This is a genomic window from Eubacterium sp. AM05-23, from assembly GCF_003477535.1.
GTDB lineage: Bacteria > Bacillota > Clostridia > Eubacteriales > Eubacteriaceae > Eubacterium > Eubacterium maltosivorans.
In genome coordinates this window covers 287215-344885 of sequence record NZ_QUDF01000002.1, presented here as the reverse complement: position 1 = coordinate 344885, position 57671 = coordinate 287215, and the positions used below count along the sequence as shown (strand labels likewise).

59 protein-coding genes and 1 pseudogene (2 of these 60 only partly in view) are annotated in these 57671 nt (G+C 47.3%); 14 read left to right on the top strand and 46 right to left on the bottom strand.

Annotated elements, in window-relative coordinates; genetic code table 11:
• From DW091_RS03895 to DW091_RS20660, 15 genes and pseudogenes are all read right to left on the bottom strand, one after another.
• A protein-coding gene (locus DW091_RS03895; protein ID WP_118517436.1) for a 2-oxoacid:acceptor oxidoreductase family protein crosses the window boundary here: on the bottom strand, positions 1–131 show its 5' end (the start). 421 nt of this gene lie to the left of the window's left edge; the window shows 131 of its 552 coding nt (coding positions 1–131); it begins with the start codon at positions 129–131; the stop codon falls past the left edge of the window.
• Between the two features lies 1 nt (position 132).
• Positions 133–885 (bottom strand): thiamine pyrophosphate-dependent enzyme, encoded by a 753-nt coding sequence (locus DW091_RS03890; protein WP_013381720.1) that lies wholly within the window; start codon positions 883–885, stop codon positions 133–135.
• The gene (locus tag DW091_RS03885; RefSeq protein ID WP_118517435.1) at positions 869–1936 is read right to left on the bottom strand and encodes a 3-methyl-2-oxobutanoate dehydrogenase subunit VorB; all 1068 of its coding nucleotides are present in this window, start codon (positions 1934–1936) and stop codon (positions 869–871) included. The genes DW091_RS03890 and DW091_RS03885 overlap by 17 nt, the downstream gene beginning before the upstream one ends.
• Before the next feature lie 12 nt (positions 1937–1948).
• Positions 1949–2173 carry a 4Fe-4S dicluster domain-containing protein gene (locus DW091_RS03880; RefSeq protein ID WP_013381722.1) on the bottom strand — a complete coding sequence of 75 codons (225 nt, stop codon included), beginning with the start codon at positions 2171–2173 and terminating at the stop codon, positions 1949–1951.
• 24 nt (positions 2174–2197) lie between these two features.
• Positions 2198–2872 carry an ATP-binding protein gene (locus DW091_RS03875; protein WP_118517434.1) on the bottom strand — a complete coding sequence of 225 codons (675 nt, stop codon included), beginning with the start codon at positions 2870–2872 and terminating at the stop codon, positions 2198–2200.
• Between the two features lie 127 nt (positions 2873–2999).
• Positions 3000–4043 carry a Glu/Leu/Phe/Val dehydrogenase gene (locus tag DW091_RS03870; protein WP_147365271.1) on the bottom strand — a complete coding sequence of 348 codons (1044 nt, stop codon included), beginning with the start codon at positions 4041–4043 and terminating at the stop codon, positions 3000–3002.
• A gap of 81 nt (positions 4044–4124) precedes the next feature.
• Positions 4125–5459: a branched-chain amino acid transport system II carrier protein gene (gene brnQ / locus DW091_RS03865; protein ID WP_058695330.1), complete on the bottom strand. Its 1335-nt coding sequence runs from the start codon at positions 5457–5459 to the stop codon at positions 4125–4127.
• A gap of 398 nt (positions 5460–5857) precedes the next feature.
• On the bottom strand, positions 5858–6541 hold the full coding sequence (locus DW091_RS03860; protein ID WP_158577817.1) for a helix-turn-helix transcriptional regulator: 684 nt from the start codon (positions 6539–6541) through the stop codon (positions 5858–5860).
• 248 nt (positions 6542–6789) lie between these two features.
• Positions 6790–7389: a cytidylate kinase-like family protein gene (locus tag DW091_RS03855; RefSeq protein WP_074616719.1), complete on the bottom strand. Its 600-nt coding sequence runs from the start codon at positions 7387–7389 to the stop codon at positions 6790–6792.
• Positions 7390–7397: 8 nt separating this feature from the next.
• A complete protein-coding gene (locus DW091_RS03850; RefSeq protein ID WP_118517432.1) occupies positions 7398–9269 on the bottom strand; it encodes an ABC transporter ATP-binding protein in 1872 nt (623 codons plus the stop codon).
• On the bottom strand, positions 9262–11499 hold the full coding sequence (locus DW091_RS03845) for an ABC transporter ATP-binding protein (RefSeq protein ID WP_074616717.1): 2238 nt from the start codon (positions 11497–11499) through the stop codon (positions 9262–9264). The genes DW091_RS03850 and DW091_RS03845 overlap by 8 nt, the downstream gene beginning before the upstream one ends.
• 33 nt (positions 11500–11532) lie before the next feature.
• Positions 11533–12030 (bottom strand): winged helix DNA-binding protein, encoded by a 498-nt coding sequence (locus DW091_RS03840; RefSeq protein WP_074616716.1) that lies wholly within the window; start codon positions 12028–12030, stop codon positions 11533–11535.
• 253 nt (positions 12031–12283) lie between these two features.
• Positions 12284–12448, bottom strand: coding sequence for a hypothetical protein (locus DW091_RS20475; RefSeq protein WP_224168735.1), 165 nt, complete (start codon positions 12446–12448; stop codon positions 12284–12286).
• Positions 12449–12514: 66 nt separating this feature from the next.
• Entirely contained in the window at positions 12515–12790 is a 276-nt protein-coding gene (locus DW091_RS20470) for a hypothetical protein (RefSeq protein ID WP_224168734.1), read from the bottom strand.
• A gap of 51 nt (positions 12791–12841) precedes the next feature.
• A pseudogene (locus DW091_RS20660) lies at positions 12842–12946 on the bottom strand (helix-turn-helix domain-containing protein); the annotation flags it as partial.
• Between the two features lie 143 nt (positions 12947–13089).
• Between DW091_RS20660 and DW091_RS20460 the strand changes: the two are divergent.
• From DW091_RS20460 to DW091_RS20270, 3 genes are read left to right on the top strand one after another with little or no spacing between them, the layout of a single operon-like run.
• Entirely contained in the window at positions 13090–13575 is a 486-nt protein-coding gene (locus tag DW091_RS20460) for a hypothetical protein (protein ID WP_224168733.1), read from the top strand.
• Complete coding sequence (locus DW091_RS03830) at positions 13487–14245, top strand: uroporphyrinogen decarboxylase family protein (RefSeq protein ID WP_224168732.1); 759 nt, start codon at positions 13487–13489, stop codon at positions 14243–14245. The genes DW091_RS20460 and DW091_RS03830 overlap by 89 nt, the downstream gene beginning before the upstream one ends.
• A 12-nt stretch (positions 14246–14257) precedes the next feature.
• Positions 14258–14404: a hypothetical protein gene (locus DW091_RS20270; protein ID WP_167495274.1), complete on the top strand. Its 147-nt coding sequence runs from the start codon at positions 14258–14260 to the stop codon at positions 14402–14404.
• 77 nt (positions 14405–14481) lie between these two features.
• Here the strand turns inward: DW091_RS20270 and DW091_RS03825 are convergent, their stop codons facing one another.
• From DW091_RS03825 to DW091_RS03800, 6 genes are all read right to left on the bottom strand, one after another.
• Positions 14482–15369 (bottom strand): fructose bisphosphate aldolase, encoded by an 888-nt coding sequence (locus DW091_RS03825; RefSeq protein ID WP_118517431.1) that lies wholly within the window; start codon positions 15367–15369, stop codon positions 14482–14484.
• 177 nt (positions 15370–15546) lie between these two features.
• Positions 15547–16641: a glycerol dehydrogenase gene (locus DW091_RS03820; protein ID WP_118517430.1), complete on the bottom strand. Its 1095-nt coding sequence runs from the start codon at positions 16639–16641 to the stop codon at positions 15547–15549.
• A gap of 188 nt (positions 16642–16829) precedes the next feature.
• Positions 16830–18737 (bottom strand): 5'-nucleotidase C-terminal domain-containing protein, encoded by a 1908-nt coding sequence (locus DW091_RS03815; protein WP_118517429.1) that lies wholly within the window; start codon positions 18735–18737, stop codon positions 16830–16832.
• A 119-nt stretch (positions 18738–18856) separates the two neighbouring features.
• Entirely contained in the window at positions 18857–19903 is a 1047-nt protein-coding gene (locus DW091_RS03810) for a BMP family ABC transporter substrate-binding protein (protein ID WP_118517428.1), read from the bottom strand.
• Entirely contained in the window at positions 19900–20832 is a 933-nt protein-coding gene (gene trxB, locus DW091_RS03805) for a thioredoxin-disulfide reductase (RefSeq protein ID WP_058695341.1), read from the bottom strand. The genes DW091_RS03810 and trxB overlap by 4 nt, the downstream gene beginning before the upstream one ends.
• Positions 20832–22547 (bottom strand): Na/Pi cotransporter family protein, encoded by a 1716-nt coding sequence (locus tag DW091_RS03800; RefSeq protein WP_038352796.1) that lies wholly within the window; start codon positions 22545–22547, stop codon positions 20832–20834. Before DW091_RS03800 ends, trxB begins: the two co-directional genes overlap by 1 nt.
• Before the next feature lie 187 nt (positions 22548–22734).
• On the opposite strand from DW091_RS03800, the gene DW091_RS03795 reads away from it, so the two are divergent.
• Entirely contained in the window at positions 22735–24120 is a 1386-nt protein-coding gene (locus tag DW091_RS03795) for a glycine--tRNA ligase (RefSeq protein WP_058695342.1), read from the top strand.
• 40 nt (positions 24121–24160) lie between these two features.
• Here DW091_RS03795 and DW091_RS03790 read toward each other — a convergent pair whose 3' ends face one another.
• On the bottom strand, positions 24161–24439 hold the full coding sequence (locus DW091_RS03790; RefSeq protein WP_013381742.1) for a TfoX/Sxy family DNA transformation protein: 279 nt from the start codon (positions 24437–24439) through the stop codon (positions 24161–24163).
• Positions 24440–24476: 37 nt separating this feature from the next.
• Positions 24477–26162, bottom strand: coding sequence for an FAD-dependent oxidoreductase (locus DW091_RS03785; RefSeq protein ID WP_118517427.1), 1686 nt, complete (start codon positions 26160–26162; stop codon positions 24477–24479).
• Between the two features lie 253 nt (positions 26163–26415).
• On the opposite strand from DW091_RS03785, the gene DW091_RS03780 reads away from it, so the two are divergent.
• The 4 genes from DW091_RS03780 to DW091_RS03765 all read left to right on the top strand — a co-directional run bounded on the left by DW091_RS03780 (position 26416) and on the right by DW091_RS03765 (position 30988).
• A complete protein-coding gene (locus tag DW091_RS03780) occupies positions 26416–27078 on the top strand; it encodes a response regulator transcription factor (RefSeq protein ID WP_058695344.1) in 663 nt (220 codons plus the stop codon).
• A 3-nt stretch (positions 27079–27081) separates the two neighbouring features.
• Positions 27082–28098: a sensor histidine kinase gene (locus tag DW091_RS03775; protein WP_118517426.1), complete on the top strand. Its 1017-nt coding sequence runs from the start codon at positions 27082–27084 to the stop codon at positions 28096–28098.
• Between the two features lie 108 nt (positions 28099–28206).
• Positions 28207–28983 (top strand): ABC transporter ATP-binding protein, encoded by a 777-nt coding sequence (locus DW091_RS03770; RefSeq protein WP_013381746.1) that lies wholly within the window; start codon positions 28207–28209, stop codon positions 28981–28983.
• The gene (locus DW091_RS03765) at positions 28973–30988 is read left to right on the top strand and encodes an ABC transporter permease (protein WP_158577816.1); all 2016 of its coding nucleotides are present in this window, start codon (positions 28973–28975) and stop codon (positions 30986–30988) included. Before DW091_RS03770 ends, DW091_RS03765 begins: the two co-directional genes overlap by 11 nt.
• 44 nt (positions 30989–31032) lie before the next feature.
• Here DW091_RS03765 and DW091_RS03760 read toward each other — a convergent pair whose 3' ends face one another.
• The 12 genes from DW091_RS03760 to lepA form a co-directional block, all read right to left on the bottom strand.
• On the bottom strand, positions 31033–31926 hold the full coding sequence (locus DW091_RS03760; RefSeq protein ID WP_118517424.1) for a polyprenyl synthetase family protein: 894 nt from the start codon (positions 31924–31926) through the stop codon (positions 31033–31035).
• Positions 31923–32144: an exodeoxyribonuclease VII small subunit gene (gene xseB, locus DW091_RS03755; protein ID WP_038352804.1), complete on the bottom strand. Its 222-nt coding sequence runs from the start codon at positions 32142–32144 to the stop codon at positions 31923–31925. The genes DW091_RS03760 and xseB overlap by 4 nt, the downstream gene beginning before the upstream one ends.
• On the bottom strand, positions 32126–33346 hold the full coding sequence (gene xseA, locus DW091_RS03750; protein ID WP_118517423.1) for an exodeoxyribonuclease VII large subunit: 1221 nt from the start codon (positions 33344–33346) through the stop codon (positions 32126–32128). Before xseA ends, xseB begins: the two co-directional genes overlap by 19 nt.
• 11 nt (positions 33347–33357) lie before the next feature.
• The gene (locus DW091_RS03745; RefSeq protein WP_118517422.1) at positions 33358–34317 is read right to left on the bottom strand and encodes a peptidase M22; all 960 of its coding nucleotides are present in this window, start codon (positions 34315–34317) and stop codon (positions 33358–33360) included.
• Positions 34318–34323: 6 nt separating this feature from the next.
• On the bottom strand, positions 34324–34770 hold the full coding sequence (nusB, locus tag DW091_RS03740) for a transcription antitermination factor NusB (RefSeq protein ID WP_058695351.1): 447 nt from the start codon (positions 34768–34770) through the stop codon (positions 34324–34326).
• A 76-nt stretch (positions 34771–34846) separates the two neighbouring features.
• Complete coding sequence (locus tag DW091_RS03735; protein ID WP_058695352.1) at positions 34847–35191, bottom strand: Asp23/Gls24 family envelope stress response protein; 345 nt, start codon at positions 35189–35191, stop codon at positions 34847–34849.
• A 12-nt stretch (positions 35192–35203) separates the two neighbouring features.
• Positions 35204–35644 carry a CD1247 N-terminal domain-containing protein gene (locus DW091_RS03730; protein WP_058696414.1) on the bottom strand — a complete coding sequence of 147 codons (441 nt, stop codon included), beginning with the start codon at positions 35642–35644 and terminating at the stop codon, positions 35204–35206.
• Positions 35645–35649: 5 nt separating this feature from the next.
• Positions 35650–36207: an elongation factor P gene (efp, locus tag DW091_RS03725; RefSeq protein ID WP_058695353.1), complete on the bottom strand. Its 558-nt coding sequence runs from the start codon at positions 36205–36207 to the stop codon at positions 35650–35652.
• A gap of 105 nt (positions 36208–36312) precedes the next feature.
• Complete coding sequence (gene prmC, locus DW091_RS03720) at positions 36313–37227, bottom strand: peptide chain release factor N(5)-glutamine methyltransferase (RefSeq protein WP_118517421.1); 915 nt, start codon at positions 37225–37227, stop codon at positions 36313–36315.
• Complete coding sequence (gene rpmE / locus DW091_RS03715) at positions 37227–37433, bottom strand: 50S ribosomal protein L31 (RefSeq protein WP_013381757.1); 207 nt, start codon at positions 37431–37433, stop codon at positions 37227–37229. The genes prmC and rpmE overlap by 1 nt, the downstream gene beginning before the upstream one ends.
• A gap of 104 nt (positions 37434–37537) precedes the next feature.
• A complete protein-coding gene (rho, locus tag DW091_RS03710; RefSeq protein WP_118517420.1) occupies positions 37538–39391 on the bottom strand; it encodes a transcription termination factor Rho in 1854 nt (617 codons plus the stop codon).
• A 182-nt stretch (positions 39392–39573) separates the two neighbouring features.
• Positions 39574–41382 carry a translation elongation factor 4 gene (gene lepA, locus DW091_RS03705; protein ID WP_118517464.1) on the bottom strand — a complete coding sequence of 603 codons (1809 nt, stop codon included), beginning with the start codon at positions 41380–41382 and terminating at the stop codon, positions 39574–39576.
• A 166-nt stretch (positions 41383–41548) separates the two neighbouring features.
• Here lepA and rpsT point away from each other — a divergent pair, with 166 nt between their 5' ends.
• Positions 41549–41815 carry a 30S ribosomal protein S20 gene (rpsT, locus tag DW091_RS03700; protein ID WP_074616704.1) on the top strand — a complete coding sequence of 89 codons (267 nt, stop codon included), beginning with the start codon at positions 41549–41551 and terminating at the stop codon, positions 41813–41815.
• A gap of 133 nt (positions 41816–41948) precedes the next feature.
• On the opposite strand, the gene holA is transcribed toward rpsT, so the two are convergent.
• Genes holA through DW091_RS03685 form a run of 3 tightly spaced genes read right to left on the bottom strand, consistent with a single transcriptional unit; the run spans position 41949 to position 46055 of the window.
• Positions 41949–42962 carry a DNA polymerase III subunit delta gene (gene holA, locus DW091_RS03695; RefSeq protein ID WP_074616703.1) on the bottom strand — a complete coding sequence of 338 codons (1014 nt, stop codon included), beginning with the start codon at positions 42960–42962 and terminating at the stop codon, positions 41949–41951.
• A gap of 20 nt (positions 42963–42982) precedes the next feature.
• On the bottom strand, positions 42983–45298 hold the full coding sequence (locus DW091_RS03690) for a DNA internalization-related competence protein ComEC/Rec2 (RefSeq protein WP_118517419.1): 2316 nt from the start codon (positions 45296–45298) through the stop codon (positions 42983–42985).
• 46 nt (positions 45299–45344) lie between these two features.
• Positions 45345–46055 (bottom strand): MBL fold metallo-hydrolase, encoded by a 711-nt coding sequence (locus DW091_RS03685; RefSeq protein ID WP_074616701.1) that lies wholly within the window; start codon positions 46053–46055, stop codon positions 45345–45347.
• 146 nt (positions 46056–46201) lie between these two features.
• On the opposite strand from DW091_RS03685, the gene DW091_RS03680 reads away from it, so the two are divergent.
• The 3 genes from DW091_RS03680 to DW091_RS03670 all read left to right on the top strand — a co-directional run bounded on the left by DW091_RS03680 (position 46202) and on the right by DW091_RS03670 (position 49267).
• Positions 46202–47437 carry a patatin-like phospholipase family protein gene (locus DW091_RS03680; protein WP_118517418.1) on the top strand — a complete coding sequence of 412 codons (1236 nt, stop codon included), beginning with the start codon at positions 46202–46204 and terminating at the stop codon, positions 47435–47437.
• Complete coding sequence (locus DW091_RS03675; RefSeq protein WP_074616699.1) at positions 47434–48363, top strand: alpha/beta hydrolase; 930 nt, start codon at positions 47434–47436, stop codon at positions 48361–48363. Before DW091_RS03680 ends, DW091_RS03675 begins: the two co-directional genes overlap by 4 nt.
• A gap of 127 nt (positions 48364–48490) precedes the next feature.
• Positions 48491–49267 carry a class II glutamine amidotransferase gene (locus DW091_RS03670; RefSeq protein WP_074616698.1) on the top strand — a complete coding sequence of 259 codons (777 nt, stop codon included), beginning with the start codon at positions 48491–48493 and terminating at the stop codon, positions 49265–49267.
• Between the two features lie 48 nt (positions 49268–49315).
• Here the strand turns inward: DW091_RS03670 and DW091_RS03665 are convergent, their stop codons facing one another.
• Positions 49316–49765, bottom strand: a complete 450-nt coding sequence (locus DW091_RS03665) for a SoxR reducing system RseC family protein (protein WP_058695363.1) — start codon at positions 49763–49765, stop codon at positions 49316–49318.
• Positions 49766–49827: 62 nt separating this feature from the next.
• Positions 49828–51603 (bottom strand): aspartate--tRNA ligase, encoded by a 1776-nt coding sequence (gene aspS, locus DW091_RS03660; RefSeq protein WP_058695364.1) that lies wholly within the window; start codon positions 51601–51603, stop codon positions 49828–49830.
• A gap of 208 nt (positions 51604–51811) precedes the next feature.
• Here aspS and DW091_RS03655 point away from each other — a divergent pair, with 208 nt between their 5' ends.
• Together DW091_RS03655 and DW091_RS03650 are read left to right on the top strand one after the other, a co-directional pair.
• Positions 51812–52468 carry a Crp/Fnr family transcriptional regulator gene (locus DW091_RS03655; protein WP_118517417.1) on the top strand — a complete coding sequence of 219 codons (657 nt, stop codon included), beginning with the start codon at positions 51812–51814 and terminating at the stop codon, positions 52466–52468.
• Between the two features lie 157 nt (positions 52469–52625).
• Positions 52626–54005: a uroporphyrinogen decarboxylase family protein gene (locus DW091_RS03650; RefSeq protein WP_118517416.1), complete on the top strand. Its 1380-nt coding sequence runs from the start codon at positions 52626–52628 to the stop codon at positions 54003–54005.
• A gap of 62 nt (positions 54006–54067) precedes the next feature.
• Here the strand turns inward: DW091_RS03650 and DW091_RS03645 are convergent, their stop codons facing one another.
• The 6 genes from DW091_RS03645 to DW091_RS03620 form a co-directional block, all read right to left on the bottom strand.
• Positions 54068–54319, bottom strand: a complete 252-nt coding sequence (locus DW091_RS03645) for a TfoX/Sxy family protein (RefSeq protein ID WP_118517415.1) — start codon at positions 54317–54319, stop codon at positions 54068–54070.
• 2 nt (positions 54320–54321) lie between these two features.
• Complete coding sequence (locus DW091_RS03640) at positions 54322–55140, bottom strand: nitroreductase family protein (protein ID WP_118517414.1); 819 nt, start codon at positions 55138–55140, stop codon at positions 54322–54324.
• A 100-nt stretch (positions 55141–55240) separates the two neighbouring features.
• The gene (locus DW091_RS03635; protein WP_118517413.1) at positions 55241–55948 is read right to left on the bottom strand and encodes a hypothetical protein; all 708 of its coding nucleotides are present in this window, start codon (positions 55946–55948) and stop codon (positions 55241–55243) included.
• Positions 55945–56619, bottom strand: coding sequence for an ABC transporter permease (locus DW091_RS03630; RefSeq protein ID WP_118517412.1), 675 nt, complete (start codon positions 56617–56619; stop codon positions 55945–55947). Before DW091_RS03630 ends, DW091_RS03635 begins: the two co-directional genes overlap by 4 nt.
• Entirely contained in the window at positions 56616–57461 is an 846-nt protein-coding gene (locus DW091_RS03625; protein ID WP_118517411.1) for an ABC transporter ATP-binding protein, read from the bottom strand. The genes DW091_RS03630 and DW091_RS03625 overlap by 4 nt, the downstream gene beginning before the upstream one ends.
• Positions 57458–57671: the 3' portion of a TetR/AcrR family transcriptional regulator gene (locus DW091_RS03620; protein WP_118517410.1), read on the bottom strand. 386 nt of this gene lie beyond the right edge of the window; the window shows 214 of its 600 coding nt (coding positions 387–600); its start codon lies off the right edge, out of view; its stop codon occupies positions 57458–57460. The genes DW091_RS03625 and DW091_RS03620 overlap by 4 nt, the downstream gene beginning before the upstream one ends.

Genomic DNA, 57671 nt, shown 5'->3' with positions numbered 1-57671 from the left:
ATCTCAGGGCCGTAAGAGGGACACCAGGAAACCTCCTTGTCCTTTATCATCGCCGCATAGGCAAGCAGCTTGCCAACACTCAGAACCCCCTGACCTCCAAAGCCTGCAAAACAAATTTTCTTCGTTTCCATTTTACGACTCTGCCTCCTTGGTAATGTCTTTATAAACCCCCAGCGGGTAGTAAGGGATCATTTCTTTTTCGATAAACTGCATGGCTTTGACCGGCGTTAGCCCCCAGTTGGTCGGGCAGCTTGAAACTACCTCAATGAGTGAAAAGCCAAGCCCTTTTTTCTGAACCTCAAAGGCCTTTTGAATCGCCTTTCTGGCCTTCATCACATTAAAGGGCGAATTGACTGCAACGCGCTGAATGTAAGCGGCTCCCTCAAGGGTGCTCAGCATCTCTGACACGCGTATGGGGTTCCCGTCGATTTTGGGATCACGCCCACTCTGGCAGGTGGTTGCCTTCATGCCTGGCAGGGTCGTCGGCGCCATCTGGCCACCCGTCATCCCATAGATGCCATTGTTGATAAAAATGGTCGTGATCTTCTCACCCCGGGCAGCCGCGTGAATGATTTCCGCAGTGCCAATGGAGGCCAGATCTCCGTCCCCCTGGTAGGTAAAAACCGTATTATCCGGGTGTACCCGTTTAACCCCGGTGGCCGTAGCCGGCGCGCGGCCATGGGCCGCCTGGATGCCATCAGTATTGAAATAGCTGGTCGCCATGACCGCACAGCCAACCGGGACCACCGCAATGGCTTCCTCCAGCAGCCCCATCTCCTCAAGAACCTCACCGACAAGCCGGTGGACAATACCGTGGGTACATCCTGGGCAGTAGTGGGTCTTTGCCTCGGTCAGCCCCTGGGTGCGTTTAAATACAGTGGTCATTTTTTTCCACCTCCATCACAGATTTCGCAAATTCAACAATTTCCTCTGGCGTCAGGATCACACCGCCGGTGCGGCCGTAAAACTCGACTTTATGGATATCCCCGCAGGCCAGTTTAACGTCGTCCACCATTTGGCCAAGGCTCATCTCAACATCCATGATCTTCTTGACCGAAAGGTTTTTAAATGCCTTTTCTGGGAAGGGCCACAGAGTCTTTGGCCTTATCAGCCCCACGCGGTAACCTTCCTCACGCAGGCGCTTAATGGCTGTCTTGACAATCCGGGCAGCGGTGCCGTATGCGGCAAAGGCGTACTCGGCGTCTTCCATCATAAAGCTTTCCGCCTGCTGCTCACTTTCCTGGATCTGCTCATATTTTTTCTGCAATTCAAAATTGGCGGTTTCCAGCCCCTCGGCTTCCAGGTCCAGGTTAATGACGAGGTGGCGCTCGCCCTTCCCTTTTCCGGTCATAGCCCAGTCCTTGGGCTTCAGTTCTTTGGATGGCCTGTAATTGAACTCCACAGGCTCCATCATCTGGCCGATCATTCCGTCGGACAGAATGATCACCGGTGTACGGTAATAGTCCGCAAGGTCAAACCCCTCCATGACCATATCCGCAACCTCCTGTACCGTCGACGGCGCCAGGACAATATTATGGTAATCCCCATTGCTGCCGCCCTTTACACACATGTGGTAATCGGCCTGGCTTGGCTGTATGCCGCCCAGGCCAGGGCCGCCGCGCATCATATTAACAATCACTGCCGGCAGCTCCGCCCGGGTAATATAACCGATCCCCTCCTGCTTCAAGGCGATTCCAGGTGAGGATGAGCTGGTCATAACCCGTGCGCCTGCTCCTGCCGCACCGTAGACCATATTGATAGCTGCCACCTCGGATTCGGACTGCACAAACGTCCCCCCGATTTTAGGCAGCTCTCTGGACAGATACTCTGGAACCTCGCTCTGCGGCGTGATCGGGTAGCCAAAAAAGAACCGGCATCCCGCCTCCATCGCCGCCTTGCCAACTGCTTCATTCCCCTTCATTAAAACCTTTGTCACTGCTATCCCTCCCTAATCGCATTTTTCTACTGTGATGGCCGCTTCCGGACACATCTTAGCGCAGTTCGCACAGGCGATACATTCGCCCATATCGGTGACCATACAGGGGTTATACCCGCTGATGTTCAGGCGTGTTTCATCCAGCGCCAAGATATCCTTTGGGCAGACGGACACACATAGTTCACACCCTTTACAATAAAATTCATCAATGATGACGTTTCCTTTGGCTCTTGCCATGTCTACTCCTCCATATTTGGTTTATTACATCCATTCTTCCCGCATGAAAAACTTCAGCGGCAGCCGCTCGCCAGACAGCCTCCCTGGTACCCTGCCAATGATTTCTTCCATATAAGACGTATACCGGATGGGAATCCCCGTCCGCTTCGAGGCTTCCCTCAACACCGCGTCGCCAGCGACCAGATTTTCAAGGGTACTCTCTCTCACAAGGTTTGTATTATTAATGAACCCCGTTACCTGAAAGCCTGAAGCGTACTCAAGACATTCTTTCTGAAAGAGGATTCCCTCCACACTCGCGGTATCCGGCCGGTTTACATTAACGACCATGAAAAAATCAATCTCGTCCCGGCTCAGAAGCGGCTTCAGGCGGGCCAGCGTGGTGGTGCCCACACTGTTTCCACCGAGGTCGATGATATAGTCACACGCTTTATCCTTTGCCGGTGTCCCAATCTCCGCTGAAACGGCCGGAAGATCACAGTTATCCTGCTTAATGGAGGACCCGATTACCCTCACGCCGTATTCCTCCAGCTCCTTACGCCTTTCCCTGGACCTGAAAAAAACATTGACAATGTCCAGATCTGCCAGTACAACCCTTGGTGCGTTTTTGCTCAGGGCAACTGCGTAATTGACCGCAAACTCTGTTTTTCCGCTTCCGTAATGGCCGGCAATGATTCGTACTCTTTTGTCTTTTTCCAACATTTTTTCACCTCCGCAGCGGCTTCAGCACAATGACCGGCTGCCCTTTTGCAAAACTAATGATTTTTATCCGGCAGGCCAGTAAAATTAACTGCTTCACAGGCCTGCCGTCAAGGCTTTTTAATAAGAATCAGGCGCGTCCCGCCTTGATGATATCCATTGCGTAGTGGTCTGCGGCCTCATAGGTTGTAATGCCCTTGTCTTTGGCATAATGGATGATGTTGAGGGTGGTGTCATAAATTTTATCAACCTTTTCTGTTACTTTGCTGGCGTCGTAGGGCTTTGTCACAATTTCTTCACCACAGTTGATAACACCGCCGGCGTTAATGATATAATCCGGTAAATAGAGGATGCCTCTTTCTTCCAGCTCCTCGCCGGTCTGTGGGTCAACCAGCACATTGTTGGCGCATCCGCCTACAATTTTACACTTCAAAGCCTTGGCGTTGCCGCTGTTGATCACCGCGCCCAGAGCGCATGGGGCAAAAATATCACACTCTGCTGTCAGTACCTCGTCAGCGTTCAGCGGGGTGGCGCCAAATTCTTCAACAGCCCGCTTTACAGCGTCCGGATTAATGTCATAAACCTTCAAGATAGCGCCCTCATCGTGCAGTAGCTTTGCGACCATATAACCAACACTGCCAAGCCCCTGAACCACAACGGTTAATCCCTCGGCCGTGTCCGCGCCAAACTTTTCCTTGATTCCGGCTTTAATTCCCATAAAGGTTCCTCTGGCTGTATAGGGTGACGGGTTGCCGCCAATTTCCCGGGTGCCGGTAACATACTTGGTTGTCTCCTGCATGTAGGCAATATCCTGCGTATTGATATTGACGTCCTCAGCAGTATAATATCTCCCGGCAAGGGATTCGATAAAGCGGCCATAGGCCTTAAAAAACGCCTCATTTTTAAGCTTTCTCGGATCGCCGATGATTACAGCTTTTCCGCCGCCGTTCTTTAATCCACAGCCCGCATTTTTAAGGCTCATGCCTCTGGACAGCCGCAGGACATCATAGAGAGCATCCTCCTCGCTCTGGTAGTTCCACATCCGGGTGCCGCCGAGCGCCGGGCCCAGGGTCGTGTCGTGAATGGCGATAATGGCCTTTAAACCTGTTTCCTCATCCCGTGCGAATACCAGTTCTTCGTGTCCATAGAAATCCATCTTTTCAAAAATACTCATTTTTTCATACCTCCAAAACATGATTTTTAATAATAATATATAGATACCAGCGGCTCTTAATCCGGCCGGCATAGATATCCCTTAGATTTTTCCCTTTCGCACTGTCTCTGCGGGATCAGGCTCCGGGACAGATACTTCTGGGCTTACTTTTTTCTTGTCGCCCTTGATAAAATACCCGGCCACGCCGCAGATCACGGTTGGCAGCAGCCATCCGAACCCAAAGTGGTGAAGCGGTAAATAGTTGACGAACTGGAAGCCCAGGCCATGATTGGCGGCTGTCTCCAAAACGCTGATCAAAAACGCGCCCAGCGCGGCCGCTTTAAAGACATTGTCATTTTTGATCTTGTCACCCACAATGGTTAAAATGATCAGTGTAAGGGCCGGCGCGTAGACAATGGACAGGACCGGCTCTGAAATGGCGATGATCTCATCCAGGCCGATATTGGCGATGACCGGTGAAATCACGCACACAATGGTGACAATGACTTTATAACTGACACGCCCTTTGCTTAACCGGGAGAAATAAGCCCCACTGGAGCTGACTAGCGCCACTGCTGTGGTGATGCAGGCCAGCGCTACCACAATCCCAAAGATAACCATGCCGACATTTCCAAGAAGATTTTTAATGATCTCAAGAATCAGTGTTGACCTGGAAACATCCACCCCATACATGGTCGAGGCTGTTGCCCCAAGGTGGGCCAGACCAAAATAAACAATCAGGAGCCCTGCCCCGGCAACCAGCCCAGCGCCTCCGATTACAGCGTTCTTGACTTTGATCTCCGTATAGCCCTTTTCCTTAACCGTTTTTACAATAATAACCCCAAAAATCAGCGCTGCCAGCACATCCATTGTTTGGTATCCCGAGATGATGCCGCTGCTGATAATATTTGAGACCTTTGGCTCAGCCGCAATTGGCCCCAGTGGATCAATGATCCCCTTTATGATGACAATCATCAGCCCAATAAACAGAGCCGGCGTCAGGAATTTACCGACAATGTCCACCACCGATGCCTCCTTCACGCACAGCACCCAGATAAGCACGAAAAATGCGATCGAAGCAACCAGTGGATTTACCCCCGGAAAGATGGGCGAAACGCCCATTTCAAAGGTTGTCGCCGCAGTCCTTGGAATGGCCAGCATCGGGCCAACGCACAGCACCACCAGCGTCGACAGCAGCACAGCGGGTATTCTCCCAATGCGGCAGGTAATTCCTTCGATATCGCTGTCACATTTCAGCATGGCCAGGATGGCCAGCATCGCCAGTCCAATATCTGCGATGTAGTAGCAGATAAAGGCCGGCACCCACATAGACGCTGCCGTCATTCCAAGATAAGGCGGAAAGATCACATTCCCGGCACCGAAAAACATCGAAAACAACGCAAGACCAACAATCCACTTGTCTTTTCTTTGACTCATTTTACACTCTCCTCATTAACCAGCGTTACAGGTCCGAATCTCAGGTGATTAAGGCTGCCTCTTTGCAGCACTGTGTACGTCCGCTCCTCTTTTCTGATGATGGTTTTATTATATTCTCAGTATGTTTTTTCTGCAAAGTTGCTTAATATTCTTTAGAATCTCAATTTTTACCTCAAAAACTTCTTTACACGAAACTTTCAACCTGTTTTAATTTGTTTTTTGTATTTTTTGCTTTCTCAAGAAATCATTTTCACAAAAAAACAGATTTATATGAAAACGTATTATTTTCCTGACCTTTTTAAAAATCATCCAAAAAAATGAACAAACCCAGTTAAAATAACACTTTTACCGGGTTTGTTAAATATTAAACATTTTACTAATTTTTACACTTTTCCCTTTTAAGGGTCAATCACAAAACAATGATCCTCTTTCAAACGTTTTATCTCCTCTTTCGACACGACAAAAAATTCCTCCAATTCCTTGCTGGTCATCAGCTCCTTTGAAAGAATCACTTTAATGGCGGTTGGACGCATGCTGTAATTGTCCATTCCCGTCAGAATTCCCGGAATCGCGGAAAGCTTTTTCATGGGGATGAAAAAAGATAAATACGCAATTTCCGCCTCACAGTAAAGGTTCTGCATGATGAAAATAATAAAATTATCCCGGATGTTCATGGAACCGTGATAAATCCCCTCGCACTTTTTATAGTTTTTAATATCTTCCGGCTGATAATAAAAGGTCGCGTAAATCTGACCGTTTGCCCGCTCTTCCCCAAGACGGATGTAAGAACAAAAATTTTTATGACGCGACTGCTGGTAAAGATAAAAGTGGTCAATATTTCCCAGCTGGCTTTGAGTTACTTCCGTCGTCTTGTCCTCTTTCGGTATATCCAGAAGATGAGAGACCCCAATGTTTAATGTCGAGGCAATTTCAAACAAAGTTGAAACATCCATACCAATCGCGCCTGTCTCATATTTTGAGATTGTCGCCCGGCTCTTACCAATAGTTCGAGCCATTTCATCAATGCTGATCTTTGCCATTTTTCGATACATCCGAACCTGAGCCCCAATTTGCGCATTCAATGAATCCCCTGTCATAATCTGCTCGCCCCCTATTTCTAAAAATAAAAAAAACAAAACAAACAAGATGTTTATTTCTAGTTGAATTCTACACGATTAAAAGAAGGACTGTCAACCTTTATTTAGAAAAACAAAAATTTTAGTAATTTTAACAAAACTTTAAGCATTCACATATTTTGCGAAAACTAAATTAAAATAAGAGGATATGGCGTTTTGCCGTATCCTCTCTACATCGTCATTTTCCGGTTATTTCACTCCACAGCTTTTTCTAAAATATCCACACATTTTCCAATTCCAAGCCTGTCCGAATCCAGAATCATGTGGTAGCTTTCGGGGTCACTCCACTTTTTGCCCGTATTCGCATTATAGTAACAGGCGCGGCGTTTATCAAACTTTTTCAGCACAACTTCTGCGTTGGCCGCGTCCACGCCGTAGGTCTCCACCGCCCGTTTTACACGGGCCTCCCAGCTGCTGTGGATAAAAACATTCAGGACATCCTTTCGTTTTCTCAGGGCGTGGCAAGCGCACCGGCCAATGATGACACAGGGGCCTTCCGCTGCCAAATCATTGATAATTTCAGCTTCTGCCAGCCGCAGCGCATCGTTCTCCGGCAGGCTGGGCGTATCACCTATCAGGTTTTTGGACAGCATGTAGACAGAGTAGAAGAAGCTGTTGGTTGGTGTTTCTTCCAGCTCTTCAAGATATTCGGGGGAAACGCCTTTCTTTTTCGCAGCCATCTCCAGTATTTCTTTCCCGTAGTAAGGAATCCCTAGCTTTTCTGCTGTCCGGTAGCCGATTTCCCGGCCGCCGCTGGCATATTCCCGTTCAATGGTGACAATATTGTATTTCATAATTGTTTTTACGCCTCCTCTTCCACTTCAAACTGGCTGTTATACAGGTCTGCGTAGAAGCCATTTCGGGCAAGCAGTTCTTCATGGGTTCCCTGTTCAATGATATCGCCGTCCTTCATCACGAAGATGCAGTCTGCATTCTTGATAGTGGACAGGCGGTGGGCAATGACAAAGCTGGTCCGCCCGTGCATCAGGTTATCCATGGCCTTCTGAATGAGGATTTCGGTACGTGTATCGACAGAGCTGGTCGCTTCGTCGAGAATCAAAATTTTAGGATCTGCGAGGATCGCACGCGCAATGGTCAAAAGCTGTTTCTGTCCCTGGGACACATTGTTGGCTTCCTCGTTCAGCACCATGCTGTAGCCATCGGGCAGTGTTCTTACAAAGTGGTCCACCTGGGCGGCCACAGCGGCCTGCTCAACCTCCTCATCGGTAGCGTCCAGACGCCCATAGCGGATATTGTCGGCAATGGTGCTGTTATACAGCCAGGTGTCCTGGAGAACCATCCCAAACAGGCTTCTCAGATCGTTTCTTCTAAAGTCCTTAATGTTGTGGCCATCCACCAGAATCGCGCCGGAGTCTACATCATAGAAACGCATGAGCAGCTTGATAATCGTGGTTTTGCCCGCGCCGGTAGGCCCTACAATAGCGATCTTCTGGCCTTCCTTTACCTGTGCGGAGAAATCATTGATAATGATTTTGTTCGGGTTGTAACCAAAATGAACGTGATCAAAGGTGACATTCCCCTGGACACCTGCAGGTGACACCGGATTCTGCGGATCAGGCACCTCTTCTTCCTCAGCCAGGAATGTAAAAACACGCTCAGCCGCAGCCATAGTCATCTGCATGATATTGGACATATTGGCAATCTGTGAGATCGGCTGGTTGAACTGACGGACATACTGGATGAACGCCTGAATATCCCCGACGGAGATACGGCCGTTAACGGCCAGATAACCGCCCAAAATACACACAGCCACATAGCCCAGGTTTCCAATAAAGGCCATAATAGGCTGCATCAGGCTCGAGAGGAACTGCGATTTCCAAGCCGACCCATACAAGTTGTTGTTGAGGCCCTCAAAGGTTTTGTATGCTTCCTCTTCGTTGTTAAAGGCCTGAACCACTGAATGCCCACCATAAATTTCCTCAATATGGCCATTGATGTGTCCAAGATATTCCTGCTGGCTGCTGAAATATTTCTGGGACCGCTTGACCACCAGTACGATGAACACAAAGGACAGTGGAATAATACACAGCGTTACCAGGGTCATCTGCCAGCTGATGGAGAACATCATGACCAGAATACCAATAACGGTTGCCACAGAGGTAATAATCTGGGTCAAACTCTGGTTAAGGGTCTGGTTGACGGTTTCAATATCGTTGGTTAAAAACGACAAAACTTCGCCGTAACTTGTTTTATCAAAATACTTAAAAGGGAGATGGTTTATTTTCGAAAAGGTATTTTCACGCAGCTTGTAGGTGACTTTCATCGACACGCCTGTCATCAAAAATCCCTGGAGCGCTGAGAAAACAGCCGAGATAATATACAGTCCTACCAAAAACAGTAAAATCTTTGCGATACCTTCAAAATCAATGCCATTGCCGGTATTGGCGATCATATCCATCACGCCTTCAAAAATTTTCGTGGTTGCCTGTCCCAGAATTTTAGGTCCGACAATGTTAAAAACAGTTGAAGCAATGGCAAAGATCACGACAAAGGTCACGGCAACCCGATGGGGTTTCAGATAAGCTAAAAGTTTTTTAAGGGTACCCTTAAAGTCTTTTGCCTTTTCACCGCTCGCCATCACTGGCCCACGGCCCATGGGGCCACGGCGTTTTGGAGGCGTTGGAGTCGTTGCTTTCGTTACTTTATCAGACATTTCCTAATTCCTCCTTTGACAGCTGTGAGCTTGCGATTTCCTGATAGGTACCGCAGCTTCTCAATAATTCTTCATGGGTTCCCTTGCCGACCACGCGGCCTTCGTCAAGAACGATAATCTGTTCAGCGTTCATAATGGTATTAATACGCTGGGCAACAATCAGCACGGTAGCCTCCTCAGTATAATTCTTGAGGGCAGAACGCAGGGCTGCGTCTGTTTTAAAGTCAAGGGCCGAAAAGCTGTCGTCAAAAATATAGACATCCGGTTTTTTAACAAGGGCTCTGGCAATGGACAAACGCTGCTTCTGCCCACCGGAGACATTGTCGCCGCCCTGGGCGATTTCACGCTCAAAACCATCAGAATTCGCATTAATAAATTCCATAGCCTGGGCAATTTCCGCTCCCTGGCGCACTTCCTCCTCGGTGGCCTCTTTGCGGCCATAGCGAAGATTTGAATCAATGGTTCCTGAGAACAGAACCCCCTTTTGAGGGACATAACCAATCTTGTCACGCAGGTCATGAAGAGATGCATCTCTTATATCCACGCCATCCAGCGTAATAGCGCCGTCGGTCACATCATAAAAACGGGGGATGAGGTTAATCAGTGTTGACTTACCTGAGCCGGTAGAGCCGATAAAGGCTGTTGTCTGTCCTGGATCAGCCTCAAAACTAATATCATGGAGCACGTCCTCGTCTGCGCCCTCGTAGTGGAAGGAAACATGGTCAAACACCAGGCGTCCCGGTATATTCTGAGGGAACGGCTTTGGATTTTTGGGATTTTTGATCACCGGATCCACTGCCAGCACTTCTGCGATACGTTCACCGGAAACAGCGGCTCTCGGCACCATGATAAACATCATGGAAATCATCAGGAAAGACATGATGATCTGCATGGCGTACTGCATAAAGGCCATCATATTACCAACCTGCATGGTTGAGTCCGCGATCTGATGTGCGCCAACCCAGATAACCAGCAAGGTGATACAGTTCATAATCAGCATCATGACCGGCATCAGAAAAACCATGGCCCGGTTGACAAAGAGGTTGTTATTCGTCACCTTTGTATTTTCAGTTTTAAAGCGTTCACGTTCAAAATCCTGGTTGCCAAAGGCGCGGATCACCGACATCCCATTAAGGTTTTCACGCATGACCAGGTTCAGGCGGTCCACCAGCTTCTGTACAATTTTAAAACGCGGCAGCACCAGTGAGAAAGCGATCAGAATAACACCGATCAGCACAATAACTGCCACTGCGATAATCCAGCTCATGGAGGTGCTTTCGCGAAGCGCCATAATGACCCCGCCGATGCCCATGATTGGGGCGTAGCAGATCATTCGTATCCCCATGATCAGCAGTGTCTGCATCTGGGTGATATCGTTGGTGCTCCTCGTGATGAGCGAGGCGGTTGAAAACCGGTTAAATTCGGTGTTTGAGAAGGACTCAACCTTCTTAAAAATGTCTCTGCGCACCACCTGTGAAAAACCAGCGGCCACCTTGGCGGCCAGCAGGCCAACACAAATGGCTGCGATAACACCAATCAGCGATAATCCCAGCATGATGCCACCAATCTTTAAGATATACATGGTCTGTATATGGCTGGTGTCAGCGCCTAATTCTTTATAGAATTCCCTGACAAAAATGGCGCCTGTCTGCTGCTGGGTGGACTCTGGTGTCTGCATGGCCTTTTCTCTGGCGCTGTCGAACTGTTCCTTCGGCACCATTTTCAGCATAGGTGTCATTTCATACAGCTTGGATAAATCCATGTCGTCAACGTTGGCCGTCATGTCCTCCTGGCTGGCTGTGCTTCCCTTCTGTTTGGCCATATCCTCTACGAAATTAATAAAAGTCCAGTCGGCCTCACCAAAGATAGCATCCAGCTTCGTGTAGGTATCCTCATCTGTGTTCCTGAGCACATAAGCACGCTCATTCTTCATTTCAGGATATTTTTTAATCTGTTTATCGGTCGCCGCCGAAGGCATTATTTCCTCATAGGCCTCTGATACGGTTTTTTTCTGCTCATCGGTCATAAAGCTGGTGATAAAATCATATCCCTGCTCGCTGATGGCGTCTGGCGCGGCATGCTCGATCCCATTCTGCTGAATCCCTACATTGACAATATCGGACATGAAATTTGGCAGATTCAAATCCGACATTGCCTGAACAAACAGCAGAATAAAAGCCAGCAAAATCGAACCGATATAGGGTTTGAGATACTTTGCTAATTTTGTCATATTTGCTTCCTTTCTTTAATGTCTTACTCCGTTTTAGTTGCTTTCGCGGCTCAGCCGCTCGATGGTCTCGGAAAACTCATCCATCAGAGCGATAAACTGCCTGGTTTTTTCTTCTCCCATTTCCTCAGTTGTGCGAGTCAGCAGGTTGAGCATGGGCCTCGGTGCTGTTTTCAGCATGACCCTTCCGGCCTCAGTCAAATTGACGTAAACAACGCGGCGGTCTTTCTTGGTGGTGATACGCTCCACGTATCCAGCGTTCTCGAGGACGTTAATCATCTGAGAAACACCGGGCATCGAGCTGTTTGTCGCCTTGCTCAGCGTTGAGATACGCACCCCAGGTAGTGGTGCTGTTCCATTTTTCAAATGCTCATTTTCCTGCTCCTTACAGTGATTGGCAATACGCATCAGCATAAAAAATTCACTTTGGCGCAGGCCGTCAATGCGCTGCTTGCTCATGGTGTGAAACAGATTCTTTTTTACCTTGTTTAAACTGGCCAGAAATGTTTCCCCAAGGCTTTTCTCATGATCCATGATAAACTCCTTCCCTTTTGGGAACCAGACCTTCCGCAGCCAACGGAATCGCGGTCTCCATTTTTCTTTTGCTATCTTAATTATTATCTAACATAATAGTTAAGTAACTTAAATATTATTATAGACCTTTTTTGAAAGACTTCAAGAGAAAAGTAAAATCCGCAAACGATTTTCATGATCTTTTTGTTCAAAACAGGCTTTTGAAGCAGCTTTAAAAACCTGTAGCCTTTCTTAAAATAAAAAAAGACCAGATTCAGGAATCTGATCCCATATTTTGTACCACAAGGTACTGGTCGGTATCTAACAGTTGCGGATAACGCTCGAAAAGCTGATCGACCATCCGATTTGACCGCTCAATCATGTCCTGAATCTCCGCCTCGGTAAAATTCAGGTTGAGAGCAAAATTAAAACTGCGCACAACATAATCAAAGCATTCTGCGTAGGTCAGATCAAAGCCCTGATTAATTTTCCACTGCAGCGAACGCTATATGCCGAAAATTGTCCCCAGAGCAAGCTTATAATTTTTTTCAAAGCTATAACCATTGGCCCGCATCTCACAGACAAGAGCTTCAAAAATTTCAGCCTGATTGCCTTCGTAAATGGATTCCTCCAGTAAGTCCTCCTTCATCACACCTGTAATAAAAGAAGCCATTCGCGGGTCGTGCTCATGGATGCGCATGGTCATATTTTGGAAATTGATAATAAAAAACAGGGGTTCCTCCTTCGGATCGACAAAATACTTCAGGTATGAGGCCTGCACCTGATAATCCTCCTTAAGGGCCTGAATACCTATGTTTAGCTTGCTGCCAAAATGATAGGTAATGAGCGCCTGGCTGACACCTGCCTCCTTTGCGATCTGGCGGCTTCCGACCTCATACCCTTTTTCAAAGAATAAACGCTTTGCTGTTTCATAAATAATCTGCTTCGCCTTTTTTATCCAATTTCTCTTTCACATTTTTTCTCCCATCGCTGTCTTTTGTACTATTTAACCACAAAAAAAGATATTTCAAGTAATCCTTAAGAAAAACTATTCGCGATCAGTTATTACTGGGAGGTAGTATGAATACATCTTTAAATGAAAAAACTTATGCGGTAAATAAAGTTTTTGAGGCTGTTTTTGATGGAAAAATGCCCTCGCGCGTTTCAATTCTCACAAATATTGACAATGCTTTCTGTCTTGAGTATGCCGGCTATAGTCTCAAAAAAGAACAGTACAGTATCGAAAAAAACATGGAAGCCATTGACGTCACCACCCGCGATTTTGACGGGGACACGGTTCTCGGCATTACTATCCGTCTTTCACAGCTTTATAAAATTCTAGGCGTAAAAAACTTTAAAATGGGCGCCGATGGATTTTTACAGCATCCGGAGGTCCGCGGTATGGAGGTTGAGGATTACGACGCCTTTATTGCCGATCCGGTAAAAACACTCTGGCAAACCATTCTTCCAAGAATTTATGAAGAACTCAACCGCCCTGGATTTGAAGGGCAGAAGGTTCTGGCCAAAGCCTTCTTCCTTTGTGAACAGTATGGCCGCACTGGGTGAGGGCTATCAGCAAATCGCCGAAAAATATGGACGGAGCACCTATACCATGGCCTCAGCCGCTTCAGCCGAGCCGCTGGATACGCTTTCCGACCAGCTGCGCTCTTTCTCAGGCATCAGCAAGGATATCCGCCGCTGTCCGGACAAAGTCGTTACCGCCTGTGAGGCATTACTGCCGGTCTGCCTGAAGGCTGATGTAAATCCTGCTTCAAGCCGCTATAACCGAACCTTTATCCCGCTCCACATGGCGCCGTACATGCGCGAAAAGGACTTTCTGAAATTCTACTGGCCAACCTTTAAAGCTTATGTCGAAGGGTTGAACGCCGCGGGAGCCGGCGCCAATCTTTTTGTGGAAGAAGACTGGTCCCGCTACCTGGACTATTTAAATGAGCTGCCTGAAAACACTTTGATGGTTTTTGAATATGGCGACCCTAAGGAAATAAAAGCAAAGGTAGGCGGCCGGCATATCGTCAGCGGCCTTTACCCCATCGGTCTCTTAAAATCGGGCACTAAGCAGGCATGTATCGACAAGGCAAAAGAATTAATCGACTTCTTCGCCCCGGACGGCGGATACATTTTTGGCTTTGACAAAGCCATTCTCCGCCTCAATGACATTAATCCAGCGAACTTAAAAGCAGTATTCAATTTCGTACATGAATACGGAATCTATTAACAGGAGGCACCAATGACTGTAAAATCCGAATATTACACTGATTTTGAAGAAACCATGAATAAATATGATATTCCCGAGGAAGCCGCTCCCTTTGCGGCCGAAAGCCTGCAATCGGTCGAGGAACTTCTCTTTGGGTTTATGATCTACCTGATCTCCTGAGTGATGAGCAGTAAACAATATCTGAAATAAAAAAGACCGTATCTGAATCTTACAGATACGGTCTTTTGCGTTAAATGCTATTTAATTGAGGCATCATAGATGCTCTTGATCGACTCTGCCAGCATGGCGTTAAATTCCGCGTCGCTCTGGCTCGCGTTCAGCCCTTCGGACAGCGCTCTGGAAAAGCTGGCGATAAGGCCCGGGTTCTGTGCCAGCAGGGCGTTTGATTCCTCACGTGTATAGCCGCCGGACAGCGCGACCACGCGCACCACATGCTTATCGGCGATAATGTCGCTGTAGAATCCGTTTTCAGATGGAAGGCTGAGCTTAAACATCAGACGGACATTGTCGTCCAGGGTATTCAGGCGGTCTAAAATTTCCGTTTTCAGTATTTTTTCGCATTCTGCTTTATCAGCGCTTTTGATATTGACTTCCGGTTCCAGTATTGGCACAAAGCCGGCTGCCGCAATTTGCAGGCCCACTTCAAACTGCTGGTCAACAATCTGTTTAATGCCAGCCGCATTGGCAGATTGAATGACTGAGCGCATTTTTGTACCAAAGATATGGCGGTCTGCCGCCCGCTTGAGCAAGCCGTCCAGATCCGGGATCGGCTTCATGAGCTGAACGCCGTCCTTTTCCTCGGCCAAACCCTTATCGACCTTTAAAATCGGCAGTATTCCCTTTTTCTCCCAGAGGTAATCAGCTGTGTAAACATCGTCAATGGTACGGTCCATGGTCTTTTCAAAGAGAATCGCCCCCAGAATATATTCTGATGTAAAGGCTGGGCTTTTGATGATCCGCGCCCGCATGGCGTGAACCAAATCAAACATCTCATCATCGCCCTGATAGCTGTCCTCAGCGATGCCGTACAATCTCAGTGCCTTTGGTGTACTACCGCCGCTCTGGTCCAGGGCTGCAATAAAGCCTTTGCCATTCGCCATTCTTTCCAGTTGCTCTTTCTTCATTGTATAACCTCCTGATCGGATCGTTTTGCCGGTCCTGTTTAAGTTTAAGATCGGGAGCGATGCGCTCCCACTCTCTTTAGTGTATACCTTTTCTCATTAAATATCAAGTGTTGTTTTTAATCCCTATGGGTCAAAAAAGCTCCAGCATTACACTGGAGCTTTTTGCCATTCCTGTTTTTATCCCAAGTATTCCTTACCGAGGCTGTCCGCGACCATAATCGCCGCGTAAACAGAATCAGCGGTTACTTCAAATGGCATATTGTGAATGGATTCGTCCGGGACAGTTGAAGCTTCAGCCACTGCACGGATCTTTTCTTCTGTGACTTCTTCAACACCAAGTTCCTTAAGCGTTACCGGCAGTCCTACCGACAGGCAGAATTCCAATACTTCCTCGATTTCTTCTACTGGCGCGTCTTCCAGAACAAGCTGAACCAGTGTGCCAAAGGCTACTTTTTCGCCATGATACATATGGTGGCATTCCGGCAATACGGTAAAGCCGTTGTGGATCGCGTGGGCGCCTGCCAGGCCGCCGCTTTCAAACCCGATACCGCTGAGCAGTGTGTTGGCTTCGATAATTTTTTCAAGCGACTTGGTACAGCAGTTATTATCGGCTGCCAGCTTGGCCATAAAGCCCTCTTCAATCAGCGTGTCATAACAAAGCTCTGCCAGATTCTGTGCCGCCATTGTCGTGGCGCCAGCCGCGCAGGTAGAGGCGTTGCTGGCTTCGCAGGCGCGCGCTTCAAAATAGGTCGCCAGTGCGTCACCCATTCCGGCAACAACCAGACGCGACGGTGATTTCGCGATAATGTCGGTATCAACCAGAACAAGATTTGGGTTTTGTTTTAAGAACAAATAGCTTTCAAACACGCCGTCTTCGGTGTAAATAACCGACAGGGCGCTACACGGCGCATCGGTGGAGGCAATGGTCGGGACAATCACAACCGGCAGGTCGTGATAATAGCCTACGGCCTTGATGGTATCAAAGGTCTTTCCGCCCCCTACACCAATCACAACATCAATCCCTTTTTCCTTACAGACCGCGCCGATCCGGTCGATTTCTTTCTTACAACATTCCCGGTTAAAAGCTTCATAATCAACGGATACGCCGCTTCCCTCAAAGCTTTTGTCGAGCACAGCCTGATTTCGTTTCAGGCCGCTGTCTGTAATCAGGCAGAGTGCCTTTTTCCCCAATGCAGAAACATACTCTCCTAAACGGTACAATTCACCGGACCCCTGAACATATTTGCTTGGTGAAATTAAAATCTGAGCCATAATTACCTCCTCATGTTTGTAAAATTAGAGAACGAGCTGTCTTATTAACACCAGCCATTCTTTACTTAATATTATAAAAGATTTTTCTTAATACTTCCATGCTGTTTCTCTCAATAACCTTTTTTTACTATTTATCCTCTAATTTTTACAGGTAAATAAAAGCACAACCTGTAAAAAAGGTCATTGTTCTATTTTTCCTTCTGCTGACGGTAGTCACTCTCATGTTTAAACACCGCCGCTCCCAGTATCAGCACAGCCAGGGCTGCCGCGGCAAAAATAGCCGCTCCAGCCTTGTTGTCAAAGACTCCGGTTGGGGCATTCTCACCTGTTCCGGTTATATTCTGGGTACCTGACGTTTGTTTTTGCTCCTCCTCAGAGGGGTCCGTCATGGGATTCTGATTCTCAACCGCTTCATTTCCGGGCTGTGTTCCGGTATCCTCGATGCCCCTCGCTGCTTTTAGATTTTTTTCACTCATCAAGGCTGCCCACTCCTCCTTGCCCGAATGGTTTGTGATATAGCGCATCACCGCCTCCTCAGAAACACCGTATTGGTTAAGCTCAGGCTTGACCGCCAGCTCAGGGTATTTGGAGGCGTTTGAAGCCACAAACTGGTTGGTCACCACGGTATAGATACTGTCAAGATCAAGGGGAGCGCCGCCGATATCTACGGATACCAGCCGGTTGTCCAAAGACCTGGCTGGGTCATAGGCCACCTTCATACCGCCAATCTGCAGATAGGAACCGCCGCCGTTTGCAGGCCATTCGTGTTTTCCTTCCTGATAAGCCTTTAGGTTATTCGCCCCCATTTCAAGAGACTTTTCCAGAATGCTTTTCAGATCGGCCCCGGTAATTTTTTTGGTCACCAGATAATTGCCAAAGGGTGAAACGCCAATAACGCTGCCCTTGGTAATATCCCCTGCTGCAATGGACGCTCGAATCCCTCCGCAGTTCTCAAAGGCAATATCAGCTCCCGTCGTCTCCAGATAAGCCGAGGTAATCACCCTCCCCAGGTTTGTTTCTTCAGTATAGGTTTTAATCGCGCTGCCCTCCAGAGGTACGTCGGTTTTCCCAACAACCTGATTTAAAACAGGCTTCTGCCGCGCTTCAATGTCTTCAATGGTTTTTGAAACTTCCCAGTTTGATTCATACGCCTCAGCATCCGCCGACGAAATAACGTGGCCGACTGTGTTGACGATTTTCCTGCTATCAGGCTCGTAAAAAATTTTCACAATACCAGCGTTGCTGAAATAGGCGCCGGTCTGGGCAATCAATGTGTTTCCCACCACTTCGCTATACTGCGCATGCGTATGTCCGTCAATGATGACATTGATTTCCGGCACTGCCTTCGCAATGTCCCGGCTGCTCAGCATCCCTTCCTTTTCAGTCATTCCAATATGGGTAAGTGCGATAATAACATCACATTTTTCATCGTTTTTCAGCTTACTGACAGTCTTTTTCGCCGCTTCCACAGCATCGTCAAATCGGACATCCTTTACATTTTCCGGTGCGGTTGAGCTGTAAATATCCGGGCTGATCAGTCCGAAAACACCAACCTTTACCGAGACTTCCTCACCACGCGTTACGGTTTTTGTTATGTAAGGCTGAAAATAATTCTGACCATCAGAGGCATTAACGACATTGACGTTAAGCAGCTTAAAATTCTTTTGGGCCTTATCGGCCTTGCCCTCTGAATCCTCCGTTTTAACAGCTGGTTCTTCCGTTCCCAGCGCCTTCAACGCTGCTGCGCCGTAATTAAAATCATGATTCCCAGGACATACCGCATCATATCCAACTGCACGGAGCAGCTCCGCAGTGCTTTTCCCCTGTTCAATCGTTGCAAAAGGCAGTCCGTGGAATGCATCCCCCGCATCCAGTATCAAATCTGCATTTTCCTTATCGGCAATGGCCTTGACCTTTTCAAAGCCAACCGTACTGGCGCTGTTTTTATATTGTCCATGCGTATCGTTGGTGTGCACAATGGTCAGCGCAATGGTTCCATCTGGCGGATTATCGTTACCATCCTGGGCAAAGGCGGGGTTGACGCCAGCCAGAAACAGTAGGGCCGCCAAAGTAATGGCTAATATTTTTTTATACATTATAATCTCCTCATCATCCGGGTGCTTTATTTTAATCTACCAAGGTATTATATCATGTTTTCCCATTAAAATAAATTTAAAAAAGATGATACGGCGTTCTGCCGCATCATCTTCCCGTATTATTCTTCTTCGGTATGGCCATTGAAAGCGTCCAGCTCAGCCTGGGTTTCAGGTACCATGACGCTTCCGTCAGAAATCGCTTTCTGCCATGTATCATATATGGACTGAAGCTCCGGTGTAATATTGCCGCCGGCGCTGCCAAGGGTAATGCCCCCGTTTCCCACACCATACTCGTAAATGCCGCCCTTAAAACTGCCATCCATCTGCATTTTCACAGCGTCGTAAGCTGCGTTGTCAACATTTTTGACCATTGAGCACAGGATCGTCGGCGCAAACTGCGGATAGACAACAGCCTGGTCCTGATCAACGCCGATAAACCAGTAACCGCCAGACGCGGCGTTCTCTATGACACCGATATTCGAGCCGCCCGCAAAGCCGAAAATAACGCCGGCTCCCTGATTGTGCTGTTCTCCGGCCACCTGCCCCGCCTTTTCGGCATCATTAAAGCTGCCGATATTGCTGATCACCACAACATTTTCCGGAGAAACGGCTTTAATGCCGGCGCGGTAGCCAATCTCCGCGCTCTTTACCACAGGAATATCCATACCACCGATGAACCCCTGAACCCCAGAAGTGTTATTGGCCGATGCCGCCAGAACGCCCATCAGAAAAGCACCTTGGGCATTGTCAAAATTCATCGAAACAAAATTTGCCGGCAAATCAGCTCCCGCGTTTTTTGGGGTGGTTCCGTCAATCAACGCAAAATGGATATCTGGATTTTGGGCCGCCGCTGCCAGCAGCTGATCACTGTGGCCTGTCACACTAATGATCATCGCCGGTTTTGCCTGAATCGCAGCCTTAAGATTCTCATCATATTGATCATCCGTCTCACTCTGAAGAATTTTCAGGTCATACTTCAGCTCACGGGCGCCCTTTCGCAAGCCATTGATGATACTGCTGTTAAAAGAGCCATCCTCGACACCTCCGACACCGGCTGCGAACATGATAACGGGTTCCTCATAAGCCTTTTCACCGCCTTTTGTCTGACATCCACCAAAGCTGAGGGCAGTCAGCAGAACGAGGATAACCGCTGCCAGCCGTTTCATGATTCTGCCACTTCCGAGTAATCCTCAATGTATTTGATGGCGCTGACAGCCGCAATCGCTCCGTCTCCCGCCGCTGTCACCACCTGCCGCAGAGATTTACGGCGCACATCGCCAGCCGCAAAGACGCCTGGAATGTTGGTGCACATATCTTCATCAGTGATCAGGTAGTCGCGTGCATCCTTTTCTAAAGTGCCAATAAAGTACTGAGTGTGCGGGATCTGGCCAACATAGACAAATACCCCCTGCACCGGGATCTCTGTCAGAGCGCCATCCTTAACATTTTTAACCACAATGCTCTGAACCAGCCCATCGCCTTTAATCTCCTCAACCACGCTGTCCCATACAAAGCGAATTTTTTCATTTTCCATGGCGCGCTCCTGAAGAACCTTAGCGGCACGCAGCTTGTCTCTGCGGTGGATAACCGTTACTTTAGACGCAAATTTGGTCAGATAAATGGCTTCCTCAATGGCGGTGTCTCCGCCACCGACAACCGCAATTTCAAGGTTCCTGAAAAAATTGGCGTCGCAGGTAGCGCAGTAGGAGACGCCCAGTCCACGAAACTCAAGCTCTCCCGGGCAGCCAAGCAGTTTTGGCTGAGCGCCCGTTGCAACGATAATCGCCTTTGTCTGATATACCGTACTGCTTGTGGTTACCTCAAAGGTCTGTCCGGTTTTTTCAAAATATTTAAACTCTTCCGTTTGAAATTCAACACCAAAATCCACACACTGTTCCCTCATTCTCTCAGTAAGAGAAGGGCCAGTGGTATCTGCTGGCGCTCCGGGATAATTTTCGACCTCCCAGCTGGTAGCGATCTGGCCGCCAAAGCCGCCCTTTTCAAGAATGAGTGTGCGCATCTGCCCTCTGGCGGCATATAAACCCGCTGCCAGACCAGCAGGGCCACTCCCGATAATGATAATATCATAATGCATTAGTAAATTACCTCCTCAATTTTGTTGACGCCGCGCTGCTCCTTAAGCTCCAATATGTCATTGGCAATATTGGACGCATGGTCGCCGACACGCTCAATGTTCGCCAGCAGATCAAGATATACAACACCCGCGTAGGCGTTACACTGTCCTTTATTCAGGCGGCGGATATGTTCATTTTTGAGCTTGTCGGTCAGCGCGTCAATCTGGTCTTCTTCGTTTAAGACACGTTCGCAGAGGCTTCTGTCCTCTGTCTCAATCATCTGGCTCACATCGTTCAATGTTCTGTTTGTAAACTCAATGAGATTTTCCAGATCTGTTGTCGCAACATCACTCAGGGCGATTTTTTCACGATTTTTCATTTCAGCCAGCTCACTGATATTTTCAGCATGATCACCGATACGTTCCAGGTCATGGCTGCCCTTCAGATAAAAGGCCAGACGGTCATTTTCCTGTTCCGATACATTCATGTTTGAAAGCCTGACCGTAAAGTCCATAATACCATGCTCAAATTCGTCAATGCGTTCTTCACGCTCAATAATCTTTTCAATCAGTTTTTCATCACCTGTCATGACTGCGTCACAGGCAGTTTTAAAGTTTTTCTTTGCCATTTCGCTCAGGCGGATGACCTCCTTGCCAACCTGGCCAAGGGCAACCGACGGGTTATTGAGAAGACGTTCGTCCAGCTGCAGCCCCTTTTCCTCTTCGGCTGTGGGAAACATTTTTTCCAGCAGCGTTACAAACCGGTCGATAATCGGCAGCAGCACAATGGTATTGGCCACATTAAAGAAGGTATGTGACATGGCGATCTGGCGCGCGACATTGGGCAGTACCTGACCCGTCTCTGTGATCGTCGTTCCTGAAATATTGACAATCAACTCATAAATCGGATTGACAACCGCAACTGCATCAATAATACCCAGTACTATCATTACCCATACCGCTCCGAAAATATTCACAAAAAGGTGGATGAAGGCTGCGTTTCTGGCCGCGGTGGATGTTCCGATGCTGGATAAGAGCGCGGTGACACAGGTCCCGATGTTTGTACCGATCATAATCGGAATACAGATCTGGATCGCGTCTGTTCCGCCGACACCAGCGAAAACGCCGGAAATAGCCAGAGCCTGAAGCAGACCGAGTGTCGCGCCGGAGCTCTGCATAATGCCCGTGATGATTGTGCCCAGCAGCAGACCGAAAATCGGGTTTTTGCCATAGGTCGTTAGCAGATGTATAAACTCTGGGCTGTCATTTAATGGTTCCATGGTTGAAGACATCAGATTGACGCCGAAGAACAAAATCCCAAAGCCCAGCAGAATACTCCCCAGATCCCGCGCGCTTTTCTTTTTGGCAAAAAGAGCCATAAAGGTACCCACACCGATAAAAAAGGGTGCGACCGCTGTGACGTTGAAGGCAATGAGCTGTGCCATTACGGTGGTCCCAATATTGGCTCCCAGAATAATCCCAGCCGCCTGGGTAAGCGTCATCAGTGATGCATTAACAAAACCAACCACCATAACCGTCGTGGTGCTGGAACTCTGAACCATAATGGTGACAATGATCCCACACAGCACAGCTTTAAAGCGATTGTTTGTTAAAATCTCCAAAAGATGCTTCATCTTATTACCGGCAACAATCTTTAAGCCCTCACTCATCAGATGCATCCCATAGATAAACATCCCCAGGCCCCCAAAAAGACCAATAAACATCGATAATGTCATACTTTCCTCCACATAAGCATAATCTCGTTTTCTGTACTTTTTCTTAAACACACTTATAGGTATTTTAACACTAATCGCTCTGTTTTTTAACAACAAATTTACTTTTTTATAAATTATTTTTAGGCACTGTTTTTTGATAGAAACTGTGGTAAAATAGTAAGATAAACGAAATTTGTAGGAGGATACTATGTCTGCATTCACGATGAATGAAATTGTCAGCCTGGCAAAAATGAGAGGAATCGTTTTTCCAGGATCTGAAATTTATGATGGTCTCGCCAACAGCTGGGACTACGGCCCGATCGGGGTCGAAATGAAGAATAATGTAAAAAGAGCCTGGTGGAAGAAATTCGTCCAGGAATCACCTTATAATGTCGGTCTTGACGCTGCGATTCTGATGAATCCGAAAACCTGGGTTGCTTCCGGCCATGTCGGCGGCTTTAATGATCCGCTCATGGACTGCAAATCCTGTAAAACACGTTTTCGCGCCGATAAGCTGATCGAAGACTATTTTCACGCAAGGGGTGAGGAAGCGGTTGTTGACGGTTGGTCCAATGAAAAAATGATGGATTTTATCCGCGAAAACCACATCAAGTGCCCCGAATGCGGCGCTGAAGACTTCACCGATATCCGCCAGTTTAATCTGATGTTTAAAACCTTCCAGGGTGTCACAGAGGACAGCTCATCCGAAATTTATCTGAGACCTGAAACCGCCCAGGGGATTTTCGTCAATTTTAAAAACGTACAGCGCACGACCCGTAAAAAAATTCCTTTTGGTATTGGACAGATTGGTAAATCCTTCCGTAACGAAATTACGCCGGGTAACTTTATTTTCAGAACACGTGAATTTGAACAGATGGAGCTTGAATTTTTCTGCGAGCCCGGTACTGATCTCGAATGGTTTACCTACTGGAAGGACTTTTGCCGCAACTGGCTGTTCTCCCTTGGCATGAAAGAGGAAAATGTCCGTTTCAGAGATCACGAAAAAGAGGAACTGTCCCACTACTCCAATGCCACTACCGATGTTGAGTTCCTGTTTCCCTTTGGCTGGGGTGAGCTCTGGGGCATCGCGGACCGTACCGACTTTGACCTCACACAGCATCAGAATGTTTCGGGCAAGGATATGCAGTACCAGGATCCGGTAACCAACGAAAAATACCTTCCCTATGTCATTGAACCATCTCTTGGGGCTGACCGTATGTTTTTGGCATTCCTGTGTAATGCCATGGAAAAGGAAACCCTTGAAAACGGCGAAGAACGAAATGTAATGAAGATACACCCTGCGCTTTCTGCCTATAAAGCCGCTGTTCTCCCTCTGTCTAAAAAGCTCAGCGAAAAAGCAACGGAAGTATACGCCCAGCTCGCTAAGCACTTCATGGTCGATTATGATGAAGCTGGCAGCATCGGCAAGCGTTACCGCCGTCAGGATGAAATTGGCACACCAATTTGTATAACGGTAGATTTCGATACTCAGGAAGACAATGCCGTCACCCTGCGTGACCGTGATACCATGGAACAGGTCCGCCTGCCCATTGATGAAGTGGTCGGCTATATTGAAAAGAAAATGGACTTCTAGAACAAAAAAGAAGATACGGCAAGACGCCGTATCTTCTTTTTTAAAGCTCGTAAGTCATGTAAAACTCTTCCATATCCTCTCTGGTCGATTCGTCCAGAGCATATTTTTTAACGTTCCGTATTGCACCCTCGAGGGCGGCCAGCTTGTTAAGATTCAGATTCTGGACACCGCCTCGTTTAAGCCGGAGAAAGGCCTCTTTGCTGCCAACCTTGCGCAGCTCGTCCGGGGTGTTGATCCCAACCTTTTTCAGGTCCTTTTCAAACCCAAGACCTATGTTTAACATGTCGTGCAATTCTTTAATCTGATCCAGTTCGTTCATTTTTGTTCCTCCATTTATATCATCGATTATTCAAATTTCATTGTGCGTTCGGCTGATAGGTGCCATCGCAATAGGTGGCGTATCCGCCTGATAAAAGATAAAGGTTATTATATCCGCATCCCCGCAAAAGGCGGACCGCCGTATAGGCCCTCTGGCCGGTACCGCTGCAGATATAAAGCGGCAGCCCTCTCTCCTGAGGCAGCTCATCCAGCCGCTCGCGAAGACAATCTAACTCAATATTAACCGCACCGCTGATATGACCTTTATCAAATTCTTCCGGTGGCATGACATCAAGCAGAAATCCGCCATCTGCTACAATACCCTCTATCTCATCCCAGGGAATGGTTTTATAAACCCCTTCACTAATATTCCCCGCAATGGTACCGAGAATATTAACAGGGTCCTTGACCGTAGAATAAGGTGGTGCGTAACAGAGCTCCAGACAGGCAAGATTCCTTATAGTAGCCCCCAGGCGCATAGCCGTTGAGATTACATCGATCCGTTTGTCTACCCCTTCCTTCCCCACTGCCTGTGCACCAAGAATTTTAAGGGTTTTGGGATCATAGATAAGCTTCAGATCAATAAGCGAAGCTCCGGGATAATTGTCTGCGTGGCACAGCCGGTGTGCGTGTACCTCCTGATAGGAAATACCCATTTTTTTAAGACGGGCAACATTATTTCCAGTCGTCGCAGCTGTTTTACCGAATATTTTGAGGATAGAAGTTCTCTGGAGACCGTTGTTAACAGTCGGTAAACCCGCCAGATGATCTGCGAGCACACGCCCCTGCCTTGTGGCCGGTCCCGCAAGCCCTGCCGCATCCGGCTGCTTGTCAACAAAATTTTGTACCTGAACCACGTCTCCAATGGCATATATACCGTCCACCGGGGTCAGCAGATCCGCATCCAGCGCAGCGTAGGTCTGGGTTGTAACAACATAACCCGCTTCGCTTACCCGCAGTCCTGCCCTTTGTGCCAGCCCACTTTCTGGCTTCACGCCCATTGTCAGGATAGACAGATCACAGTCCAGCGTACGTCCCGACTCTAAAACCAGCGTTTTTCCTTTATTCTCAAAACGGCTGACACCGTCATCCAGGACAAGGCCTACGCTATGCACATTGAGCTCACGATGAAGAATCTGGGCCATTTCAAAATCAAAGGCTCCCACAATCTGCCGCTTTTTTTCGACAATGGTAACCGTCAGCCCCAGCCTCTGCAGATTTTCAGCCATCGCAAGGCCGCCAAAACCACCACCGACCACGACAGCATGCTTTGGAGTAAGGGTCATAAGCGCTTTTTTAAGAACATCAGCATCCTGAACGTCTTTTAGTGTAAAGGCATTTTCAGCTTCATCCATTCCCGGCAAATCCGGCACAGAAGGTCTGGACCCTGGCGAGAGAACCAGCTTGTCATAGCTTTCTTCGTAGGTTTCGCCCGTCTCTTTTTCTCTGACCGTAATGCTTTTGTCGTCGCGGTTGATGGACAGCACCTCACTGCCGCAGCGGATATTCAGGCGATAGCGCTTTGCCAGTCCAGAAACCGTTTGAAGCAGCTTCCGGCGTTCCTCTATGACGCCTCCAATATAATACGGAAGACCACAGCCGGCGCAGCCGGTATGCTCACTGCGTTCAAACAAAATGATCTCATCTTCCTCGTTCAAACGCCTCAGCCTTGCCGCAGCCGACGCACCACCGGTTACACCGCCGACGATCAGTATTTTCTTCATCTAACTTCCTCCTCAGAAGTGCGCTCCCATGTCGAGATTTTGACATGGTTATTGAACTTATGACACTTTTATACCCAACTTTACTGCAAATAAAAACAAGTTGCTATTTTTTCATAATATGCCCATTATACGTTTAAAAGAAACATCTGTCAATGTGAGCAGTCGCTTTTCCAAAGTAATTTAAAAAAGTTAATGAAAACCCTTTGGTGTTCATGTTAATATAAAAATATCAATGATTATAAGGAGGCTCTCCATGAGAATAATGATCATCGAAGATGATCCCAAAATCCGTCAGGAGCTCAGTGAATTTCTTAACCGCTACGGCTATGATCCCGTTTTCCCAGACAGCTTTAAACACATTACCACATCCATTCTGGCCGATCCGCCGGACCTCATTCTTCTGGATATTAACCTGCCGGTTTATGACGGGTATTATATCTGCCGGGAAATCCGAAAACAATCGGATGTTCCCATTATTATTGTCACCAGCCGGGACAGTGAATTTGACGAACTGATGAGCATGAACCTTGGCGCAGATGATTATATTACGAAACCCTACAATACTCAGATCCTTCTGGCGCGGATCGCTTCTGTGCTCAAACGGGCCAATCCCTCTGCCGGTTCCACTACCATGTCTCATAACGGACTGACACTTGACTTATCCCGAAGCGTAATTCAGTCCGCCAGAGGGGAGACCGAACTGACCAAAAATGAAGTTGGTATTCTCCGCCTTCTGCTGTCCCATAAAAACGAAATCGTCTCCCGCGAGGCCATCATGAATGCCCTCTGGCAGTCCGATGCATTTGTGGACGACAATACCCTCACCGTCAATATCAACCGCCTGCGCCGCAAAATCAGCGAAATCGGCCTGAAGGATTACCTCGTCACCAAACGTGGCCAGGGCTATATGGTGTAACGCATGCGGTTTCTGGATTACGTAAAAGATAAGCTTCTGTTTTTGTCGGTTTCAACAGTGCTGCTGGTTTTTATGGGCTTTAGCCTGGAGCTCCTGCACGTCGATAAAGGCTCCCGCATTTACCTCCTGCTCGTGCTTTTCTTTGCTTTGTCTCTTGTCTTCTGGGTTGAGTTTTTTATGAAAGCCCACTTTTATAATGACGTCTGTAAAAAACTCAGCCGGCTTGACAAAAAATATCTTCTATCTGAGCTCATCAACCGGCCCTCGCTCAATGAATGCCGCATTCTATACGAGGTGCTGAAAGCCGCCAGCAAGAGCATGAACGATGAAATTGCCGTCTACCGGCGCAGCTCCAATGAATACCGGGAGTACATTGAAACCTGGGTTCACGAGGTCAAGACCCCCATTGCTTCAGCCGAGCTTATCATCGAAAATCATCAGACACCTGTAACATGCTCACTCGGTGAAGAAATCGACCAGATTGAGCGCTATGTGAATCAGGCTCTTTTTTATTCGCGCAGCAGCGGCGTCGAAAAGGACTATGTTATCAAAAAAACGTGTCTTCAGAACCTGGTAAACCCTGTCATACGAAAAACCGCTAAAACTTTCATTCGTCAAAAAATCAAACTTTCCACCAGTGGGCTGGAACATGAAGTATTTACCGATCCCAAATGGACTGATTTTATCCTTGGCCAGCTTTTGGACAATTCGCTGAAATACCTGGACTACAGCTCGTCCACCCCGGCCGAGATCACTGTTTCCGGCGCCTGTAACGGCGCTGAGATTCTTCTCTCCATTGCTGACAACGGGATCGGCATCCCGCCGGAGGACATTGACCGGATCTTTGATAAGGGCTTTACAGGCAGCAACGGCCGCCGGGGCAGCGCCAAGGCGACGGGCATTGGCCTCTATCTCTGTAAAAAGCTCTGCCAGAAACTGGGACTTGGCCTGAGTGTCGAATCCGTGTCCGGACGCGGAACAACAGCCACCATTCATTTCCCCGTCCTGGAGCAAATGTGACAAAAATGTAAGCTTTCCGTAAGCAACTTCGATGGTTTGTCAGGCGGCACAGCGGTATACTATGACCATAAAAGATAATACAACCAAAGTGCTTTAAGGAGGTTACTTATGGAAAAAACAACACCGATACTGTCTGTACAGCATATCGAAAAATATTATGGAAATAACGGAAATATCACAAAAGCTGTTGACGACATCAGCTTTAATGTAAACAAGGGCGAATACATTGGTATCATGGGCGCCTCAGGAAGCGGAAAAACCACACTGCTGAACTGCGTGTCTACCATCGACTCCGTGACCGCAGGCCATATTCTGATCCAGGACCGGGACATCACCGAGCTGCGCTCGCGTCAGCTTTCACAGTTTCGGCGGGAACAGCTTGGCTTTATTTTCCAGGATTTCAATCTTTTAGACACCCTGACCGCCTACGAAAATATTGCCCTTGCGCTGACAATTCTCAGGGTACCGGCAGCGACCATCGACAAGCGGGTGCGCAGTGTGGCCAAGCGCCTGCAGATTACCGATATTCTGGAAAAGTACCCCTATCAGATCTCCGGCGGCCAGAAGCAGCGTGTTGCCAGCGCAAGAGCTATCATCACCAAGCCTGCGCTCATTTTGGCCGATGAGCCCACCGGGGCGCTGGATTCCAAATCTGCCCGGATGCTGCTCGAGGCCTTTGACACCCTCAACGAACAGCTTCACGCTACAATCCTTATGGTTACCCATGATGCCTTCACTGCCAGCTACTGCAAGCGCATCCTCTTTATAAAGGACGGCAAAATCTTTAACGAACTAATTCGGGGCGATGACAGCCGCAAGGTTTTCTTTAAACGCATTATTGATGTTGTCAGCCTTTTGGGAGGAGGGAACAGCGATGTACTCTAAGCTTGCCTTCCGCAATGTACGGCGCAGCGTCCGGGATTATACCATCTATTTTCTGACTCTGACCTTTGGCGTCTGTGTCTTTTATGTCTTTAACTCCATCGAGTCCCAGCAGGCCATGATGAGCATCAGTTCAAGTGACGAGCAGGCTCTCCAGAGCCTGACAATGATCATGGGCTATGTCTCAGTGTTCATCTCGATTATTCTCGGATTTCTGATCCTTTACGCCAATAAATTCCTGATCAAACGGCGTAAAAAAGAGCTTGGCATCTACATGACCCTGGGCATGGACAAAAGTAAAATGTCCTGGATTTTAATGCTTGAGACCCTTCTGATCGGCATTGTCTCACTGACAGTCGGGCTGATTCTGGGATTCTTCCTTTCCGAAGTTCTGGCCGTCGTAACGGCCAAAATGTTTGAAGCGGCCTTTACGGAGTTTAAATTTGTCTTTTCACCCGCTGCCTGCGGAAAGACCATTCTTTATTTCAGTCTGATTTTTATCATGGTCATGCTGTTTAATACACTGTCCATTTCAAAATACAAGCTCATCGACCTGCTGAGCGCAGATAAGAAAAATGAAACCTTTAAGGTCAAAAAGCTCTGGCATTCTGTCGTTATTTTTACCGCCGCTGTCATTTTTATCAGTGTCGCCTACTACCTGATCATTGACAATGGCCTTATGGACATAGGCCCTCAGTTTGCAGCCGCCCTGGCCTGTGGCTCTGTGGGGACACTGCTGTTCTTCATGTCCTTATCTGGTTTCCTGCTCCGCCTTGTCCAGTCCAATAAAAAGCTCTACCTTAAAGGGCTTAATATGTTCGTTCTCCGCCAGCTCAACAGCAAGATCAATACCACCTTTATTTCAATGACGGTTATCTGCATCATGCTGCTGTTCACCATCGGCACCCTGTCAAGCGGAATCAGCCTGGCCGATGTGCTTACAAGCTCAGCCGAGAAGACCACTCCCTTTGACGCGACCATTACCAGCGGCCCGGAAAACCCTTACCTGGATGACCAGCCGATTTATGCGGATATCGCCGCCGAACTGGCTGCTCAGGGGGTCGACTTGAACCGTTTTGCCGGAGAAACAAGCCAGATCACCTACCATCTCAGCGATGTGCCAAACGCGGTTTTATTTGAGTATTCTACAGAGGGCGTAAAAAACATGCTGACCGGTGAAGCCTTCGAGCGTTTCAAAAAAAAACCAATGCAGGTTGTTTCTCTTTCTGATTTTAACGCCCAAATGAGAGCGCTCGGAAAAAGCACCATTACACTAAGCGAGGGACAATTCCGTATCTTTTATGATATGCCCCAGATCACCCCATCTGTGGATACCTTCCTCGAAAACAACGGAAAGGTTACCTTAAACGGAGCGACGCTTGAAAGCGCAGGACCGGCCATTGACTGTACCATTGGCACGAACTTTTCATTCAGCAACAGCGGTACACTCATTGTGTCGGATGCCCTGGCACAAAACCTCCCCTTTGACAGCGCGCAACTCAATATCAATTACAAAGCGCCTGCAGAGGCTTCAAGCGAAATTTTAAACCAGTATGCCGGCCTTCTGACGCCACAAAACGGCTTCTTAACTATCACCCGGGAAGAAATGTATGCGCAGGGTACCGCTATGAAAATCACCACCTCCTATGTAGGGATTTACGTGGGTATTGTTTTCCTCATTGCCAGCGCTGCCATACTGGCGCTTCAGCAGCTCTCCGAGGCGTCGGACAACACTGAACGCTACGCCCTGCTCCGTAAGATCGGCGCGGAGGACAAAATGATCCGCCACGCTCTTTTTGTTCAGATTGCCATCTATTTCCTGATGCCCCTGGCGCTCGCTGTCATTCACTCCATTGTAGGGCTCAAAGTCGCCAATGATTTTATTGCTTTCTTTGGTCATGTGAATGTCGCAGGAAACACGGGTGTCACCGCGCTGATTCTTGTACTCATTTACGGCGGCTACTTCCTCGCTACCTATTTTGGCAGCAAAAATATGATCAAAGCATAACCAAAAAGAGATGATACGGCATAACGCCGCATCATCTCTTTTTCTTAGTTTTCTCTCTGACAAATATATTTTGCCATATCCTCTAAAAATAAAGTGTCATGGTCAATGGTTGCCAATGCGTCCAGCGCACCGTTTTCCAGCTCTCGGATTTTTTCCTGTGAGGAAGCCATCCCGTAAAGGGAAACAAAAGTTGATTTGTGGTTCTTTTCATCGCTGCCGACCGGCTTACCCAGAGTTTTTTCATCTCCGGTTACATCCAGAATATCATCGACAATCTGGAAAGCCAGGCCAATTTTTTCGCTGTAGGTCTCCAGGGCGTCGCGTTCCTCACCTGTCACCTTTGCCACGAACCCGCCGCACAGCACTGCTGCTTTCAGCAGAGCACCTGTCTTATGAGCGTGAATGTAATACATTTTTTCCTCATTGATTGCCTCGTTCTCACTGAGAATGTCACCTGTCTGTCCCCCGATCATACCATTTACGCCAGACGAATGTGCCAAATAGCTGAGCGCCCGGGTATAATGGAAAGTCTTTGACGGATCTACCGGGATGCCGGCAATGGCTGTTTCCATCGCATAGTTCAAAAGCGCGTCTCCTGCCAGAATAGCCATATTTTCACCGTATACCTTATGGTTGGTCGGCTTCCCGCGGCGCAGATCATCGTTATCCATGGCTGGCAGGTCGTCATGTATCAACGAGTAGGTATGAATCATCTCAATGGCACAGGCCAGCGGTTTGACATCTGCAGGATCGCCCCCCAGACAACGGCAGGTTTCTTTCATCAAAATCGGTCTCAAACGCTTCCCGCCCGCAAAAAGACTGTACTTCATGGCACTGACAATAATATCCGGCGTATCAAACTTCCGGTCGAAGCACGCCAGCAGCTCATGATCTGTTTCCTTTACTTTTTCCAATAGGGTTTCTTTAAATGGTTTCATTCCTCTGTTTCTCCTTCATAAGGCATTTCCTGATTATCGGCTGTCAAGATCGTGACCTTTTCTTCAATGCCGTCCAAGTCACTGCCGCACTCCTTTACCAGCTTCATGCCCTCTTCAAAAAGGGCCAGTGACTTCTCAAGATCCAGATCATTCTGCTCTAAAGCCTCTGCAATGGTCTCGAGCCGGGTGATTTTTGTTTTTAATTTTTTGGTTGCCATTCAGCCCCCTCCTTTATCACAGAAACGATGACCTCGCCATCGTGAAATTTTAATTTCATGGTTCCCGCGGCCTCTGCCTCAGCAGCTGAGCGTACAAGACCGCCGGATTTATCCTCAGCCAGAACATAACCACGTTTCAGCACTCCCAGCGGATTCAGAGCATCCAGCCTCCTGGATACCGACTCCACCCTGCTGCGCTGCCGCTCAATTTCAAACCGCATGCCTCTCAGCATACGATCCTGGAGCGCGTCCAGGTATAAGCGCATATCCGCCACCTGGTTTTCCGGCCCGCTTCTCAAAAGCCGGGCAGCAGCCTGTGTCAGTGCCATACGGTTTTTTTCAATATGGCGGTTCATCGCTTTGAGCAGACGGGATTTCAGCTGGGTTAACGTCCCTGCCCATTCTAACAGGTTCTCAGCTACCAGTTCACCGGCTACAGACGGTGTTGGCGCACGCATGTCCGCCACAAAATCCGCAATGGTAAAATCCGTTTCGTGCCCTACTGCTGAAATAACGGGGAGCTGCGAGGCATGTATCGCTTCGCCCACAATTTCCTCATTAAAGGCCCACAGGTCTTCCATGGACCCGCCGCCGCGTCCGATAATAATCACATCTGCGTTTCCAAGACGGTTAAAGGTTTCGATACCTTTCGCAATCTCTTCTGCCGCGCCGTCTCCCTGCACAAGCGCCCCGTAGATGACAATATGAATCTGAGGGTTTCGCCGCCGGACGACTGAGATCATATCGCGGATCGCCGCCCCAGTAGGCGAGGTAACAATCCCAACTCTGCGGATATACTCTGGCAAGGGCTTTTTCTGCTCTGTATCCAGCCACCCCAATGCCTGATATTTTTCCTTCAGCTGCTCAAAGGCCTTGTAAAGCGCGCCAACTCCCTGGGGCTCCATAGAGCGCACGTAAATCTGGTACTGGCCGTTGCGTTCAAAAACCGAAATGCCACCCTTGATTGTGATCTTCATCCCTTCCTCTGGCCGGAATTTCAGATTCTGCACATTATTGCGGAACATAACGCAGGCAATACGGCTTTGACTGTCTTTTAAAGAAAAATATACATGGCCTGAGGAATGAAACTTCAGATTGGAAATTTCTCCCTCTACCATAAGGTTTTTCAACACACTGTTTCCATCCAGCATGGTTTTAATAAAATGATTGACTTCTGTAACGCTAAGCGCCCGGGTAATCATAGGAACCCCCTTTATGTCATGGTTTCAATCCCCAACAACGCGTTTCCGGCGGCATTGTCGGTCGCGTAGCAGGGTTTCGTAAAGTGCAGGCGCAGATGCCTGCGGCTCAGCTCTCTCTCGATAAGTCCCCGGATGATCTGATTTGACATAACACCGCCTGAAAACAGAACATCCCATACACCATAAGTGGCCGCCGCCAGCGCTATGGCCTTCGATAATGTCTTGGCGATACAGCGGTGGAGCCCATAGGCTACCTCCTCCGGCTCTGTCCCCGAGTCCAGAAGTGCTGCTGCTTTGTTTTCCTGCCCCGAAAAGTGAAAGTTCATTTTATCAACGTTTGACGGTATCACACAGTTACGCTCCTCTGCTTGCAGTGCCAGCTGCTCCAGCGCCTTGCCGGCAGGAAAAGCATAACCCAGGCGTACACCCACTCGGTCGATGAGCTGTCCGGCATTCAGGTCCAGGGTTGCCCCCGCTATTTTACAATCATACCCGCTTTTTTTTGAGTTTACCAACAGTATCTCAGATGTGCCTCCAGAAAAATGCGTTGCCAAAAGCGGAAAATGGAGTTCTTCCGGTTTCATTCCACTGCCGTAAATGGCGCTGCGGATATGATTCTCCTGATGGCTCATAGCAAGCGCAGGAATACCGAACAGACTGCCAATGGTTTTTCCGCATCCAATGCCTGCGCGAAAAACTGGCATGTAAGAATCCTCCAGAGGACGTGGCCGGTCCGAGTAACACACCACCTGCAACCGCTCCCGCATTTTCAAATTTTCAGGAATGCTCTCAAAAAGTACTGGCAGATTTTTAACATGCTGATACAAGGCTTCTGACTGGCGCAGCCCGCGTTCGCCAGGCTTTACCTGAAGCAGAACCCCTTTTTCATAAACCACTTCACCATCAGTATCAGCTACGGCAATGGAGGTTGTGTAATTACTGGTGTCAATTCCCAGAGATAGGCCATCCATGTGCCATCAATCCTTTGAAAGCTCGTCCGCGTGTTCAACCGCCACTTTATTAAGAATACCGTTGATATAGGTTTTGCTTTCTTCCGAGGCGTATTTTTTTGCCAGTTCTACTGCCTCGTTGATTGCAACCTCCTTTGGCACCTTGGTGTATAAAAGTTCTGTGACTCCCAGGCGCATAATGGCCTTTTCCATTTTCGGCACACGGCTGAAATCCCAGGTTTCTTTTAAATGGCTGGCAATCAACCCGTCGATGGCCGTTTGATTTTCAATAGCGGCGTTGATAACCTTCCTTGCATAACCGCCCGTCATACCTGCCACTTCATCCTCAGGGTCACCCTGTCCTGCCAGCTCAAAGAAATTTTTGAGGCTGGTATCTAGTTCCGCATCTTCAGCATGAAAATCGATCTGGAAAATCCCACGCAGGGCCAGTTCTCTCTCTTCTTTTCGATTCATTTTTCGACTCATAGTTACCTCTATCTCACAGTATAAAAGGCCGCAAGAATACTCTTACAGCCTTTTGAATACTTTTTTAATATTTTCCGCTGCCTTCCACGTGAACATTAACCTGCGCCACCTGATTACCGGTCATAATTTCAACTGATTCCTTAACCTTAATCTGGGCTTTTCTGGCGATCTGGGGAATATCAATTCCCAACTCTGTAATCACATGGACATCGATATAATAGCCATCTTCCTGGCGCACAACCTTTACGCCCTTAGAAACAGCAGAAGGATAGATCATATCCAATATTTCATCAGACATACGCATAAACATTTTTTCGATGCCGTCCACCCCCAGCGCAGCCAGATTCGCAATCGAACAGACCATTTCGTTAGAGATTTCCTGAGGGTTTAATTTTTGGTTTTCATCCATTTTATACACCACCTATTCGTGATGATGTCCGCACTGACACCCTTCGCCATGGGTTAATTCTTCAACGACTTTTTCTTCCAGATGAAACTGTTCGCCACATTCAGGGCAAAACACATCATCATCGTCAAAGGCTTTGAAATCGGTGATATAGACTGTTCCGCATTTGGGACATACAACTTCATAATAGTCGTCGTCATCATCAAAATCATCGTATTCCTCATCCCAGTCTTCATCCAGAATGAATTCCTCAAGCTCGGTCAGGTCGTCATCAATCATTTCCGCGTAATCTTCCAGCTCATCCTGGGCTTCTGCCAGACCCTCCAGCGCGTCGGTCATATCCCCTAATACGTCGATAATCCGGTCGAGCACCTTGCCTTCTTTGGTTGTAAGATCTAACTCAAGGCCCTCTACCAGACCTTCAATAAAGGCCACCTTTTCACGGATATATTTCATATGCACTATACACGCTCCATGTATTCACCGGTTCTGGTGTCTACACGAATCGTATCTCCTTCTTCTACAAATAATGGAACTGTGATGACTGCGCCGGTTTCCAAAGTTGCTGGTTTATTGGCACCGGTAGCGGTATCGCCTTTGAAGCCCGGTTCGGTTTTGGTAATAAGCAGTTCAACAAAGTTCGGAGCTGCTACTGAGAAAGCTTCCCCCTTGAAGAAACGGATGGTTGCGTTGTCGTTTTCCTTTAAGAATTTCAACGCATCTTCGACCTGATCGTAATTCAGTGGAATCTGTTCGTAGGTTTCAAGATCCATAAAATAGTACAGTTCGCCATCTGCGTATAAATACTGCATTTCTTTTGTGTCAATGTGAGCTTTCGGGAACTTTTCAGTTGGGTTGAATGTTTTTTCAACCACAGCTCCGGTCAGCACATTTCTGATTTTAGTACGAACGAAAGCGGCGCCTTTTCCTGGTTTTACATGCTGGAATTCCACAATCATGAAAACACTTCCGTCCATTTCAAAGGTTACGCCTTTTTTAAATTCACCTGCTGATATCATCTATAAAATACCTCCAAATATTAAATCCTGTTTCTTAGTCGTATAGCTTCTTTTATTCTATCATAAAAGTTTTTGAACTTCAAATTCAACTTCATTTTTTTGTTTTTATTCTTTCCACGCGACAACGCCGCGCACTGCCCCCGTCAGATCCGGAACCATTGTTATGGCCCTAAAGCCCTGTTTTTCGAGAAGTTCGGCTACTCTTGTTTCCTGGTCATTGCCGACCTCCAGAACAATCGCGCCGCCTTTTCTTAAGTAAAGCCCCGCTTCCCTTGTAATGCGTTCATAGAGATCATACCCTGTCACACCACCTGAAAGCGCCAGCATCGGCTCATAATCTACAATATCCTTTTGCAGCGTTGGGATAACCCCATCTGGAATATAAGGCGGATTCGATACAATCAGATCAAAAGGCTCTCCTGGCGAAAGGCTTTCAAAAAGATCGCTCTCTACCATGGTAATGTTTGAAATGCTTAAAGCCTGAGCGTTTTCCTCTGCCACTTTCAGTGCCTTGTCTGAAATGTCCGTGAGGGTAACCGCCGCACTCGAAACAAAAAACTTCAGAGTTAGGCCAATCGCACCGCTTCCCGTACACAAATCAAGCACACGCAGATGGCTGGTATCCTGTTTGATCTTCGGGATAACGCTTTCGAGAATTGCCTCTACCAGCGATTCCGTATCTGGCCTTGGAATAAGCACATCTGACGAAACCTTGAAGGTCAGCCCCATAAATTCTTTTTTACCAATAATGTAAGCCACAGGTTCAAGCGCCGCCCGACGGTCAATACGTCTTTGGTACTCTTCAGCATCCTCAACACTTACTGTCCTGCTGGGATCAGTATAAAAAGTAATACGCGGACAGTCCAATATCGACGCCAGAAGCACCTCAGCGTCCAGTCTTGAGCTTACAGACCCGCACTGCGCAAGCCTTGTGCTCCCCACTTTTATGAGTTCTTTAATAGTATTCATCCTGTTTTTCACAATAAAAAAGTCGGTTACCAGGAACCGACTTTCATTCATTATTCGCCTTTTTTGCCGTATTTTCTGTTGAATCGTTCTACACGACCACCTGTATCTACTAATTTCTGTTTACCAGTAAAGAAAGGATGGCAAGCTGAACAGATTTCAACCTTCAGTTCCGGTTTAACAGAACCTGTTTCAAATGTATTACCACATGCGCATTTAACAACGGATTTACCGTATTCTGGGTGGATACCTTTTTTCATCGAATTCACCTCATTTCGTTCTCGTATTTATATATATTGATACATATATTTTTTTCAACTAAGTTAGTATAACAGATTCTCTGTAAAAGTGCAAGTTTAATTTCTCAGGATTTGGACTTCTGTAGGATTTTTTTAAGAAAATCCTCATTATCCGTTGTGCGTTCAAGCGTATTGATGATTTTGTCCGTCAGCTGTACAGGGCTATTGCCTGCATACAGCTTGCGGATCTGGTAGCTGACCTTCAGCTCATCTGGCGTCAGAAGTTTTTCTTCACGGCGTGTACCGGATTTGTTCAAGTTGATAGCTGGGAAAATCCGACGTTCAGCCAGCTCACGCTCAAGGTGTAGTTCCATGTTGCCTGTACCCTTGAACTCTTCAAAAATAATGTCGTCCATCCGACTCCCTGTATCCACCAGCGCAGTTGCCAGTATGGTCAGGCTGCCGCCACCTTCAATATTTCTGGCTGAGCCAAAAAATTTTTTAGGAAAATACAACGATTCTGGGTCAAGACCACCGGTCAAGGTCCTCCCTGACGGCTCGACCACCAGATTGTTGCCGCGGGTTAAACGTGTCAGACTGTCCACCAACACAACGACATCCTTTCCCTGTTCTACAAGCCTTTTGCCACGTTCCAGAACAATTTCTGCCACACGGATATGATTTTCAGGCGGCTGATCAAAGGTAGAGTAGGCAATATCTGCGTCGATGGAACGCTTCATGTCGGTTACTTCCTCAGGGCGTTCATCCACCAGTAAAATAATCAGCTCAATTTCCGGGTGGTTGGAACGGATTCCCTGAGCAATTTCTTTAAGCAGCGTTGTTTTACCAGCCTTTGGCGGCGCCACGATCATCCCCCTCTGCCCTTTTCCCATAGGTGAAAAGATATCGATGATACGGGTTGATACAATGTCTCTGTCTGTTTCAAGGGTAATGCGTTCCTCGGGAAATACTGGCGTCAGGCGTTCAAACCGGGGACGGCTTGCGATCTTTTCAGGAATATCTCCGTTGACCGTTTCAACGTACAGCAGCGCGTCAAACTTTTCACCTTCGTTTGGCATACGGATCTTACCCACAATTTTATCGCCAGTCCGCAGGTTAAAACGTCGGATCTGGTTTGGCGCGACATAGATGTCATTATCGCCGGAAGTATAGTTGTTCATCCTCAAAAAGCCAAAGCCATCGGAATTCAAATCCAGAATTCCTTCCTGTGAGTTTTTAAAACGGTCAAGATTTTTTTTATCATCAGCATAGAGCATACTGTTGATTTTGTTGATAATATCTGAAGTCTGTGTTCCGTTAACCATTTCTAAAAACAGCATGGCCGCATATTTTTCACCTGGTTTGGCCTTTCGTACTTTTCCACCGACAATATCACCCGTTTCCAGCTTAAACTTCTGGATCTGCGAGCCGGATACATAGACCCATTCCTGCTGGGTTTTCATTTCCGGAGTCTTAATAAAGCCAAAGCCTTCGGGCAGTACTTCCAAGGGACCGGCCATTTCAATGCTGTCTTCAATATTGTCCTTGATTTTTGCATAGCGGTGATTATTGTAATTGTTATGGTTGTTATGATGCTGTTTTTCCACTGGCTGAGGCAGCGCGCTGCGCTCCTGTTTAGACTTATCCACCAGAACACGATCATTCGCTTTTGTCTCATGCTTTTCCTTAACAGCCGTTTTTCCTTCATTCTTTTTATCGGCAGATTTCCGTTCGTCCGCCTTTTTATCGCTGTTTTTCGGCGTTTGTTTTTCGGCCTTTTCCATTTCGTTCTTCTTTTGAGCCGCTTCTTTTGGGGATGGCTCCTCTGTCTTTTTAACCGTTTTTGATTTCTGCCTGGCTGCTGTAATCATATCGATAAGCTCCTGCTTTTTCTTTTTGCTCAGCCCGGTAAAGCCTAAACGCTCCGCCTCTTTGCGCAGATCTGCTACGGTTAGCTTTTCAAGATTTGTCGTGTCCAATAGATTCCTCCAGAATGTGAAATTTGATTGCAAAACTTATAAATGTAGATTTAAAAGTAAAGATAAATAGTTATAATTACTAATTTTAGCACATCTGTTATAAAAATACAATAAAAATAAAAACCGCTGGCAAAGCCGTAAAAATCAGCTTTGCCGCAGCGGCATAATCGTTTTTCCTTCGCCTATGAATCCAGTTTCAACACTGCCATAAAGGCCTCCTGCGGTACCTCTACGCTGCCCACCTGGCGCATACGCTTTTTTCCTTCTTTCTGCTTTTCAAGAAGCTTACGCTTTCGGCTGATATCCCCACCATAACATTTGGCTAAAACGTCCTTACGCAAAGCGCTCAAAGTCTCACGTGCAATTATTTTATTGCCAATTGCGGCCTGTATCGGAATTTCAAACATCTGTCTCGGAATGGATTCCTTGAGTTTTTTGGTAATGGCTCGACCACGGCCTACAGCCTTTTCCTCATGGACGATGAAGGACAAAGCATCCACCAGCTCGCCATTTAGCAGAATATCCAGTTTTACCAGCTTCGCCGGGCGGTATTCCTTGATCTCATAATCCAGAGAGGCATAGCCGCGAGTTCTTGATTTAAGGGCATCGAAAAAGTCATAGATAATTTCATTGAGCGGCAGCTCATAATGTAGGGATACACGTGTTTCCTCAATGTAATCCATATTGATATAGGTTCCCCGGCGTTCCTGACAGAGTTCCATAACTGCCCCCAGATACTCAGACGGTACCATAATCGTTGCGTCTACAATAGGCTCTTCCATGGTGTCAATCTCAACCGGGTCCGGCAGATTGGTGGGATTGTCCACCCAAAGCTCCGTACCGTCAGTTTTGATAACCTTATAAATAACACTTGGGGCAGTGGTAACTAGATCCAGGTTAAATTCACGCTCCAGCCGCTCCTGAATAATTTCCATGTGCAAAAGCCCTAGGAAGCCGCACCGGAATCCAAAACCAAGCGCAATGGAGGTTTCTGGCTCATAGAGCAGCGACGCATCATTGAGCTGCAGCTTGGCTAAAGCTTCCTTCAGGTCCTCGTAACGGGCGCCATCTGCAGGATATATCCCGCAGAATACCATTGACGTTACTTTTTTATAGCCTGGAAGCGGCTCAGCCGAAGGGTGGTCTGCTGCGGTAATGGTATCCCCGACACGGGTATCACGCACATTTTTAATCCCAGCGTTCACATACCCAACATCACCTGCGGTCAGCTCGTCCACTGGCAGCAGTCCCTTAGCAAAGATACCGACCTCATCCACCTCAAAATCCTTGCCAATAGCCATCATTCGGATCTTCATACCAGCCTTGATTTTCCCTTGGACCACGCGTACTGAAGCGATAACCCCACGGTACTGGTCATAGTAAGAGTCAAAAATCAACGCCTGGAGGGGCGCGTCCGCGTCCCCGCCTGGCGCCGGAACATTTCTGACAATGGCCTCCAGTACATCCTGAATATTAATCCCTGCCTTAGCGGAAATGAGCGGTGCATTCTCTGCATCCAACCCGATGACATTTTCAATTTCTGCCTTTACCTCGTCGGGGCGGGCGCTTGCCAAATCGATTTTGTTGATAACAGGCACCACTTCTAAATCGTTATCTAAAGCCAAGTACACATTTGCAATGGTCTGGGCTTCAATCCCTTGGGACGCGTCCACCACCAGGATAGCCCCTTCACAAGCTGCCAGACTTTTAGATACCTCATAATTAAAATCCACATGGCCCGGTGTGTCAATAAGATTTAAGATATACTCCTCGCCGTCTTTTGCGTTGTAAATAAGCCGTACCGCCTGCAGTTTAATGGTGATTCCGCGTTCTCTCTCGATATCCATGTTATCGAGGATCTGATCCTCCATATCTCTTTTGCTCAAAAGCCCCGTTTCTTCAATCAAACGGTCAGCCAATGTCGATTTGCCATGGTCAATATGGGCAATAATTGAAAAGTTTCGGGTTCTTTCCTGTTTTGTTAACAAAATAATTCCTCCAATGTGTAAGTCTATTCGATAAAACACGCTACGTATCCATTATTTTTGTGCTACAGATTATTTTATCAAGAAAAAATTTTTTTGTCACGTTTTTTGTTGTAAATTTATTTTCAATGTGTTACAATTAATACGTTATAAATAAATGAGGAGGTACTCCATGGCTAACATTAAATCAGCTATTAAGAGAGCTAAAACAAACGAAAAGGCAAGATTGCGCAACAAGGCGGTAAAAACAAATTTAAAGACATCTATCAAAAAATTTGATGCTGCAGTTGCAGAAGGCGATCAGGCCAAAGCAGAAGAAGCTTTCCGCTTAGCAGTAAAAAAACTGGATATGGCCGTTACTAAACACGTTATCCACAAAAATGCTGCTTCCAGAAAGAAAAGCACTTTAGCAAGAATCTTAAACGGAATGGCCGAATAACCTCATTGTTTATATATTCCCAAATTCAAACCCGTGTCTCAAGGGTGGGCGCACAGTTGTTAGTGCGCTTTTTTATTTTTTGAAAGCAAGAAAAGAGGATGCGGTATTTTGCCGGCCCCTCTCCTCTCAGCACTTACAGCTTAAGAACAAACCATTCCAAGCCAAACTCAGGATCAATCTGTCCGGTCTTCATTTTAAAATCCAGCTCTGCCGCTTCGATCATGGTCCCTTTAAGGCCTGCCACCCTGTAGCGCCGGCCGTTCTGCAGTACCTTTTTGACCACAAAAGGCGCCAGCTTTGCTTCCTTGGCAATGGCGTCCGGAGACATGCGTTTTTCTGAAAGCAGCTTGACCATCAGCATAATCCGAATTTGCCTCAGCAGGAGTCCAAAAACGCCAAAGGGGCCTTCCCCCTCAAGATAAAACTGATTAAGCATTTTAAGCGCCGCTCCCTTATTGCCACCCATGGCATAATCGACCATCTTAAACACATTATCCTCAACCGATTTAGGCATGACCGTCTCTACATCCTCCAGGGTAATGGCGTCACGTTCCCCCACATAGTCAATGATTTTATTCAGCTCGTTGTCAACCATTTCCATATTTTTATTATCATTTTCAAGATACAGAGTATCCATGACAAACTGCTCTACTACCCTCTGGCTTGTCCGTTTGCCTGCCAGCTTAAGCCGGCGGCCAATCCATTTTTCCAGATCAATTTTATTCAGCTTATCATAGTCCACAATGGCTCCCTGCTCTTTAAGGGTCTTATATATCTTCTTACGTTTGTCCGGGCTGCTGTCACAGAGAATAAGCACCGTGCTGTCGGATGGCCTTTCAATGTATTCGTTCAGAGCCTCCACAGTCTTTTTATCGCTTATCTTCGTCAGGCCTGCGCTTTCGCGCACAATGACCACTCTTTTTTCACTCATAAGCGGCAACGTCTCGCAAACAGACAATATCTCTGATACATCTGGATTTTTATCCTCAAACACAGCCAGATTCAGCTGCTCCAGGCCAGGTGCGATCACAGTTTCCACTAAAGTGTGCTCAACCATATTCCCGATGTACTGCTCCGGACCCGCAAAAAGGTACACGGGCCGCACCTGCTTTTGCTTAATGGCTTTCATTAGTTCCTGATATTTCATGATAACCTCTTATCTATATTTTACTTTTTATCGATGCAACTTCGTATGCTTAAATCTTTTCCATCTGTCCATACTTCCACTGCGCCGTTTTGATCCGTTCTTTTACAAACCGCACCAGAAGCCTCAATATTTTGAAGCACCTCATCGGTCGGATGTCCAAAACTATTATAACGGCCAACCGAGATTACAGCAAGGGATGGATTAATCTTTTTCAAAAACTCTGATGATGTGGAAAACCGACTGCCGTGATGCCCCACCTTCAGGACATCCGTTTCAGGCAGGCTCCGAATAACGGCCTCCTCAACCGAGAAACCAGCGTCACCCGTAAACAGAAAGGAACGGCTGCCATAACATAAACGCAGCAGCATGGACGCGTCGTTTTGTTCCTCATCTTCCAGCGCCTCCCTTTTACTTTCCGGCCACAGAACCTCAAAGGACAAACCATCACCACTTTCCAGCACGCTGCCTTTTGCAAGAATTTCTACCGGTACTTTATTCTGTCTTAAAAGGGCTTCATTATTATATTTACTGGAAACATAAATCTGTCCCACAGGGATTTCGGCGAGAAGTTCCTCAATTCCCTGAGCATGATCTGCATGGTTATGTGAGATAAAAACCCCGTCAATCCGCCGGATACTCTTGGCATAGAGCACAGGCAGCAGAACGCTTTCAGAGATAGGCGTCCGTTCTTTCTGTGGCGCATTACCATAAGTTTCATAGCCACCGCCATCGATAAAGTATATACCTCCAGAAGGTGCCTCAACAAGCGCACTGTCACCCTGCCCCACATCTAAAAAGGTTATCCTTAAGGGCTGCCGGGCCAGTGATGTGCCGAAAATGACCAGAAGCAGTAGTGGCAAGGACGCTCCGACAAAACACCGGGCAGATTTTTTACTTAAATTGAAATACCCGGCAAGCAGAAGGGCAGCAAGTACCAGTATCAGAAGTTCTGACAGAGTCATCGCGCCTCGATGCAGAACCAGCCAGCTGAATTTTGAAAAAAGATTGGTTAAGAATAAAATGCAGTCCGCTAAAAAGGCTGTCGGCAGGCAAAAAAGCCCGCCTGCTGCCGGAATAAACGCCGTAAGTGGCACTGTAATTAAAGCAAAAACCAGCAAAACACCCACAAGAGGGATGATCAGCAAATTAGAAACCAGCGCTACCAGATTCAGGGTATGAAAATGGTAAAGGCTGGCTGGCATGGTACCCAGGGTGGCACAAAAGGTCAAAAGCAGATTGGATGCCATCGCTCCCGGTGCTTTAATGTGCCGCTCATATTCATACAACAATGGTTTGTAAAATAAAATAATCGCCAGCACAGCAGAAAAGGAAAGCTGAAAGCCTGCCATAAAGAGCTGAACCGGCTGAAATAAGAGTATAACAATACCGGCCAGACACAATCCGTTTAGCGCATCATAGGTTTCCGCCATTCCCCTGCCGCCAACCAGTGCCAGGCACATCAGCGCAGCCCGGATGACCGACGGGCTGAAGCCTGTCAGTGTAATATAAAACAGCAGGCAGGCCGCCAAAACAGGTAAGTGGTAACGGCGCCGCACACCGAGGAGAGCCAGAATCCAAAGCACCAGAACGTACACATAGCCCACATGCAGGCCGGATATAGCCAGCACATGGGAAACTCCCGCCTCCCGAAAGGATGCCTTTACCTCGTCATCCATAGTACTATCGCCCAGCAGGATTCCCTTAATTAAGCCACTCTGGGGCGGCGTGAAAAACTGGTCGCAAACTTCTGATAAATGCTGTCTCATCCTATAAACAGCGTATATGGGGCTGGATGAGCCCGGCTTCACTGTGACAGCCTCTCTGTTTTTTAGATAAACCTGTCCGCCGATCCCCTTTGCCTTTAAATAAAGCGCATAGTCAAAACCGCCCGGATTCCGCCTTCCGGCCGGCTCACTGATTTCACCGTCAAAGCTTAAAGCAGCTCCCGGCGTGTAGTTTACACTATTCTCCGCTACTGTAACCATCACCTTTCCTGAAACAGGCATGTGATTAATTTCCTGAAGCTTCAGTACAAACCGGGTCTTTTCCCCTTCATGTGAGGGGACACTGTCCACCATGCCCGAAAGCGCTACCGAGTGGTCCCAAAAATCCTCAAAAGGATTTTCGTTTCCAAATACTGGAATAGCGGCGGCACACCCCAGTATGTAAACTGCCAACACCAGCACTACGCTTACAGGTCTTACTTTTTTAAAGATCAGCGGTAAAGGCAGCAAAGCCACCGGCAAAAGGACATAAAGAAAAAAGGGCGCCCCAAATCCGGCCAGCAGGATTGCGCAGCACAGTGCTGCGAATGCATAAATCAGTGGTCGTTTCATTGGGCCCCCTTATCAGTTTATTTATTTTGCCGCTCTCAGCAAGTGATCAAATCGTAAAGTTCGCCATGATTTCAGCCTTGGACAAACGTCCATTAAAGCGTCCATTTCCAATCTCGTAGTAACGCTGTGGTGAAATCTCAGGACTAAAATGTGTGAGGATAAGCCGGCGGACTCCTGCGTTATTAGCGTTCTGAATCGCTTTCTCCATTGACAGGTGAATCGCAGAATCCGCATCATCCAGAAAAGCAGAGTCACACAGTAGCACGTCTACGCCTTTTGTAAATTCCTCCAGCGCCTGACACATAGCCGTATCGCCAGTATACATAAAAGTAGATCTCCCATCATAAGCCTTGATCGCAAAATCTTTAAGCGGATGGCGCATTTCCATAAAGCTGAAGGTCATACCGCCAATTTCCAGCCTCATATCTTCAGTGATCGGCATAATATCAAAAACGTTTTTATATGCCAGACGGTCAAATTCCTTATCAGGGCTGTCTGGGGCATAAAGGGGAATCGTCATTCCCCGCATCTCAAGGGCATAGCGCAGCACAAACAAATCCGAAACGTGGTCTGGGTGAAGATGGGAACAGATTACCGCAGTAATATCCTCGATGTCACAAATGGTTCGAAGGTTTGCCAGTGTACCGTTGCCCATGTCAAGCACTACCTTGGCGTCTCCGTTTTCAAGTAAGTAGCCCGAGCAGGCACCGCCTGCTTTTGGGTAGGGTCCTGTATTGCCCAATACGGTCAATTTCATTTTTAAAAACCTCCATTTTTTCGTTGATTAAAGTTCATTTTAATGGTTAAATGATATAGTAATATAGTTATTATACACTATATTTACAGATTATCCCACGATAATCCAATCTTTTTAAATACATTGACATCAAAAGGAGGTTCAACATGAATAAACCGGGCTTGGTTTTGTCTGGCGGCGGAAGCCGCGGCTCCTATCAAATCGGGGCTTACCGGGCATTGAGAGATAACGGCATCGAGATCTGCGCCGTTGTGGGTACCTCTATCGGAGCTATTAATGGGGCCTATATAGCCCAAGGCGATCTCGATCTGGCCTGCGATGTCTGGGAGCATATTGACTACCGAACCGTTTTTGCTGAAACCAGAGGCCTGTTGATGGATGTAGAGCCTCTGCGTGCACTTTTAAAAGAAACCATTGACGAAGACGCGGTAAGACGCTCCCCCATTCGTTACGGTCTCACTACTTACAATTTAAGCGATATGAAAATGGAATACCTTTTTATTGAGGATATTCCACAGGGCAGGCTGGTTGACTTTATTATGGCCAGCTCCAATGTGCCCATTTTTAAAAGAGTGATCATTGACAATAAGCGTTACCTTGACGGCGGCGTCTACGACCCACTGCCACGCAAAATGCTTTATGACGCAGGCTGCCATGACATGATCACGATTATGATTGACATCAACCCCATAAGTGCATCGGACCGTATAAAATACGAAGGGCTTGAGGAACTCCGCATTACCCACTCTGCTGATCTTGGCCATTTTTTAAGCGTAGACCCAGTGCTGATCAGACAGAACTATGACATGGGCTACTACGATGCCCTACGTGCTCTGAGCCAGTATGAGGGCGGCTACTATTACCTTGTTCCTAAAAACTACCGGTCGGTCCCTCTGGCGAGGGCTTTTAATAAAAAAGATATCCACCCTCTGATACAAGACAGAACAGCCCGATCCATCTTAAAAGGCAGTATGACTTTAAGGCGTCTGCTCATCCACCTCACCCTGACCCGATACTGGAAATCAAATTACACAATGACCTGGAATGAACTTTTCACAGCCAGTGCCGAGCTTACAGGAGAGCTTTTATCTATTCCAAGGTATAATGCCCTGACACTTTATGAGCTCATAAAACAAATACTCGACAGTACAGATTTTATCGAAGCGTCTGACAGTTTCCAGAAGCACGACCACGAATCCTTGAGCGAGCTGATTCTCTCAGGACAGACAGACTTCATTCGCAAAGAATACGCAGTGGTAGCTTTAGCTGAAAACCATCCGGCGATCGTAGTCCTTCTGCCAGCGCTTATTCTAGCGGCACCTGATGTGGTCATTGCCGCCATATTCCTAAAAGTCATCAAAAACAGAAGGAGAACCCAATGATAAGACTTGATCCCCAAAATTTTAAAGCCTCTGACGGTGCACGGATATATTATTACAGTACTCCGCGTAATTTGGACACCAAAGCCGTCCTTATAATTGTTCACGGAATGGCAGAGCACGCTGCTCGCTATACCGAATTTGCAGATTTTCTTTACCGCCGCGGCATTATTGTTTACGCCATCGACCAGCGCGGCCACGGCATGACTGGAACCTTTGACGGCACTCTGGGTTATTTTGACGATGCAGACGGCTGGCAGCGCATCGCCGAGGATATTCACGAGCTTACTGACCTTGTCCGCGAGAAAAATCCTGACCTGCCTCTGTTTATCCTTGGACACAGCATGGGCTCTGTCGTTACACGCACCTGTCTTATTGACTTTGGCGGCCTGTTTAAGGGCAGTGTTATTGTCGGAACTACTATAGGCGCAAGCAAGGCTGTTCGAGCATTCGGCAAGGCTATTGCCAAGGCGGAAATCGCCAAATACGGCCCCACCTACCCTTCTGAGCTGCTGACCAAAATGTCCTTTGGCGGCTACAACAAAAAATTTGCTCCTAATCGTACCGAGTACGATTGGCTCTCCGTCAATGCGCTGAATGTAGACACTTACTTAAAAGATCCGCTGTGCGGCTTTACCTGTACCTCTGCTTTTTTCTATGACCTTTTTACCGGTCTGGATTACGCCAATGATCCCCGCAATATTTTCAGGATGCCTGCCGATCTTCCTATTTATCTGGTCTCCGGCGGCAGCGATCCTGTCAGCAATATGGGAAAGGAGGTCCGTGCACTATACCAGCGTTTTAAAAATGCGGATATGAAAGATGTTTCCATGACATTGTATCCTGGCAAACGGCACGAAATTCTGAATGAAACCAATCGGCGTGAGGTTTATCAGGATATCCTGAGCTTTATACAAAAGCACTTTTAAGAGGCTTCGGCCTCTTTTTTATTGGTTTTCAGGCAAACTACCTTGACATTTTCATTCATTCATACTAAAATACATATTAATCATACTTGTTTTATATAATTAATGTATATTCAGAAAGGATAACACCATGTGCGAACTTTATGGAATTACTGGGGACAGCCCCGTGCGTGCCAATGACATGCTTAAAGAATTTTACACCCACAGCCATAAGCACCCCCACGGATGGGGTTTGCGTTATTTTAACAAGAACGGCACAGCTTTCATGTGTAAAGAAGCCGTCAGCGCGCACAACAGTCTGGCGCTTCCAGAACTGCTGGATCATGAAATTGAAACCCCTGTGCTCATTGCCCACATCCGCTTTGCCACCGTTGGTTCCATTGCCGGAAGCAACAGCCATCCCTTTACCAGTTGGGATAACAGCGGACGAGAATGGACACTGGCTCATAATGGCAATATTTACTCCGGCATGGAGCTGCTCCCTTATCTGGATACTCAGTCCGGCGAAACCGACAGTGAGCGCGTGCTGCTCTACCTGACTGACGCCATGAATAAAGCTATCAAAGACGCTGGCCATCCTCTGGACGCGGTTCAGCGGGCAGTGCTACTCGACGAAAAAATTGCTGCCATCGCCAAACGCAACAAGCTTAACCTGATTATTTATGACGGTGAGACCTACTATATACATACGAATATTATTGACACCCTGTACTCAGCTAAAAAATCCAATCATATCTGCTTTTCTACCCATCCTCTTTCTCAAAAAGATTATCACTGGGAAAAGGTGCCTATGGCCCGGCTCTTTGCCTATAAAGGGCGCCGGCTTATTTATTCTGGAAAAAGCCATGGCCACGTATTTAAACCTGCAAAGCTTCCAGAATACGATCAGGGAAGCTTTGTAATTTAAAAAGCCTGCCGAACTTAAAAATTCGGCAGGCTTTCGTGATTTTTTATTCTATTCGCCGGCTGGCGGCAATTCCTGTGCTTCCACTTCAATCTCTGTGATCACCGGCTCATATTTCGAGTTAAATTTCCCTTTTTTATCAAAAACTCGGATGACCAGATAAGAGATGACCGTTAGCAGTATACCGGTAAAAAAGGGGATGAGCACCAAATCTAAAGTCAGGGCAACAGCGGCAAAATAGCCAACGGCGCAGCCTACAACAAAGGCTATAAGGGGGATACCGTACATAATTGAGGTTGCCTTGATAACATTGGCAAACTCCATTTCCACAGACACGGTATCGCCTACCTGCGCGCCAGCTGTATTTCTAGCAGTGGCTTCCATAGTCATTTTTTCCTTACCGACCTGGCAGGCTCCGCAGTCGCCACAGGCAGCGTGACGCTTAATCAGCACCTTTGCATTTTTTCCCTTTAGTTCTTCAACGATTCCAATTTCTTTCATCGTATATCACTTCCTTAATGCTTGCTTTTTCCCTTTTATACCCTGTCCGGCATTCTTAAAACCTACAGTATCTCGTCGATACTGATGCCCAGATCAATGAGCTGATCAAGCTGTGCTTCTGCAGGCGCATCAGTCATCAGACAACTGTGATTTTGTGTCTTCGGGAATGCAATAACGTCGCGGATATTGTCAATATCCATAAGCATCATGATGAGACGGTCAAGACCAAAGGCCAGACCTCCGTGCGGTGGTGTTCCATATTTCAGGGCCTCTAACAGAAATCCAAACTGTTTCCAGGCGTCCTCCATGGTAAATCCAAGGGCCTTGAACATTTTTTCCTGTACGTCCTGATTATGAATACGGATAGAGCCACCGCCCAGCTCAACGCCGTTTACGACCATATCATACGCATCGGCGTGTACCTGTGACGGGTCGGTTTCCAAAAGAGGAAGATCCTTATCCAACGGCGCGGTAAATGGGTGGTGCTTAGCTACATAGCGCCCTGCTTCCGCATCGTACTCGAGCAGCGGGAAATCGATAACCCATAGGAAATTAAACTTGCCGCTTAAATCAAATTCAAGTTTCTTAGCCAGTTCCAAACGCAGCTGACCAAGGGCAGTGCAGACAATCTCATCGGTATCCGCCACAATAAAAATCATATCGCCAGGCTCTGCGTCCATACGTTCAAAGATCGCATTTTTTTCTTCTTCAGAAATAAACTTGAGAATCGGTGATTTCATTTCTCCATCTGACACATCAATCCATGCCAGTCCTTTTGCTTTATAGATAGCTGCAAATTTTTCGAGATTTTTTATGGTCTTTTTGCTGAGTCTGCCCTGCGCGTTCTTCGCGTTAATGGCACGGACAGAGCCGCCCTTTTTAACTGCGCCTGAGAATACTTTAAATTCGCTGTTCGCAACGATATCGGAAATGTTTGTCAATTCCATCCCAAAACGGGTATCCGGCTTGTCTGAGCCAAAACGGTCCATTGCTTCCTGATAGGTCATTCTGATAAACGGGGTTTCCAGTTCAATGCCGCGGACTTCTCTGAAAATTTTAGCGATCATGTTTTCCATGATTGGCAGAATATCGTCTTTTGTGATAAAGGACATTTCCATGTCGATCTGGGTGAACTCTGGCTGACGGTCCTGACGGAGGTCTTCGTCACGGAAACATTTTGCAACCTGATAGTAACGGTCGACGCCAGAAATCATCAATATCTGCTTAAAAAGCTGCGGGCTCTGGGGCAGCCCAAAAAATTTCCCTTTTTGAACACGGGAGGGTACCAGGAAGTCTCGGGCGCCTTCCGGAGTCGGTTTACCTAAAATCGGTGTTTCAATTTCCAGAAAACCCTCGTCGTTTAAAAAGTTACGGGCAATGCTTGCAACCTGAGCTCTGATTTTTAACATTTTCTGGTTTTTAGGCTTGCGAAGGTCTAGATAACGGTATTTCAGACGGACAGCCTCATTGCTTTTGTCGTCGTCTTCCACATAAATCGGCGGAGTATCGGCAGTGTCGAGAATCGTCAGGCTTTTAACCATAACCTCAATTTCACCAGTTGCCATTTTTGGATTGACATTTTCTGAATCGCGGTTAACAACTTCCCCTTCAATACAGAGCACATATTCATTACGTACCTTTTCGGCTTCGGCAAAGGCTTCCACACTGACTTCTTCATTGACGACCAGCTGCACCTTGCCGCTACGGTCTCTCAAATCAATAAAGAGGACCCCTCCAAGATTTCTTCTGGTGTCTGTCCAGCCGCATAATTTGACGGTCTGTCCTACAAATTCCGTATTCAGTTCGCCGCAAAGGGCGTTTCTATAGGTGGTTTTCATCTTTCCTCCTGTTATGTTATCTATGCATATTTTAACTTTTTCATATCTTATTATTATATAAAAGGCGTCCCCTTTATGTCAAGTGTCTGGGCAGTTTTTCTGGGTTTTATCCTATATCTTTACACATTGAGACTAAACGACAATATTAAGTAATTATGAATAAAGTTATGCTATACTAATTTAAATAAGGATTTGAGAGGAACTTTCGATGCACCTGCAATATTATTTTGGCGATGACTTCAAACAATTTGAAGACTATCTTTCATCCATAGAACACACGGTTTTTGAATGTAAAAAAGATACGCCGCTCAGCGGTGTGGGCGCACCGCTGGATAAAGAGTACTATGTGCTGGAGGGTATGATCCGCACATCTTTTATTCATGAAAGCGGACATATCAAGGCTTTTGCTTTTTACGGTCCCTATACCTTCGCGCCTCTCTATTACCCCGGCGATTATAAAATTGAAGGCTCTCTTATCTTTACGGCTTCCACAGATCTCAGAGCCCTGGCCTTTGACCGTAAACTTCTGGGGCACTATCTGAATAAAAATCCAGAGCTTAATCAGGCCATGTATGACGCCTATATGCGGCTGGTAGTGCTGCTCATTGAGGACAACATCAACCAGCTTTTTTCTACAGGACTTGAAAAAATTGCCCATTTTTTGTACAGCGCTGTCACCAACAGCGGCAATCCGGTGGTTCTGATATCTCAGGACGATCTGGCAAACTTTGTGGGTATGAACCGGGCCAATGTGGCTAAATATTTGAAACAGCTGCGTGAGGAGAAAATTATTGAAACGGCCAGAAACCGAATCATCGTAAAAAACACTAAAAAACTACAGAATTACACCCATCACACCGATTGATTTTTGCATTTTCCCTTAAAAACTTATTATTTTAATGTTTTTATGGTTGTTATGTCTTTTAAAAGATATACAGCCTTTTTTATTGTGCTATAATTGACACATATTTGAAAACGTTGCAGGCCTGTTTTTCAAACGAATAAAAGAGAGGTGTTTTTCAATGAGTGATAACAAGAAACTGCAAGAAAAGCGAATCAAAAATTTCCATGATTTTTATAACAACCGGATTCCCGATCATGTACCTACTGGCTATATGATCTCACACTATCTGGTGGCAGAATACGGCGGACAGAATCTTTTTGACTATCAATATGATTACGGACGTTTGCGCGAGCCTGCCCTGTCACTGGATAAATGCATTATCTCAGATGTAACTCCTATTCTTCCATGCAGCCAGGTGCTTAACCGGCCGGCGGAGTTCTACCAGATTTTGGGCTCCCAGTCTTTTGTGATGGGAAAGAACGGCGTTGTCCAGCATCCTGAGGTCGTGGGTATGCAGTCTGATGAGTACCATTCCCTGATCGATAATCCGTTTTCCTTTTTGATGGAAACCGTTATTCCACGCCAATATAAAAATCTTGATCCCGCAGACGGGATCAAAACTGCTGCAACGATTATGAAGGCTCAGTCCAGTCTGGATAAATCAATCAACGCTTCACTGCCCTGGTTTATGGAAATTACGGAACAGGGCGGACACTATCCCGGTGCTCCGGCCGGCTCTTCCGGAATGACAGAAGCACCCTTTGATTTTATCGCCGATCAGCTCAGAAGCTTCAGCGGTGTGAGCATGGATATACGCCGCCACCGAAGCGAGCTCAAGGAAGCCTGCGAAGCACTGCTGCCGGTACTGTTTGAATGGGGACGCCCACAGGTTCCAAACGCTGAAGGGTCAGTCTTTATTCCATTGCACATGCCAACCTTTATGCGCGAAAAAGATTTTCTTGACCTATGGCTGCCGACCTTTAAAACCATGATTGAGCAGTACGCAGCACTTGGCGTACGCTGCAATATTTTCTGCGAGGATGACTGGACACGCTACCTGGATGTTTTGCAGGATTTCCCTGCCGGAACACAGATGTGGTTTGAATTCGGCAATCCTCAGCTGATTAAGGATAAGCTTGGCGACAAGATGATTATTCAGGGTCTTTTCCCTGTTTCTGCCCTCCGCGGCACCAAAGAGGATGTCGTAAGCAAAGCCAGAGAGCTGCTCGACATTATGATGCCAGGCGGCGGCTACTACTTCCACTTTGACAAAAACCCGTTTCTTCTGAACGAAGTCAACATTGATAACTGGACTGCCTTATCCGAAACAGTCGCGAAATACGGTGTCTACAAAAATGCCGGAGAATCCTGCGGCACACCGCTGAATGCAGAAGGCTTTGTCTTTGACCCAGGTAAATTCAGACCAATCGAGTCTAGATATCTGACTACCTGGGAGGCTTTTAAAACTGAAAACCCACTGGTTCCTGAAATTGCTAAAGGAAACCTGGCACAGCTCAACAGCGAGCTGATCAATTTTTTTATGTACCTTCTCGTCTAAGACGAGAAGGAGCCGCGAGACGAAGTCCCGCGGCTCTTATTTTTATATTTTAAACAGATACCCTAAAGGCTGTTAAACCAATCCTTAAGCTCCTGTTTTACCTCATCGGGCAAATCATACTTCCGAACGCCCTGAATCGCGCCTTCCAGTCCCATAAGCTTATGCAGACAGGAGTTGGGATCATTCTGCTTTAATCTTAAAAAAGCTTCCTTCGTTCCCGCTGCCCGTAGCTTTTCCGGGGTATCAATTCCGACTGCCTCCAGTTCTCCAGCAACCACTTTTCCAACATTCGGCAGCTTTTCCAATTGTGACATCGTTACACTTCCTTTCTCATCCAAGACATGGTATAGAATCCATTTTCAGGTGTATGTATAACGGCGTCCGGCATGACTTTCAGCTCTCCGGCAATACCAAGCTCCTGACAGGCCAGATCAAAATGGCACAGGGCAATACCAAGATCAATACGGTTCATGCTGCGCGGCGCCATACGGTAAAAGTGCGCGCCCTCAGGTGCAATGAGCACCCGCCACGGCTGGCAGTTTCTTGAGGATGGGGCCAGACGCACCATTTCAAGGGGAATGCCAAATTCACCTGCGCTTTTTAAGGTGAGCGGAATATTCCAGTTGTCTGTAAAAAAGATAGTCTCAAACGGCTTCCTGGAGCGCTGCTTGGTTACCCTGCTCATGGTTTTGGAAACCATGGACGGTTTGGCAGACGCCTGACCGACCGGCGATACAATGGGCAGCATTTCGTCTGCCTTCAGCTGAACTGCATCGGCAAAGGCACCTTTGTTAAAGGTTCCGCCGATCCAGCAGGTTCCCAATCCCAGCTGCGTGCTTTTAAGCACAACTTTTTCAAAGGCATATCCAATGGCTTCCTCCGCAAAATCACTCCGGTCACAGCATACAGCAAAAAATGCCTGCGCGTTTTTAATGACCCCATAAGTACCAAGTCGGTGGTTACCGGGGTATTCACCGCTTTTAATTAATTCTACTCTTATTCGTGCATCAAAGGGATGCTCTATGTGCCGCAGATAGTCCTGAAGCTGCCCTTCTGCTGCGTGGTGCATGGGACGCTTGCTATAGCTGCGTATTGAACGGCGGGCTTTCATTGCCTCAATTACCGATTTTTTCATCCTTACCACCTCTCCCTGGTATTCATCTTATCTGTGATACCAAGTATTGCTCTTAGGATACCACCAAACAGGGAAAATTTCAAGTTTTTAGGCTCCTGTTCTAGGTCAGCTTTAATGAAAAACGGCGCCACAACACAAAAAACCAGAGGACAGATGTCCCTGAAAACATAAGGATAGCACCAAAGCCTGGCGTTATGGCCCACTGAGCAATCCAGAAAGATGGCAATAAGCCAAAAACATATTTCCCGCTTCCTTTGAGCACAAAAGGGATTACCATACCAAACAGTATCAGACCCGAAAGCTTGCTGATTGCCATACCCTCCACTTTGTTGGAGGCGAGACTGATAATGAGCATGGCTGTCAGCATTCCCAAAACCGCAGACTGCAGGGACAGACCGGCCGTTATAAGGGCTGAATCAACCGAGAGCCTGAAAGCCGTTAGAACGCAAAAAGATACCAGCCCGGAAAGCACAGCGGGAAAAAACAGCCGTGACGCCAGATATCCTTTTTTACCAATTGGTGTAACGCAGAGATAGGCACTCATATGACTGTCAGCTTCGGTCAGAATAACCATAGCCGATACAAAGCAAAGCATGTAAGGAGTGAGCCCGGAAAGGAACAGATCCAGCAATAAATAATAGGGCCCAAGACCAAAGCCAAACCATTTTATAAACAATGGCTCCATCGCCGGAATCCCAAACCGGAAAAAAGCTCCGCAGAGCAGCGGGGCTGCGCAAACCATAACCAGCATCTTGTCCGCTGCAATCTGGCGAATAAAGTAACAAAACGAACGGTTCAGCGCTCTCATAACGTCACACCCCCAAGACGTCTGGTCATCTTTATATAAGCGGTTCGCGCCGCCAAAAATGCCATTGCCAGCCACAAAAGCAGGCTGAGAGCCGTCCAGTGAACACTGCCGCTTATGAGCTGATAAACCGCCACACCAGGGTGCAGACCGAGCAGCCAGGGCTGGTAACCAGCTACCCATAAAATCGCAGGGCCAAAAATCAGCAGCTCAACAGGAACCGTTACCAGTATAAACTGATTAAGCGTAGAAATTCTGGCGCCTGCCGTCAGGCCCACCATACTGAAAAGCATCGCGCCTGTAAATGTGCCGATACATAGAAGAGGCAGGCTCGGGCTGCCGCCTACCACACCCAGCACAGCCGCGGCCAAGGTGCCGATCAGTGACAGCGATAATGCCTTTGAAACAATATACTCCTCTGAGCGAACCGGTGAAACAGCCAGGGATTCCAGCACACGCTGGCTCCTTTCCAGAAGAATGACCGCACCCATAAAGAACAGCCCCAGCGCCGCAGGGTCAGAAAAAATAATTAATGCAGTGCCAGGCACCTTCCAATCCGGAGGCAATATAGACAACACGCCCGCATAGATCACAGTCAGAATCAGGTATAATCCATAAAAGCCGTATTTCCATTGCTGGCAGATGTCACCTTTTAAAAGACCTGCGATTCTCATTGCAGCGCCCTCCCTGTCATTTCAATAAAAATATCGTTGAGAGTCGGCTCACTGCTGTGTATAGACAGCAGGCGGTTGTTGCTGATCAGCCAGGCAAGCAAAATATCCTCGGACAGTGCCTCGAGAGGGCAGGATACACTTTTCTCCCCACCGTCCATATAAGAATAGGTAACTCTCGCAGCGCCTTTTGACATAATCAGACGGTGCGGCGTATCCACTGCTTTCATCTCGCCATCGACGATAAATGCGACTCGGTCGCAAAGCTCTGTGGCATCCTCCATATTGTGGGTCGTCAGTATAATCGCTTTTCCCTGACTACGCTGCTCTCTGATCAGAGTCTTCATACGGTTGCTGCTCACAGGGTCGAGGCCGCTTGTAGGTTCATCTAAAAACAGAATATCTGGATTATGACGGATAGCTTTGACGAAATTCAGGCGTGACTTCATCCCTTTTGAGAAAGCCGATACTTTTTTATCCCCGTCCTTTTCCAGCCCAACACTTTCTAAAAGCTTCTCAATCGGCAGCAGCGGACCTCTATAAAGAGAGCCAAAAAAGGCAAGGTTCTCACGTGCGGTCATTTTTTCATAAAAACTTGGAAACTCAAAATCCACCCCGATCTGCTCATAAAAGCTGTTGCCGTGATTCCGAACCTCTTTCCTGCTGACCACGGCGCTGCCGCTATAGCCGGGCAGAATACCAGTCAGGATTTTCTGCAGCGTGCTTTTCCCTGCGCCGGACGGCCCTAAAAAACCAAAAATCTCGCCTCTATCCACCTCAAAGCTGATTGACCTGATAAAGGGGACCTGCGTATAGCTAAAGCTTAGATTTTCTGCTTTAATCATTTTTTCTCCTCAAAAAGCTGAATTGACACACCGCGCAGCAACATTTTCAGCACATCGTCAAACATTGGGGCGCCAATCTCTCTTTTATGCAGCAGCAGTAAAAATACTGCTCTTAAAGCGGCGCTAAACAGCTCGAGATTTTTTCCCTCCGCTTCTGGCAGCATAGCTGCCAGCTGTTGGACGCTGAAATCATCCTGGGCCTGGTGCGCT

Bases quoted from the DNA above. Each gene is read 5' to 3' on its own strand.
- DW091_RS03635 (WP_118517413.1), bottom strand. From the start codon at position 55,948: ATGAGAGCGCTGAACCGTTCGTTTTGTTACTTTATTCGCCAGATTGCA.
- DW091_RS03640 (WP_118517414.1), bottom strand. From the start codon at position 55,140: ATGAAAAAATCGGTAATTGAGGCAATGAAAGCCCGCCGTTCAATACGC.
- nusB (WP_058695351.1), bottom strand. From the start codon at position 34,770: ATGAATCGAAAAGAAGAGAGAGAACTGGCCCTGCGTGGGATTTTCCAG.
- DW091_RS03880 (WP_013381722.1), bottom strand. From the start codon at position 2,173: ATGGCAAGAGCCAAAGGAAACGTCATCATTGATGAATTTTATTGTAAA.
- DW091_RS03820 (WP_118517430.1), bottom strand. From the start codon at position 16,641: ATGGCTCAGATTTTAATTTCACCAAGCAAATATGTTCAGGGGTCCGGT.
- DW091_RS03680 (WP_118517418.1), top strand. From the start codon at position 46,202: ATGAATAAACCGGGCTTGGTTTTGTCTGGCGGCGGAAGCCGCGGCTCC.
- DW091_RS03650 (WP_118517416.1), top strand. From the start codon at position 52,626: ATGAGTGATAACAAGAAACTGCAAGAAAAGCGAATCAAAAATTTCCAT.
- DW091_RS03875 (WP_118517434.1), bottom strand. From the start codon at position 2,872: ATGTTGGAAAAAGACAAAAGAGTACGAATCATTGCCGGCCATTACGGA.
- DW091_RS03830 (WP_224168732.1), top strand. From the start codon at position 13,487: ATGAAGAACTCAACCGCCCTGGATTTGAAGGGCAGAAGGTTCTGGCCA.
- DW091_RS03790 (WP_013381742.1), bottom strand. From the start codon at position 24,439: ATGAACGAACTGGATCAGATTAAAGAATTGCACGACATGTTAAACATA.
- DW091_RS03630 (WP_118517412.1), bottom strand. From the start codon at position 56,619: ATGAGAATCGCAGGTCTTTTAAAAGGTGACATCTGCCAGCAATGGAAA.
- xseA (WP_118517423.1), bottom strand. From the start codon at position 33,346: ATGATTACCCGGGCGCTTAGCGTTACAGAAGTCAATCATTTTATTAAA.
- holA (WP_074616703.1), bottom strand. From the start codon at position 42,962: ATGAAATATCAGGAACTAATGAAAGCCATTAAGCAAAAGCAGGTGCGG.
- DW091_RS03665 (WP_058695363.1), bottom strand. From the start codon at position 49,765: ATGAAAGAAATTGGAATCGTTGAAGAACTAAAGGGAAAAAATGCAAAG.
- DW091_RS03770 (WP_013381746.1), top strand. From the start codon at position 28,207: ATGGAAAAAACAACACCGATACTGTCTGTACAGCATATCGAAAAATAT.
- prmC (WP_118517421.1), bottom strand. From the start codon at position 37,227: ATGAATGAAAGTCGGTTCCTGGTAACCGACTTTTTTATTGTGAAAAAC.
- DW091_RS03780 (WP_058695344.1), top strand. From the start codon at position 26,416: ATGAGAATAATGATCATCGAAGATGATCCCAAAATCCGTCAGGAGCTC.
- DW091_RS03800 (WP_038352796.1), bottom strand. From the start codon at position 22,547: ATGACATTATCGATGTTTATTGGTCTTTTTGGGGGCCTGGGGATGTTT.
- xseB (WP_038352804.1), bottom strand. From the start codon at position 32,144: ATGGCAACCAAAAAATTAAAAACAAAAATCACCCGGCTCGAGACCATT.
- DW091_RS03655 (WP_118517417.1), top strand. From the start codon at position 51,812: ATGCACCTGCAATATTATTTTGGCGATGACTTCAAACAATTTGAAGAC.
- rpsT (WP_074616704.1), top strand. From the start codon at position 41,549: ATGGCTAACATTAAATCAGCTATTAAGAGAGCTAAAACAAACGAAAAG.
- DW091_RS03775 (WP_118517426.1), top strand. From the start codon at position 27,082: ATGCGGTTTCTGGATTACGTAAAAGATAAGCTTCTGTTTTTGTCGGTT.
- DW091_RS03840 (WP_074616716.1), bottom strand. From the start codon at position 12,030: ATGGATCATGAGAAAAGCCTTGGGGAAACATTTCTGGCCAGTTTAAAC.
- DW091_RS03765 (WP_158577816.1), top strand. From the start codon at position 28,973: ATGTACTCTAAGCTTGCCTTCCGCAATGTACGGCGCAGCGTCCGGGAT.
- brnQ (WP_058695330.1), bottom strand. From the start codon at position 5,459: ATGAGTCAAAGAAAAGACAAGTGGATTGTTGGTCTTGCGTTGTTTTCG.
- DW091_RS03845 (WP_074616717.1), bottom strand. From the start codon at position 11,499: ATGACAAAATTAGCAAAGTATCTCAAACCCTATATCGGTTCGATTTTG.
- DW091_RS03870 (WP_147365271.1), bottom strand. From the start codon at position 4,043: ATGAGTATTTTTGAAAAGATGGATTTCTATGGACACGAAGAACTGGTA.
- DW091_RS03690 (WP_118517419.1), bottom strand. From the start codon at position 45,298: ATGAAACGACCACTGATTTATGCATTCGCAGCACTGTGCTGCGCAATC.
- DW091_RS03795 (WP_058695342.1), top strand. From the start codon at position 22,735: ATGTCTGCATTCACGATGAATGAAATTGTCAGCCTGGCAAAAATGAGA.
- DW091_RS03685 (WP_074616701.1), bottom strand. From the start codon at position 46,055: ATGAAATTGACCGTATTGGGCAATACAGGACCCTACCCAAAAGCAGGC.
- DW091_RS03730 (WP_058696414.1), bottom strand. From the start codon at position 35,644: ATGAAATATATCCGTGAAAAGGTGGCCTTTATTGAAGGTCTGGTAGAG.
- DW091_RS03855 (WP_074616719.1), bottom strand. From the start codon at position 7,389: ATGAAATACAATATTGTCACCATTGAACGGGAATATGCCAGCGGCGGC.
- DW091_RS03815 (WP_118517429.1), bottom strand. From the start codon at position 18,737: ATGTATAAAAAAATATTAGCCATTACTTTGGCGGCCCTACTGTTTCTG.
- DW091_RS03890 (WP_013381720.1), bottom strand. From the start codon at position 885: ATGACCACTGTATTTAAACGCACCCAGGGGCTGACCGAGGCAAAGACC.
- efp (WP_058695353.1), bottom strand. From the start codon at position 36,207: ATGATATCAGCAGGTGAATTTAAAAAAGGCGTAACCTTTGAAATGGAC.
- aspS (WP_058695364.1), bottom strand. From the start codon at position 51,603: ATGAAAACCACCTATAGAAACGCCCTTTGCGGCGAACTGAATACGGAA.
- DW091_RS03745 (WP_118517422.1), bottom strand. From the start codon at position 34,317: ATGGATGGCCTATCTCTGGGAATTGACACCAGTAATTACACAACCTCC.
- DW091_RS20270 (WP_167495274.1), top strand. From the start codon at position 14,258: ATGACTGTAAAATCCGAATATTACACTGATTTTGAAGAAACCATGAAT.
- DW091_RS03850 (WP_118517432.1), bottom strand. From the start codon at position 9,269: ATGTCTGATAAAGTAACGAAAGCAACGACTCCAACGCCTCCAAAACGC.
- DW091_RS03670 (WP_074616698.1), top strand. From the start codon at position 48,491: ATGTGCGAACTTTATGGAATTACTGGGGACAGCCCCGTGCGTGCCAAT.
- DW091_RS03760 (WP_118517424.1), bottom strand. From the start codon at position 31,926: ATGAAACCATTTAAAGAAACCCTATTGGAAAAAGTAAAGGAAACAGAT.
- DW091_RS03625 (WP_118517411.1), bottom strand. From the start codon at position 57,461: ATGATTAAAGCAGAAAATCTAAGCTTTAGCTATACGCAGGTCCCCTTT.
- DW091_RS03675 (WP_074616699.1), top strand. From the start codon at position 47,434: ATGATAAGACTTGATCCCCAAAATTTTAAAGCCTCTGACGGTGCACGG.
- trxB (WP_058695341.1), bottom strand. From the start codon at position 20,832: ATGCATTATGATATTATCATTATCGGGAGTGGCCCTGCTGGTCTGGCA.
- DW091_RS03785 (WP_118517427.1), bottom strand. From the start codon at position 26,162: ATGAAGAAAATACTGATCGTCGGCGGTGTAACCGGTGGTGCGTCGGCT.
- DW091_RS03825 (WP_118517431.1), bottom strand. From the start codon at position 15,369: ATGAAGAAAGAGCAACTGGAAAGAATGGCGAATGGCAAAGGCTTTATT.
- DW091_RS03645 (WP_118517415.1), bottom strand. From the start codon at position 54,319: ATGTCACAATTGGAAAAGCTGCCGAATGTTGGAAAAGTGGTTGCTGGA.
- DW091_RS03810 (WP_118517428.1), bottom strand. From the start codon at position 19,903: ATGAAACGGCTGGCAGCGGTTATCCTCGTTCTGCTGACTGCCCTCAGC.
- DW091_RS03735 (WP_058695352.1), bottom strand. From the start codon at position 35,191: ATGGATGAAAACCAAAAATTAAACCCTCAGGAAATCTCTAACGAAATG.
- rpmE (WP_013381757.1), bottom strand. From the start codon at position 37,433: ATGAAAAAAGGTATCCACCCAGAATACGGTAAATCCGTTGTTAAATGC.
- DW091_RS20460 (WP_224168733.1), top strand. From the start codon at position 13,090: ATGAATACATCTTTAAATGAAAAAACTTATGCGGTAAATAAAGTTTTT.